This window comes from Mesorhizobium sp. B3-2-1 (assembly GCF_006439515.1).
Classification (GTDB): Bacteria; Pseudomonadota; Alphaproteobacteria; order Rhizobiales; family Rhizobiaceae; genus Mesorhizobium.
In genome coordinates, this window is record NZ_VFTI01000006.1 from 1 (window position 1) to 57,671 (window position 57,671).

At 59.8% G+C, this 57,671-nt stretch carries 43 protein-coding genes and 7 pseudogenes (1 of these 50 running past the window's edge); 30 read left to right on the plus strand and 20 right to left on the minus strand.

Translation table 11 applies throughout. The features are described 5' to 3' along the window. Positions 1 to 208: 208 nt before the first annotated feature. Positions 209 to 367 carry a hypothetical protein gene (locus tag FJW08_RS32655; protein WP_246682273.1) on the plus strand — a complete coding sequence of 53 codons (159 nt, stop codon included), beginning with the start codon at positions 209 to 211 and terminating at the stop codon, positions 365 to 367. A 329-nt stretch (positions 368 to 696) separates the two neighbouring features. Then, a complete protein-coding gene (locus FJW08_RS07995) occupies positions 697 to 2,643 on the plus strand; it encodes an adenylate/guanylate cyclase domain-containing protein (protein ID WP_140810076.1) in 1,947 nt (648 codons plus the stop codon). 471 nt (positions 2,644 to 3,114) lie between these two features. On the opposite strand, the pseudogene FJW08_RS32880 reads toward FJW08_RS07995, so the two are convergent. Next, positions 3,115 to 3,297, minus strand: a pseudogene (locus tag FJW08_RS32880) (IS91 family transposase); the annotation flags it as partial. On the opposite strand from FJW08_RS32880, the gene FJW08_RS08010 reads away from it, so the two are divergent. Further along, positions 3,267 to 4,238, plus strand: coding sequence for an adenylate/guanylate cyclase domain-containing protein (locus FJW08_RS08010; RefSeq protein WP_348642658.1), 972 nt, complete (start codon positions 3,267 to 3,269; stop codon positions 4,236 to 4,238). The pseudogene FJW08_RS32880 and the gene FJW08_RS08010 sit on opposite strands and share 31 nt — an antisense overlap. A 543-nt stretch (positions 4,239 to 4,781) precedes the next feature. On the opposite strand, the gene FJW08_RS08015 is transcribed toward FJW08_RS08010, so the two are convergent. Continuing rightward, a complete protein-coding gene (locus FJW08_RS08015; RefSeq protein WP_140810079.1) occupies positions 4,782 to 6,710 on the minus strand; it encodes an adenylate/guanylate cyclase domain-containing protein in 1,929 nt (642 codons plus the stop codon). Between the two features lie 321 nt (positions 6,711 to 7,031). On the opposite strand from FJW08_RS08015, the gene FJW08_RS08020 reads away from it, so the two are divergent. Then, entirely contained in the window at positions 7,032 to 8,621 is a 1,590-nt protein-coding gene (locus FJW08_RS08020; protein WP_246682275.1) for an FAD-binding oxidoreductase, read from the plus strand. A gap of 293 nt (positions 8,622 to 8,914) precedes the next feature. Here FJW08_RS08020 and FJW08_RS08025 read toward each other — a convergent pair whose 3' ends face one another. From FJW08_RS08025 to FJW08_RS08035, 3 genes are all read right to left on the minus strand, one after another. Continuing rightward, positions 8,915 to 10,315: a hypothetical protein gene (locus tag FJW08_RS08025; RefSeq protein WP_140810080.1), complete on the minus strand. Its 1,401-nt coding sequence runs from the start codon at positions 10,313 to 10,315 to the stop codon at positions 8,915 to 8,917. Continuing rightward, the gene (locus tag FJW08_RS08030) at positions 10,305 to 11,435 is read right to left on the minus strand and encodes an MFS transporter (RefSeq protein ID WP_140810081.1); all 1,131 of its coding nucleotides are present in this window, start codon (positions 11,433 to 11,435) and stop codon (positions 10,305 to 10,307) included. Before FJW08_RS08030 ends, FJW08_RS08025 begins: the two co-directional genes overlap by 11 nt. 174 nt (positions 11,436 to 11,609) lie before the next feature. Continuing rightward, positions 11,610 to 12,401: an AraC family transcriptional regulator gene (locus FJW08_RS08035; RefSeq protein ID WP_224617095.1), complete on the minus strand. Its 792-nt coding sequence runs from the start codon at positions 12,399 to 12,401 to the stop codon at positions 11,610 to 11,612. 373 nt (positions 12,402 to 12,774) lie between these two features. Here FJW08_RS08035 and FJW08_RS08040 point away from each other — a divergent pair, with 373 nt between their 5' ends. Together FJW08_RS08040 and FJW08_RS08045 are read left to right on the plus strand one after the other, a co-directional pair. Further along, positions 12,775 to 13,770, plus strand: a complete 996-nt coding sequence (locus tag FJW08_RS08040) for a class I SAM-dependent methyltransferase (RefSeq protein WP_140810084.1) — start codon at positions 12,775 to 12,777, stop codon at positions 13,768 to 13,770. A gap of 178 nt (positions 13,771 to 13,948) precedes the next feature. Continuing rightward, complete coding sequence (locus tag FJW08_RS08045) at positions 13,949 to 14,956, plus strand: LysR family transcriptional regulator (protein ID WP_181182869.1); 1,008 nt, start codon at positions 13,949 to 13,951, stop codon at positions 14,954 to 14,956. A gap of 305 nt (positions 14,957 to 15,261) precedes the next feature. Here the strand turns inward: FJW08_RS08045 and FJW08_RS32330 are convergent, their stop codons facing one another. The 3 genes from FJW08_RS32330 to FJW08_RS08060 form a co-directional block, all read right to left on the minus strand. Next, positions 15,262 to 15,468 carry a hypothetical protein gene (locus FJW08_RS32330; RefSeq protein WP_181182870.1) on the minus strand — a complete coding sequence of 69 codons (207 nt, stop codon included), beginning with the start codon at positions 15,466 to 15,468 and terminating at the stop codon, positions 15,262 to 15,264. Positions 15,469 to 15,688: 220 nt separating this feature from the next. Continuing rightward, positions 15,689 to 16,303: a methyltransferase domain-containing protein gene (locus FJW08_RS08055; RefSeq protein ID WP_140765769.1), complete on the minus strand. Its 615-nt coding sequence runs from the start codon at positions 16,301 to 16,303 to the stop codon at positions 15,689 to 15,691. 132 nt (positions 16,304 to 16,435) lie between these two features. Beyond that, positions 16,436 to 16,753 (minus strand): YMGG-like glycine zipper-containing protein, encoded by a 318-nt coding sequence (locus tag FJW08_RS08060; protein ID WP_140765768.1) that lies wholly within the window; start codon positions 16,751 to 16,753, stop codon positions 16,436 to 16,438. Between the two features lie 238 nt (positions 16,754 to 16,991). Here FJW08_RS08060 and FJW08_RS08065 point away from each other — a divergent pair, with 238 nt between their 5' ends. Together FJW08_RS08065 and FJW08_RS08070 are read left to right on the plus strand one after the other, a co-directional pair. After that, the gene (locus FJW08_RS08065) at positions 16,992 to 18,557 is read left to right on the plus strand and encodes a recombinase family protein (RefSeq protein ID WP_140810086.1); all 1,566 of its coding nucleotides are present in this window, start codon (positions 16,992 to 16,994) and stop codon (positions 18,555 to 18,557) included. Beyond that, a complete protein-coding gene (locus tag FJW08_RS08070) occupies positions 18,554 to 19,417 on the plus strand; it encodes a plasmid partitioning protein RepB C-terminal domain-containing protein (protein ID WP_140810087.1) in 864 nt (287 codons plus the stop codon). The genes FJW08_RS08065 and FJW08_RS08070 overlap by 4 nt, the downstream gene beginning before the upstream one ends. A 324-nt stretch (positions 19,418 to 19,741) precedes the next feature. Here the strand turns inward: FJW08_RS08070 and FJW08_RS08075 are convergent. Further along, a pseudogene (locus FJW08_RS08075) lies at positions 19,742 to 20,332 on the minus strand (integrase core domain-containing protein); the annotation flags it as partial. A gap of 624 nt (positions 20,333 to 20,956) precedes the next feature. On the opposite strand from FJW08_RS08075, the gene FJW08_RS08080 reads away from it, so the two are divergent. From FJW08_RS08080 to FJW08_RS32335, 3 genes are all read left to right on the plus strand, one after another. Beyond that, entirely contained in the window at positions 20,957 to 21,262 is a 306-nt protein-coding gene (locus tag FJW08_RS08080) for a preprotein translocase subunit YajC (protein ID WP_140764545.1), read from the plus strand. A 315-nt stretch (positions 21,263 to 21,577) separates the two neighbouring features. After that, positions 21,578 to 22,399: a Ku protein gene (locus tag FJW08_RS08085; protein WP_140810236.1), complete on the plus strand. Its 822-nt coding sequence runs from the start codon at positions 21,578 to 21,580 to the stop codon at positions 22,397 to 22,399. Between the two features lie 1,907 nt (positions 22,400 to 24,306). Continuing rightward, positions 24,307 to 24,453 (plus strand): hypothetical protein, encoded by a 147-nt coding sequence (locus tag FJW08_RS32335; RefSeq protein ID WP_181182871.1) that lies wholly within the window; start codon positions 24,307 to 24,309, stop codon positions 24,451 to 24,453. 319 nt (positions 24,454 to 24,772) lie between these two features. Here FJW08_RS32335 and FJW08_RS08100 read toward each other — a convergent pair whose 3' ends face one another. Beyond that, positions 24,773 to 24,976, minus strand: a complete 204-nt coding sequence (locus tag FJW08_RS08100; RefSeq protein ID WP_140810090.1) for a hypothetical protein — start codon at positions 24,974 to 24,976, stop codon at positions 24,773 to 24,775. 121 nt (positions 24,977 to 25,097) lie between these two features. Between FJW08_RS08100 and FJW08_RS08105 the strand changes: the two are divergent. Then, positions 25,098 to 25,288, plus strand: a pseudogene (locus tag FJW08_RS08105) (hypothetical protein); the annotation flags it as partial. Between the two features lie 448 nt (positions 25,289 to 25,736). Here the strand turns inward: FJW08_RS08105 and FJW08_RS32340 are convergent. Continuing rightward, complete coding sequence (locus FJW08_RS32340; RefSeq protein WP_181178801.1) at positions 25,737 to 25,883, minus strand: hypothetical protein; 147 nt, start codon at positions 25,881 to 25,883, stop codon at positions 25,737 to 25,739. Positions 25,884 to 26,188: 305 nt separating this feature from the next. Further along, positions 26,189 to 26,497, minus strand: a complete 309-nt coding sequence (locus FJW08_RS08110; RefSeq protein WP_140764508.1) for a hypothetical protein — start codon at positions 26,495 to 26,497, stop codon at positions 26,189 to 26,191. A gap of 74 nt (positions 26,498 to 26,571) precedes the next feature. On the opposite strand from FJW08_RS08110, the gene FJW08_RS08115 reads away from it, so the two are divergent. Beyond that, positions 26,572 to 26,667 (plus strand): DUF768 domain-containing protein, encoded by a 96-nt coding sequence (locus FJW08_RS08115; protein ID WP_140810092.1) that lies wholly within the window; start codon positions 26,572 to 26,574, stop codon positions 26,665 to 26,667. A 995-nt stretch (positions 26,668 to 27,662) separates the two neighbouring features. On the opposite strand, the gene ligD is transcribed toward FJW08_RS08115, so the two are convergent. Beyond that, positions 27,663 to 29,435: a DNA ligase D gene (gene ligD, locus FJW08_RS08125; protein WP_140810094.1), complete on the minus strand. Its 1,773-nt coding sequence runs from the start codon at positions 29,433 to 29,435 to the stop codon at positions 27,663 to 27,665. Between the two features lie 119 nt (positions 29,436 to 29,554). Here ligD and FJW08_RS32345 point away from each other — a divergent pair, with 119 nt between their 5' ends. Continuing rightward, positions 29,555 to 29,698, plus strand: a complete 144-nt coding sequence (locus FJW08_RS32345; RefSeq protein ID WP_181182872.1) for a hypothetical protein — start codon at positions 29,555 to 29,557, stop codon at positions 29,696 to 29,698. Here the strand turns inward: FJW08_RS32345 and FJW08_RS33240 are convergent. After that, the gene (locus tag FJW08_RS33240) at positions 29,684 to 29,815 is read right to left on the minus strand and encodes a hypothetical protein (protein WP_263498634.1); all 132 of its coding nucleotides are present in this window, start codon (positions 29,813 to 29,815) and stop codon (positions 29,684 to 29,686) included. The two genes, FJW08_RS32345 and FJW08_RS33240, sit on opposite strands and share 15 nt — an antisense overlap. 167 nt (positions 29,816 to 29,982) lie before the next feature. Next, positions 29,983 to 30,685, minus strand: a pseudogene (locus tag FJW08_RS08135) (transposase); the annotation flags it as partial. Between the two features lie 154 nt (positions 30,686 to 30,839). On the opposite strand from FJW08_RS08135, the pseudogene FJW08_RS08140 reads away from it, so the two are divergent. The 3 genes and pseudogenes from FJW08_RS08140 to FJW08_RS08155 all read left to right on the plus strand — a co-directional run bounded on the left by FJW08_RS08140 (position 30,840) and on the right by FJW08_RS08155 (position 36,293). Then, positions 30,840 to 31,875, plus strand: a pseudogene (locus FJW08_RS08140) (IS110 family transposase). Positions 31,876 to 33,120: 1,245 nt separating this feature from the next. Continuing rightward, positions 33,121 to 35,799, plus strand: coding sequence for a PAS domain S-box protein (locus tag FJW08_RS08150; RefSeq protein ID WP_140810095.1), 2,679 nt, complete (start codon positions 33,121 to 33,123; stop codon positions 35,797 to 35,799). Next, positions 35,796 to 36,293 (plus strand): response regulator, encoded by a 498-nt coding sequence (locus FJW08_RS08155; protein WP_224613781.1) that lies wholly within the window; start codon positions 35,796 to 35,798, stop codon positions 36,291 to 36,293. The genes FJW08_RS08150 and FJW08_RS08155 overlap by 4 nt, the downstream gene beginning before the upstream one ends. A 311-nt stretch (positions 36,294 to 36,604) precedes the next feature. On the opposite strand, the gene FJW08_RS08160 is transcribed toward FJW08_RS08155, so the two are convergent. Then, positions 36,605 to 36,904, minus strand: a complete 300-nt coding sequence (locus FJW08_RS08160; RefSeq protein WP_140764496.1) for a DUF1236 domain-containing protein — start codon at positions 36,902 to 36,904, stop codon at positions 36,605 to 36,607. A gap of 952 nt (positions 36,905 to 37,856) precedes the next feature. On the opposite strand from FJW08_RS08160, the gene FJW08_RS08165 reads away from it, so the two are divergent. Next, positions 37,857 to 38,099, plus strand: coding sequence for a hypothetical protein (locus FJW08_RS08165; protein ID WP_140810096.1), 243 nt, complete (start codon positions 37,857 to 37,859; stop codon positions 38,097 to 38,099). A 276-nt stretch (positions 38,100 to 38,375) separates the two neighbouring features. Here the strand turns inward: FJW08_RS08165 and FJW08_RS08170 are convergent. After that, positions 38,376 to 38,519: pseudogene (locus FJW08_RS08170) on the minus strand (endonuclease/exonuclease/phosphatase family protein); the annotation flags it as partial. 135 nt (positions 38,520 to 38,654) lie between these two features. On the opposite strand from FJW08_RS08170, the gene FJW08_RS08175 reads away from it, so the two are divergent. Both FJW08_RS08175 and FJW08_RS08180 read left to right on the plus strand, forming a co-directional pair. Continuing rightward, positions 38,655 to 39,086, plus strand: coding sequence for an FAD-dependent oxidoreductase (locus FJW08_RS08175; RefSeq protein ID WP_224597684.1), 432 nt, complete (start codon positions 38,655 to 38,657; stop codon positions 39,084 to 39,086). A 255-nt stretch (positions 39,087 to 39,341) separates the two neighbouring features. After that, the gene (locus FJW08_RS08180; RefSeq protein WP_140764554.1) at positions 39,342 to 39,872 is read left to right on the plus strand and encodes a DUF1003 domain-containing protein; all 531 of its coding nucleotides are present in this window, start codon (positions 39,342 to 39,344) and stop codon (positions 39,870 to 39,872) included. Between the two features lie 1,400 nt (positions 39,873 to 41,272). Here FJW08_RS08180 and FJW08_RS08190 read toward each other — a convergent pair. Further along, positions 41,273 to 41,509 carry a hypothetical protein gene (locus FJW08_RS08190; protein ID WP_140764490.1) on the minus strand — a complete coding sequence of 79 codons (237 nt, stop codon included), beginning with the start codon at positions 41,507 to 41,509 and terminating at the stop codon, positions 41,273 to 41,275. Between the two features lie 18 nt (positions 41,510 to 41,527). Next, positions 41,528 to 42,262 carry a Crp/Fnr family transcriptional regulator gene (locus FJW08_RS08195; RefSeq protein ID WP_140764551.1) on the minus strand — a complete coding sequence of 245 codons (735 nt, stop codon included), beginning with the start codon at positions 42,260 to 42,262 and terminating at the stop codon, positions 41,528 to 41,530. Between the two features lie 241 nt (positions 42,263 to 42,503). Here FJW08_RS08195 and FJW08_RS08200 point away from each other — a divergent pair, with 241 nt between their 5' ends. The 9 genes from FJW08_RS08200 (at position 42,504) to FJW08_RS08240 (ending at position 56,116) form a co-directional block, all read left to right on the plus strand. After that, complete coding sequence (locus FJW08_RS08200) at positions 42,504 to 45,863, plus strand: DEAD/DEAH box helicase (RefSeq protein ID WP_181182873.1); 3,360 nt, start codon at positions 42,504 to 42,506, stop codon at positions 45,861 to 45,863. 299 nt (positions 45,864 to 46,162) lie between these two features. Next, entirely contained in the window at positions 46,163 to 46,618 is a 456-nt protein-coding gene (locus FJW08_RS08205; RefSeq protein WP_140764484.1) for a hypothetical protein, read from the plus strand. A 9-nt stretch (positions 46,619 to 46,627) separates the two neighbouring features. After that, on the plus strand, positions 46,628 to 48,724 hold the full coding sequence (locus FJW08_RS08210) for a pyrroloquinoline quinone-dependent dehydrogenase (RefSeq protein ID WP_140810098.1): 2,097 nt from the start codon (positions 46,628 to 46,630) through the stop codon (positions 48,722 to 48,724). Between the two features lie 225 nt (positions 48,725 to 48,949). After that, positions 48,950 to 49,909 (plus strand): ubiquinol oxidase subunit II, encoded by a 960-nt coding sequence (gene cyoA, locus FJW08_RS08215; protein ID WP_224597697.1) that lies wholly within the window; start codon positions 48,950 to 48,952, stop codon positions 49,907 to 49,909. After that, positions 49,899 to 51,902, plus strand: a complete 2,004-nt coding sequence (gene cyoB / locus FJW08_RS08220) for a cytochrome o ubiquinol oxidase subunit I (RefSeq protein WP_140764478.1) — start codon at positions 49,899 to 49,901, stop codon at positions 51,900 to 51,902. The genes cyoA and cyoB overlap by 11 nt, the downstream gene beginning before the upstream one ends. Continuing rightward, positions 51,899 to 52,606: a cytochrome (ubi)quinol oxidase subunit III gene (locus FJW08_RS08225; RefSeq protein ID WP_140810099.1), complete on the plus strand. Its 708-nt coding sequence runs from the start codon at positions 51,899 to 51,901 to the stop codon at positions 52,604 to 52,606. The genes cyoB and FJW08_RS08225 overlap by 4 nt, the downstream gene beginning before the upstream one ends. Next, positions 52,603 to 53,067: a cytochrome o ubiquinol oxidase subunit IV gene (gene cyoD, locus FJW08_RS08230; protein ID WP_140810101.1), complete on the plus strand. Its 465-nt coding sequence runs from the start codon at positions 52,603 to 52,605 to the stop codon at positions 53,065 to 53,067. The genes FJW08_RS08225 and cyoD overlap by 4 nt, the downstream gene beginning before the upstream one ends. 109 nt (positions 53,068 to 53,176) lie before the next feature. Beyond that, complete coding sequence (locus FJW08_RS08235; RefSeq protein WP_140764469.1) at positions 53,177 to 53,908, plus strand: DUF4396 domain-containing protein; 732 nt, start codon at positions 53,177 to 53,179, stop codon at positions 53,906 to 53,908. Positions 53,909 to 54,895: 987 nt separating this feature from the next. Further along, positions 54,896 to 56,116, plus strand: coding sequence for a cation:proton antiporter (locus FJW08_RS08240; RefSeq protein WP_140764464.1), 1,221 nt, complete (start codon positions 54,896 to 54,898; stop codon positions 56,114 to 56,116). A 556-nt stretch (positions 56,117 to 56,672) separates the two neighbouring features. On the opposite strand, the pseudogene FJW08_RS32885 reads toward FJW08_RS08240, so the two are convergent. Then, positions 56,673 to 56,997, minus strand: a pseudogene (locus FJW08_RS32885) (pyruvate oxidase); the annotation flags it as partial. Between the two features lie 394 nt (positions 56,998 to 57,391). Between FJW08_RS32885 and FJW08_RS08250 the strand changes: the two are divergent. After that, positions 57,392 to 57,671, plus strand: the beginning of a protein-coding gene (locus FJW08_RS08250) for a sigma-70 family RNA polymerase sigma factor (RefSeq protein WP_140764462.1). The gene runs 284 nt beyond the window's last position; only the first 280 of its 564 coding nucleotides appear in the window; the start codon lies at positions 57,392 to 57,394; the stop codon falls past the right edge of the window.

Below are 57,671 nucleotides of genomic sequence, written 5' to 3' on the forward strand. Positions count from 1 at the left end.
CAGGCGAACCGGAGGACTTCCGCCCGTCATGCCCGTGCTGCGGCGGACGCATGATCGTCGTCGAGGTACTCGAACGCCGGGGGCAGCCACGCGGACCGCGGGACGCTACCGCGACGAACCGGGAGACCGCTCTATGACCCGGCATGGAATAGTCGTCGAGACTTCAACCGCAGGCCCTCAGCCTCCGGTAACGGACCCAAACGCGTCCATGGTGATCGTCGACGCCGACGGGGCCGCCTTCAGCCGCTTACCGTGCCGACAACATCGCGCGGAGGCGCAACGAAGCCGCCTGTCCGCATCCATCCCGGCGCTTCCCGGCGACGGTCGCGCTATCGCCGACATCAGCCGCAAATCGAAATCCCTATAGACATCGACTGTAGCCCGCGGGTTCCTGCATGAGAGGCTTTCGTACGCCTGACGGCACCCGAAACCCTTCCCAATGTCGGCCGTTGAAGTTGAGCATGCCACCGCCCAATTGCGGACGTTGCCGGCGACCAAGAGGCAATTTGTAAACAAAGTTGCCGCGAGACTCGGACCGACCGGAACCGCTGGCCCCCTCGACAATACTTTCGATAGGTCTAATGTTGCGAGTGAGACACGGAAGTCTCCGCGCCGCTTTCGGCAGCGTCACCGACACTGCCGCGTGAGAGCGAGCGAGGCGCGCAGTGTGATGCTATCAAGCGTGGGGGCGCGGTCATGGACCGGAAGCTAGCTGCAATTCTTGCCGCGGACGTCGTCGGCTACTCCGCACTGATGGAGCAGGACGAACAGGGCACGTTCGAGCGCCTGAGGGCCGGCCGCAAGGAACTATTCGAACCCGAAGTTGCCGGCCACCATGGGCACATCTTCAAGCTCATGGGCGACGGTCTTCTGGCAGAGTTCTCTAGCGTCATGGACGCCGTCGAATGCGCCGTGGCGCTTCAGGGAGGCCTCGCAGAGCGCAATGCGGCCGTTCCCGAGGATCAGCGCTTCCAGGTGCGGATCGGCATCAATCTCGGCGAGGTGATCGTCGAAGGCGACGATCGCTACGGCGAAGGGGTCAACATAGCGGCACGCCTTGAGCAGATCGCGGAGCCTGGCGGCATCTATGTGTCCGGCAAGGTGGCCAAGGAGGTAGAGAAGAAGCTTGCCTTCGCTTTCGAGGCCATGGGCGAGCAGCGTGTTAAGAACATCGCAGAGCCCGTGGCGGTCTACCGGGTGAATCTTCATGGACAGCCACGGCGCCGCTTACTCAAAGCTCGTCGTTTGCGCCGTGGACGGCTTGTGCCGGCAGGATTGGTGCTTCTCGTGATGGTAGCTGCCAGTGCCGCACTCGGCATCCAAGGCTGGTGGAAATCATCGGGCGCGGCTGTTGATCAGGCCTCGATTGCCGTCCTGCCGTTCGAGAGCCTCGGTGATGATCCCAAATGGGAGCGGATCGCTGACGGGATTACGGAGGACATAGTCACCAACCTGTCCCAAGCGGACCAAGTTCTCGTCATCGCACGCCACTCAACCAAGGTTTACAAGGGCAAGGCTGTCGACGTCCGCCAAGTCGGCGCCGATCTGGGCGTGAGGTATGTTCTTACGGGCAGCCTGCAGGCGAACGACGGTCGCGTTAGCATCAGGACACAGCTTGTCGACACGGCCACAGGCGCCGACGTCTGGTCCGACCGCTACGATCGATCCGACGAAGACATCTTCGCGGTGGAGAGCGACGTCACCGCGAAGATCGCAAATAGCTTGGCGTCAACCAGCGGTGCGTTTCGTAGATCACAATTGAAACTCGCCCAGCACAAGGCACCCAACAGTTTGACGGCATATGACACCTATTTGATGGCTGACGCGGTGGCCCTCACTCCGGTCGGCGGTGTCACCAAAGATGGGTTGATTGAAGGAGAGAAGCTATTCCAAAAAGCCATAGAGCTCGATCCGCACATGTCGCGGGCCTATGTTGGCTTGGCCTACGTTTATTACCTGATGGGTGGCAAAGGTTTTTCTGATTTTCATGAGGCAAGTTCAAAGATGATGGAGGCCGCCCAAAAAGCGGTGGAGCTCGATCCGAACAATAATCTGGCCCATGCAGCTCTCGGCCAAGCCCTCAACACGCGTGGTGAGGGAGCGCAAGCCCTTGCCGAGTTTAACAAGGCGGAAACCCTTGGGCCAAACGACGCCGATACTCTTATGACGATTGCCACGAGCATTCCTGGACTCGCCGAGGGAGAATCTGCACGAGCAGTGCAACTCGCAGAACGAGCTATTTTGCTGAATCCATACTACCCTGACTGGTACAATTATAGTCTTTACGTTGCATACTTCTATGGCGAGCAGTTCGACAAGGCACTTAAATATGTAAAACTTATGAAGGGCGCCGGACCAATTGAGAGGGTTTATCTTGCCATGATATATGGTTACATCAACCAGCCGGACGAGGCGAAGAAAGCTGCTGCGGAGGTGCTCAAAAATGACCCCGGATGGACCGCGGAGAAGTTTCTCACCTTTCTTGGCGGGTTCGCCATGGAGCGCGAGACCGAGCTGCTTGCAGAAGGTGCACGAAAGGCGGGACTTGCGGCCTGCGCAACCGCCGCGGAGCTCAAAGACAACCCCAACATGATCCACGTGAAATCGTGTAACGGAGAGCGCGCCAAGGCGGCATCGGGCTGATGGAGCGCGTGGTGCGAATGGAAGCCGCTCCGCACAAAGCGCGAGCGGGCGCCGCCGGTCCGGGTTTGAGGCAGGTCGAACGGGCAGAGCGGGCGCAAAAACGTCAGCGCTAATGTTGAACTCGAGGTCGGCTTTCCAGTCTCCCCGTCCGGGAAGCCGCCCTTCGGCTTTCGTGAAGAGTTTCGGGCGCCGGCAGGCGTACGAAAGTCCCCGAGGAAGGAACCCGCGGGCCACAGGTCGATGTCTATGGGGATTTCGGATTTCGGCTGATGTCGGCGGTGGCGCGACCGCAACCGGGAAGCGTCGGGTTTGATGCGGACGGACAGCTTCGTTGCCTCGCCGCACGGCCTTGAAGGCTCCGCGCGCAGTCGGACGCTGCCCTTTCGGCGTCGATGATCACCATGGACGCACCTGGATCCGTTGCCGGAGGCTGGACGCCTGCGGCCGAACGCTCGACCATGCCATGCCGGGTCATGGAGCGGTCTCCCGGTTCGTCGCCGTTGCGTTCGGCGGCCCGCGCGGCTGCCTCCAGCGTTCGAACACCTCGATGACGATCATGCGCCCGCCACAGCAGGGGCATGCCGGGCGGAAGTCGCCCGGTTCATCCGGGGTGTCGTCGTCGGATGGCCCGGCGACGTCCAGGAGCTCGCGGGATCGCAGGCCGCGACTTAGCCGCCCATTATTTCTTCTTGGCGGGTCCGCCAATAACTGTAATGGTGCTCGGGCCGAATAGGCGTCTACTCGCTGTCCCACCTGTAGCAATTTACATCGCACTTTTCTTGGCGATCGAAAAGTTCGCGCCGTCTCGGACCTTGATTTTCCTGCCAGACTGGTTCGCGACGATGAGCCTCGTCTTTTGCGTCGTGACGGCAGCGATGGTCAATTTTCTCGCCGCGGTCTACGCGTTTCAACGCGCCGAAACGGCTGAGAACGCTCTGGACTTGGAGCATCAACGCTCAGAGCGCCTGCTTAACAGTCTGGTTCCCGCGGCGATTGCATCGCGACTCAAGGAACGACCGAAAGAGATCATATCGGATGATCTGCCGTCGGTTACCATTCTTTTCGCTGATCTCGTTGCGTTCACCCCGCGCGCCGCGATCCTGCCTGCGAGCGAACTTGTTTCACTGCTTAATCGAGTCTTTTCTGAGTTCGATCTTCTGACGGAGAAACATGGACTCGAAACAATCAAGACCATTGGCGACGCTTACATGGTTGCCGGTGGCGTCCCAGTGCCGCAGTCGGATCATGCCACTGCGGTGGCTGACATGGCCCTAGAGATGCTTGTTCTGCTACGTAGGCTATCGGACGAGATCGGACAGGAACTGGTCGTTCGGATCGGAATTGATAGCGGGCCGATCGTTGCCGGTGTGATTGGTAGCCGCAAACCGCTTTACGACGTGTGGGGGGACACGGTGAATACAGCGGCTCGTATGGAATCACATGGCGTTCCAGGACAAATTCAGGTCACCTCGCGGGCAAAGGAAGCGATCGGCCCGCTCTACATCTTCGAGGAGCGTGGTTTGATTGACGTGAAAGGCAAGGGTAGAATGCTGGTCTATCTACTGAAAGGGCATCGTTGCATCAAAGCGCGCTAACTCTGTTTCAGAGACGGTGTGTCCGCGCCCGCGGCGCTGGACGCCGTACCACAATGCTAATGAAGCACCGTCGGCAAGGCCGAGACCGAATGAGGCGTAGAGGCTATCTCTTGTTTTCTTACTTTGTCATCATCAGTTCGAAGTAGATGGCATGCGGCTCACGGGCTCCTCAATATCGCCGCTTTACCCCGCCGCCGGCCGGGCCGACAGCGTTCTATCAAAGTTATCGCTAAACAATCTCGCCAGTCATTTGGCTCCTGCACGCGGCCTGAATCCGGTTGCGAGGAGATCCCCGCGAACGAGGCGGATCGGACGGAATAAGTTTCGGCAACCCGCCTTTCGGCAGGCGTACTTTTCCTGGCTTGGGCAAGGCCGATATAGGTGGGCACGAAATGCCTAAGTGGGGAAGGAATTGGGTCAGGCAGATACCGACCTGAAGGTCCGCTCTTTAACATACGAGTCCCGAAGCTGTCCGTCTGCAGTCGGCCCCAAATCGGGTCAATCTCGGCGACACCGGCCCGCTCCCTTTGCGCCGAGCCTGTTCTATGGTTGCCCGAGAGACTGCACCTCCCCCGCTTCGCACCCCGGCAGCCTCACAGGTTTGGCGAGTTTCGCCAGCACTTCGGGCCTGGCGCACGCCGGGAAGCCGGCTAGCGACATTGTTTCAATGAACCGACTGCGCTCCATTGTGCTCAAGCCGGGTTCATTGATGATACTCTCGACGGTCAGGTCCGGTTGCTGCTTAAGAGTTTCCCTAACCGAAGCATTCGCCTCTTCGGTTCGATCCAGTGCCGCGAGGGCGCTGCTACGCACCACCCAATTCCACTTTTGGTAGTTGTTAGGCGCCATGCGCTCCAGCATCTTCAACGCGTCCTCATACCGGCCGGCCATAAAATAGGCACCGGAAAAGAAGTTGGACGTCCACATCGGATAGTTCGGGTCGAGCCGCTTTACTTGATCGACCATCTGAGCGCCGCGTTCGGGTTCACCGAAGCGGGCTGCAAAGCCGGAATAGAAAGTCAGAATTTCAGACGAACCGGGAGCAAGACGAAGGGCCGTATCCAGCTCAGCCTTGGCACGGACGATGTCGCCCTTATCGGCAAGACTCATACCAAACACCGCGTGTGCTTCAGCGTCGCTCGGGTCAAGCTGCACCGCGCGTTCGGCCACAGCGGCAGCCGCCTTGTAATTGCTCTCGGGATTGACACCAAAGACAGCCAAGAGATCATAAGCGTGATAAAGCTCTACCCAGGCGCGAGCCAGCCCGGGGTCCAGCTCGACGGCGTGGTTGAGAAGCGAGATGGCCTCCTCCTCATCGGCCTTTGTGAGCTTTTCAATCTCCTCGGTCCCGAGCAGATAGAAATCATAGGCATTCAGGTTTTCAGGTCGTTTACGTTTGGCCGCGGCCCGCCCGGCCGCCTGAATCAACCCTACACCGCCGCCCAGACGGTTGGTGACTTGCTCTGCAATCTCGGTCTGGACGGCGAACACGTCCTCAGCGGGCCGGTCCCAACGATCCGACCAAAGATGGTTGCCGGTTTTTGCATCGATCAACTGCGCGGTGATCCGCACTCGCCCATTTTGCCGCTGGATAGAGCCTTCAAGTACGAAGCCGACGTGGAGCGCACTTGCGACCAGGCGGGCATCCGCCGGCTTGCCCTTGTAAACTTCCGTCGAATTCCGGGCCACGACCTCAAGTTCGGGAAACCGCGCGAGGTCGGTGATGATATCCTCAGTCAAGCCATCGGCCAAACGCCCAGTGGCCTCGTCGCCGCCATAATTATTGAAGGGCAGCACCGCGACCGACGGCTTGGCCCCCAGCAGTGCAGGCTGAAAGAACCACCAGGTCCCTCCACCCGCCAGAGCCAGCACCACGATGGCCGCCGCAGCCGTCCCGGTCCAGCGCGGAATCATTCCAAGAAGCGGGCGGCGCACCCGTTTGCCGTCGAGTCTCAGCCGGTAGGTTCGCACTGGGCGGCTGATGTTTTTGACCTGCTGCTCGGCGGCGAAATCGAGCGGCCAATCAAGCTTGCCCTGGAGATGATCGTATGCCGTGCCCGACACCATCACGCCGCCCGGCTCGGCCAACTGCTCCAGCCGAGCTGCCACGTTGACGCCGTCGCCATAGACATCGCCCTCTACCAGCGCCACATCGCCCAGATTGATCCCAATGCGAAACACGATCCGCTCTGCCGCCAGCAGCCCCGCATTACGCTTCGCAGCTGCTTGCTGGATCTCCGCGGCACATACTACCGCGTCAACCACGCTGTCGAAGGCGACGAGCGCACCGTCGCCGATCAGCTTGACGATGCGGCCATGATGACGGGCTATCGCGGGATCGGTCAGCTCGGCGCGAATGGCCCTCAGCCGCGCGATGGTCCCGGCCTCGTCGGCTTCCATCGCGCTTGAGTAGCCGACCACATCGGCGGCCAGGATCGCCAACAGCTTACGGTTGAGCGGAGGGACAGGCATGATCGCGCCACTTCGAAGGTATGGCGGAGAACCGTACACCCATCGAAGTGCTGGGGCCACCATGCCGCCTTCGCATCCATTAAGCGGACGCGACGCCAGTCCGCTGTTCGGCAATTAGTAACGGGCTGAACGTCCTCTATCAGACGCCAAGAGCCGCCATTCCGCTGTCGTGAAGAGTATCGGGCGCCGACAAGCCTACTAACGTCCCCGAGGAAGGAACCCGCGGGCCATAGGTCGATGACTATCGAGATTTCGATGTGTGGCTGGCGTCGGGAAGTGGACTTGCCGCTGCGACACACCAGCGACGAGTAGGTATGTAGGATGCTCGACATTGAAGCGACCGCCGCAGGGCTAGTGGATCTCTTCGGCGCCGGCCAATCGGTGGCGTTGTTGACCACCACCAATTCAGCGGCGGCTAGTTCAGTCCCGGAACTGGACATCCCGTTCGCATTGGATGAAGCTGGACCTCGTCGGCACAACACGAGTTTGGAGCGACTCGCCACACAACAATGGAGAATTGCTATGTCAACAAGGCTGTGCAACCGCCACGGAGTGCCGATCGCCTCTCCGATGGTCGAAGAGTTTGCTGCCGGCCTCGCCGGAAAGATGATCCAGCCCGCGGATCCCGACTACGATACGGCGCGCCAAATCTGGAATGCGGCGATCGACCGCCACCCGGGGCTGATCGTGCGCTGCCTCGGTGTGGCCGACGTGATCCAGGCGGTGAGATTCGCCCGCGCGAACGACCTTCTCGTAGCAGTGCGCGGTGGTGGCCACAACGTTGCGGGACGGGCGCTCTGCGACGACGGTATCGTCATCGACCTGTCGGCCATGCGGGGGGTGCTGGTGGATGCCCGAACGCGAACGGTTCAGGTGCAGGGCGGAGCGATGCTCGGCGATCTAGATCGGGAGACCCATTTGCACGGACTGGCGGTGCCCACGGGCGTCGTCTCGAAGACCGGCGTCGCCGGGCTGACACTCGGTGGCGGCGTCGGCTGGCTGGTTCGAAAGCATGGTCTGAGCTGTGACAACGTCATTTCGTTCGAGGTTGTCACGGCAGCAGGCGATCTCGTTTCGGCTGGTGCAGAAGAGAATTCGGATCTCTTCTGGGCGCTTCGAGGGGGTGGCGGCAACTTCGGCATCGTGACATGCTTCCGCTTTCGGGCCCAGCCGATTTCTATGGTTCTCGGCGGGCTGATCGCGCATCCCCGCGAGCGGGCCGGCGAGATGCTGCGCTTCTACCGCGACTTCATGGCGACGGCGCCTGAGGAACTAACCGCCTATGCAGCCATGGTAACGACCCCGGACGGGATGCCGGCTGTAGCCATGATCGGCTGCTGGTGCGGTGACATGGCCGAGGGAGAGCGCGTACTGGCGCCGCTGCGCGCCTATGGGCCACCAGCCCTCGACGCAATCCAGCCGATGCCTTTCCCTGCGATGCAGGGCCTACTCAACATGGCCTTCCCGGACCGTTCCCACAACTACTGGAAGGCGAGTTTCGTGCCCAAGCTGACCGATGAGGTCATTGATCTTTTGGTGGAGCACGGTAACCGCATGCAATCAGCCCTCTCGGGAGTGGTAGTCGAATTCTATGGCGGTGCGCCCGGTCGGGTGAGCGCTTCTGAGTCCGCCTTCACCCAGCGCCAGGCCGAATACAACATCGGCATCACTGCGCAATGGTCCAATCCGGCCGAAAGCGCCAAGCATATTGCTTGGGCGAGGGCGATGTACGAAGCGCTGGAGCCTTACTCGAATGGCAATCATTTCCTGAACTTTCAGAGCGAAGCAGGCGACGATGTGATCAGAAGGTCGTTCGGCAAAAACTATGATCGGCTCGCCGAGGTGAAGCGGAAATATGATCCAACGAATTTCTTTAGCTTAAACCAGAATATTAAGGCCGCCGCAGCCTGAGCCAGCGCTCGATGAGGTGTGAGGTAGTATCTGGCTGATATCCGCCTGGTCGGATCACGTAATAGCCTGTTGAGGATGAAGCCTGCAGCTTCAGGATGCTGAAACATCCGCTCTCAGGAAAAGCCAACTCCTTATCTACGAGTTAGATGAGGTCGACACCAGAACCGCAGCTAACCGCAAAACGCCGCGCAACCCGGACCGACCGCTCACGGCCCGAATACGCCGTGCCGTGGTCGATTTTGCGACGGTAGGTGCTGCGCATTTTTGACCTCAGCCAGGGCGGGTTACCCACTCTAGGAAAAGACGCTTGGGACAATCGCTTGCTCCCGCAGCTGTGAGCGAAGTTCAGTCCACGACGGATCAGAAACGAAACTGCTCAGACCGCCACATGCATCAGCGAAAGGCATATCGCCGAAGCGGTCGATGACCTCCCTGGTTTCGCCAATGCTGCCCTGTCGGATTGACTCGAATGGATCCTCATCGCATTCAATGACGCGATGCCCCCAAGCTCCTGGCACATCATCGCTCACGAGAGCGCGTCGAAGGTCCGCATCCATGTCTGCGGTCTCTAGAGCCCGACAAATGACATAGCGCATCAGGGGATAGTAGACCGGCTGGTGACTGCCTCCGAGCGCGCGCACGCCGGGCAGGATCGACAGGACCAGAAACATAAGGAGCAGGTTCGGAACAAGGCTGCGGTTCGTCAGCCGCTCGATGATATCGGGAGCCGCGAAGCGAGCTACCTTCGTTCTGGCCGCCAGATTGATGAGTTCTCCACCCACCATGCGCAGCGGCAGGCGCTTTCCGTTTTCATAGTACCAAAAGAAATCGGTACCGCGGGCTAGCCAGCCACCCCAGGGGCCAGCCGCCAGCCTGTCGATCTCGTCAAGGATATTCAAAGCCAGCTTTGGGCTTTCCAGCAACCTCGTACGCAGCCAGGAGCCCTCGTCTGACAGGTGGTCCGCCACCAGGTCGGCAACATCCTCATCGTCGATTTGCAGGAAGGCAAAGCTCTCTCCGAACAGTTTTGGCCAGAGGATGCGATTGGCTGCCTTGATGGCATGCGCAGGCCGCTCGAACTGCGTCTTCGGCAGAAGACTGCGAAGCAGGGCGAGGGCATCTCCCTCGGCATTTGGCTCCGCTGGCACCAGCTCGAACCGGTATGATCCAGGCCCGGTCAGAAGGCCGTATCCGATCATCCGGCTTCGGCTGAGACCGAAGACGTTGACCGGCTTCCCGTCAAGCTTGATCCAGCCTGGCCCCTTGCGGGGCTTTTCAACGAGACTCACCGTTGAAACGGCATAGGAAACGTAGCTCGAGCAGCCATGCGCCGAGAGGCCAAGCAGGCTGAAGATGTGGGTGTAGTAGGCCTCTGGCTCCATGAGGAGAAACAAATGCGGGCCGGTCTGCAACACGCGGCGTTGCTCTAGATCTTTGCATATTTGGGAGACGGCGTTGATCGGCAATCCGTTTCGCTTTCCCGCATTCCTGATCGTGTCGACCAGCTTGGCAAGCGCGCGGCTGCGAATTTCGGGTTCCAATTTCTGGGTAGGCGCTTCGAACAAGCGGGACGCATAATCGCGAAGCGGGCGGCAATGATAGGAGCGCGTCCAAGGATAGAGCGTCGCCAGAGAGTCCAGCACCGCCTGCTTGGCGTCTGTGTCGGTCGCTAGCTCATCCACCTCACGGTTCATCCTTTCGCTGCGCGATGCCGATGCTCAATGCAGGAATGCTGATCAGGAGCACCACCCCGAATCCGAAGAAGATCGTCGAAGGAAATACACTCTCGCCCATAGCGCCAGCGATGCTGAATATGACCAGTCCCAGCGCGACAGCGAGACTGTGCATGACGCCCTTGGCCCTGCCCAATGCATTGTCAGGCATACGCGACTGCAGTGTGACCTCGATGCTCACCCGGCCCAGATTGTAGAGAAACCCAAGCGTGGCGAAGACGATCAATGTCCAGGGCGCGCGCGCAGTGATCAACGACATCAACGCGAGCGCCGTTGAGGCCAAAAGCATGAGGTGCAGTATAGGACCACTTATCGCTCGTGTCAGCCTGACGAGAACAGCCGCCCCAATAACCGAACCAGCCGACCACGCGGCCTCAAGGTAGCCGAAATCGGCGGCGGTGCCTTGCTGCTCTTCGAAGACGAAGCTTGATCCCATCACCGTGACCAGCACCGCGCCTCCATAGAAAAGGGCATAGGCGGCAAACAGATCGAGGAGATGCTTGTCGATGTTCGGTGCCAGGCCTTTGGCTGTTCTGACACCTTGCGGGAGGCGGCCTGGCCGCATCCAGGACAGTGAGACGGCTGAAACGAGGAACAACAGGGCGAGCACCATGAACGTCAGGGCAGGGGAGCGCCCACCCAGTAGTGATCCGGCTAGCAACGCTGCGCCGAGGCTGCCTAACTGCATGATGAAGAAGATGATGGAATTCGTTGCCGCAAGTTCGGCGCCTCCCGTCACGAGCGGGATCATCGCTTGCGAAGCGATCAGAGCGACACGATCGCAAATCGAAAAGAGCGCCGCTGACAGGCAGAGCGTTAAAAAGGCGTCCCGGTAGAGAAGCGTGCAAGCCGTGGCGAGCAAGATGGCAACGCGACCGAGGTCGGCCGTGATGTTCAATCGCTGTCGGTCAAACCGGTCCGCTGCCAGGCCGGCTAGAGGGCTTGCAACGAATTCGACGACACTGACGGTCGCAAGCAGTATCGCCACGCCGGCGCTTCCGCAGCCTGCTGCGACAACAGTCCAGGCGGATGCGATGTAATACCCGTTTCGTCCGACTGCCGCCAATAGCGTGCTGGCCATGAATCCAAGCCATAGACGGGACTGGATGCTTGATCTCAGGTCAGCGTGAATTTGAATTGCATTTGACAAGGGCTGCGCATCCAATCGGCGCTTGTCATACCCACTGCCCAGATTGCCGCTTAACAATCACGCTTGTTTTTTCAGTTCGTTGCTGAAATCAGCGGAAGTTTTGAATCAAATCCTGGATCGGCGGCGGTATTCCCTCGGACTAACACCGAATGCCCGCTTAAAGGCGATCGTGAAATGGCTTGAGCTGCCGAACCCGCATTCCAGCGCGATCTCCGTCGCCGACAAGTTGGTCGATCGCAGCATGTCGGCGGACTGGTCCAGTCGACGCCGCGCGATATACGCGTGTGGCGTCATCCCGGTAGATTGCTTGAAAGCCCTGCTGAAATGGAAACGGCTGACACCGACCTCCTTTGCCAGATCGGCGAGGGTGGGTGTCTCGTCCGACGAGGCTTCGATCATTGCGATCGCTCGTTTGAGATCGAAGGCTGACAGCCCGCCTTTCGCCGGCTCGTTATAGTGGCCGTTGCGCCTGACCATCTGAACGAGCAAGTGCATCGCCTGGCTCTCGACCATCGTCACGCTGATCGGATCGGGCTGCCTGAGCTCGATGGCGATCCGCTGCAACGCCATCTCCACCGTGCTGTCCCGAAATCCGATCGAAGCCGGCAGGTCGCCCGAGCGACGGCGCACCATCCCGCCGAAGGCTTCGTCGGCGAACCCTTTTTCAATTGAGACGAGCAGGTAGGCGGCCGTCGGTTCTCCCTCGTCCCACCCCGTCCAATCACTGCCGGCAGGCATATGGATTACCGAGCCAGCCGGCCGTGGCGAGAACGAGATCCGACGCCCGTCGACGAAATCCTCTCCGCGGCTTGCCGCCCCTTTCAGGTTCATCAGGAATATGTGGCCCGGGAACGAAATTGCTGTTTCCTGGCGCTCCAGACCAGTTCTCCTGATCAAGTCTGCTCGTATGTTGCCCCAACTCTCATGTTGGTGTGTAAGCGTCTGGTGCTGTGAACGGCGGATCTTGTTCGGATCGAGGCAAGGGGTGTCCACGGATGGCAGCAGCCTTCTTACTAAGAGTAGCCCGCCCTCCCGTGTTGTGCCTAACCAGAGGTTGCTGGACAAATCACAACTAACTCAGGATTGGCAGAAGATGTGACTTTAGTAAAAAAATGGCAATCGTAGGAAAGCCGCTCGTATTTAGCAGGCCTACCAGTGCCCCGGCCAAGACTCGAATCAATCTGAAACATTAGACCACTCTTAATTGAGTGGAGTTTTCTCATTGATCTCTTGGCATCTCACCAAAGCAACGGTGCGGGAGGAATGCGCGATGCGAGGGCTCAACGATTTTCTGGCCGAGTGCGACCAAGGACCACGGATCAACCAACTAGCAGGGTTTTTTGCGGCAACCGCAGCGGGCAAAAGCGGGATGCCAGTTCGCAAGCCTCAGGCCGACCCCCGCCTTCTGCCCAGCGATGAACTCCTGCGCGATCTCGTTGGCCTGCACGCAGCCCGGCAAGGCTTTTTCGACCAGCACTATCACGGCAGCATTCCCTACAGATTGGAGGAGGAGTGCCGGATGGCCTACGCGGTGCTGAACTATGCTCGGCGGCGTGGATCCGCGCTGTCGCTGTATAGCCTTGGAACAGCCGAAGGCACGATGGCCAGAACCCTGTCAGAATTTTCGGATGGGCAGATTCTTTCGCTGTCCTGCAGCCCGAACCCCGAGAACTACAAATCCTTCATGGCGTATGGCGAACCGGCCCACGCCGAATTCTTCATCGGCCCGTTCCACTGGTTGACCAAGGATGCGCTCGGATCTGATCGGCGGCTGAAGAAATTCACGCGAGGCTTTGACGTCATCCTGGAGGACACAACCTTCCAGATGTACTCGCCCAACAGACCCAAGCAGATCGAGTTCGTAACCCAGCACCTCAAGGAGGGTGGCATCTTCGTCTTCGTCGAAAAATTCAGGGCGGGCGATGAAAGCGACTACCAGCGTCGAGAGTACCAGAAGGACTATGGCTTCAAGGCGAGGTACTTTCCCCCGGACGAAATCGCAAAAAAGAAGACGGACGTCCTCGGGACCATGTTCAACAATGAGGTTACGCTGGCAGAGATGGCGCGCTCCATAGGTGCGCATTTCAGGTATTGCACGATGACGTGGAACAGCGGCAATTTCTGCAGCCTAGCGGCAAGCAACAGCAAGGAAAATCTCGATCTCTACGCCTCACAGATGCCAACGCCGGCCATTCCGCATGAATATGTCTACGAGACCAGCGTATCTGACGCCGCGACGATCGCCATGACGGACAGTCCGGTGTGACGGAGCCAATGGGGTGCCAGCTGCGCCGAGGCCCATGCAGCCAGGTGAGACTGTTGATACAGCTGAGTGCCGCCCGTCCGCAAAACGGATCCGATCGCATTGCGGTGAGACAGACGCCTACCGAGGGGATAGGTCACGAAGCTCTAGCGAGATGACGCGGAACGGGAACGCTATCCAGTTGCTGACCTACGCTTTTGCGGCCGTGGATCACGGCAGCATGCGTCAGGCCGCAAGAGCGCTGAGGGTCCAGGAATCCTCGGTCAGCCGCAACGTCGTCAAACTCGAACAGCAGCTCGACATCCAGCTGTTCGAGCGCGATGTGCGCGGCGTTCGCTTGACTAAAACAGGCCGCGCCTGGATCGAAATCGTGCGGGCTCACTACGACGGCCTGCTCGATGCTTTCGCCGAGCGTGTGCGCGATAACAAGGATGCCAAGACACTCAGGATTGGGCTGTGCTGCGTGACAGGAGGAGAATTCCTCAAACGCCTCATCGAGCGTTTCGGCAAGCTATACCCGGACGTAAGGCTGACCATTGAAGATGTCCCATCGGGCCAGCGCCTTTCTGCAATACGCCGCAGGCGCTTCGACCTTGTGTTCACACATCACATTGGCACCGCCAAATTCTGCAGCAGCGAAGTGTTCTGGCAAGAGCGCCTCTTCGTGCTCCTGCCGTCCTGTCATTCTCTTGTCGAGAGGCCAGTGCTCAGATGGTCCGACCTCGCGGACATGCCTCTGCTCGTCCCGTACGGGCTGGAAGGGCCGCCGTCGGACCTGTGCCTGCTCGAACGCATTGCGGCCGGTGGCGGGCCGGCCATTCATACGTGTCGCGCGAACCAAGCGACCGTCATTTTCCAGGTGCAGCTCGGGCAAGGCATCACTTTGGCAGAGGCGAGCTATGCCAGGACAATTGCCATCGATTCCGCCCGGTGGAAGCCTCTGAGTGGGAAAAACAGCGTTAGTTCAATCAGAGGCATCTGGCTTGAATCGAATCCAAAGCGCGCGGTCCTGCGTCTTGTCGGGCTTGCCAAGAACATGGCGGACGCCAGTCAAAGGCCGAGAGCACCAAAAAACGGTACGCCAGGAGCTATGCCCGACGGAATGAGCTGGCGGAGCGCCGCCCCTCAAGACCCATCCTGCGAGACTAAGTCAGTTTCGCATTCGGACGCCGGATCGCCGCTCTCCTGAATGGACAGTTGAAGATGTCGTCAGGAAAAGCGACCGGGACGGATCGGCGGCTGATGCCGTCCCTCGAAGACGGTCTTTTGCACCAACGCTCCCTTGAGATTATCGTGCTCGAAGGCGCTCGCCATGCGCTTGGCCTCTGCCGATAGGCAGCGTCGCAAGCGTCCTACATTCGAAGAGGGAGTATCCATGCCACGCACGCGATTTGCTCTTCGCCCGTCGGACCAGGCGCGTCTGACCGCCAAAATCGGAATCGACCTCGAAGCCAGGAGCAATTGCCTAGCGGCGCCTGCCTCTTAACGGCTGCGCTACTTCTCCTTCCTCTGCTTGCCACGGCCGCGCCGCTGAGTCCCTTTGTCATCGACGGCAACACCATCGAAATTCACGGGCAGCGAATTCGGTTGAACGGCATTGACGCGCCCGAACGCGCGCAGCTCTGCATTGACGCCGTCGGCAAGAAATATCCTTGCGGGCAAAAGGTATCTCTCGCGCTGGCGGATTTTCTCGAGGCGCATTGCCCGACATCCTGCATCGAGGTCGCTCGCGATCAGTTCAGGCGCATGGTGGCAGTCTGCGCCGCCGGCGGGAATGGATGGGCGTCAGGGTCATGCGCTCGCTGACGCCGGTACAGCACTGGCTTCTATGCTCAAGCCCAGCGTGAGCTATGGCAGCGCGGCGCGGCATCTGGACTGTTTCGTTCACCGCGCCGTGGGAATGGCGGAAAAAGATCGAACGTTACGACGCCCTTTTTGCGAACGCCCAAACCATCAGCGGGTATTCCTCGTCGTTGCTCAAATCCCGCCACATTCCGTAGGCTCGCACCGGGCCGCCAATATGGGCCTTGGCGCAAGTCTTGTTGCCCCACCCAAATGCCTGCACGTCGTCCTCGGCGAAGCCGCCTTCGATCATCAGCTGTTTCAGCCCTGCGGGTGTCCAGCGGTTGTAGTCGTGCGGCCGCGCATGCACGCGAAACAAGAAAGGTGTTGCCACCATCGCCCAGCCGCCGGGCTTCGTCATTGCGTGGATATTGGCGGCCGCCGCTTGCGGCCGCTGCACATGCTCCAGCACCTGGTCAGCGATGACGATGGAATATTGCTCGTCGGTGCGGTCCTTGCAGATGTCGAACTCGGGAAAATCTACAGACCGGTAATCCGGGCACAGCGCCCGCCAGTAGCGGTTCCAGCCCGGCGAAATCTCGATCACGTCGCGCGACTTGCGGTTGGCGGCTTCGAGGAAAACCGTGAAGGCTTCGATCTGGCGGATGCGCAGCCAGTTGCGGCTGTCGTAGCGAAGCAGCCGCTTCACTGCATGCTTGCCGCGGTTTTTCAGGGCACCGGCAAGGCTTGTCATTCTCGACCTCCTCCTGCCCGCCGCAAAACCGTCATATCCCGCAAAGCGTACAAAAGAATGACGGTGTGAGGGAGCCGGCGTTAACGCGCCGGCTCACACAGTCAGAAGCTCGTCAATAATTGCAGAAGCTCGTCAATAATTGCCGTTGTAGTAACGGTCGTCACAAGGCGCCGTGTAGATCCGGCCGTAGCGGTCCTGATAGCGGCAGAGCTGGTCCTCGCGGCGCTGCGGAGTTGTAGCCGAGCCGACGACGGCGCCCAGCAGCGCGCCGCTGGCCGCGCCGATGACCGTGCTCTTGGTGTTACCGCCGATAGCCTGGCCGACGAGCGCGCCGCCGGCGCCGCCCAATAGCGCACCGGTGGTGGCGCGCTGCTGGCCTTCAGTCTGCGACTGGCAACCCGCAAGTGCTGCGGTGATCAGCACCGCCAGAATAGCCTTCTTGATGATCATCACTGGAACTCCTCTGAAGCCCCGCGGACTGACGGACAGGGGCGAACGAAGCCGATGCGGTTGCATTGCGGCGGAACGGCGGCGCGGCTTCTCACGAAGTGAGTCAGGGTTTCCCATGAGTTGAAAGCCATGGTTTCCAAAGTGCAAAAGTAGTCGGGCGGACGCTTCGATTTAATCTCGACTGGAATTGCCATGCGCTGCCCGCTAGAATTGACATTCGTCCCGATGGTGCAAGGCGATGGACAAGGTTGCTGCGGCCCGCGAACCTCCTACGGAGAGGCGAAGGGTTCGCGCGGCTCAATATGTACGAATGTCCACCGAGCACCAGACTTATTCCCTCGAGAATCAGAAGGATGCAATCCGCAGCTATGCAGAGGTCATGGGGTACGACATCGTCGCCACCTATGAAGACCCCGGCCGTAGCGGGTTGCACATAGAAGGCCGGCCCGGGCTCAAGAAGCTGCTGTTCGACATTGAACACGGCCTCGCCGATTACGAGACTGTCGTCGTCTATGACGTGAGCAGATGGGGCCGGTTCCAAAGCGTCGATGAAAGCGCTTCCTACGAATATCGATGTCAGATGGCGGGTGTTCGGATTGAGTTTTGCGCCGAGCAATTCGCGAACGATGGCACCGTCGGATCCGATGTACTCAAGGCCATAAAGCGCAGCATGGCTGCAGAGTACAGCCGGATGTTGTCACAGAGGGTCTTCTTGGGCCAGGTGAGGATGGCCCGCATGGGCTTCCACGTAGGCGGCATCCAGGGGCTTGGACTAAGGCGTCTGATGGTTGACCAGTTCGGACGGCCCAAACTCATCCTCGCCCGCTATGAATACAAGAACTTCCAGACAGACCGGGTGATCATCGTGCCGGGGCCACCGGAAGAGATAGCTACTGTTCGATTGATCTTTCGCCTGTTTGTCCGGTCACGCAAAAACGAACCTCAAATCGCAAAATATCTGAATGACCGGGGGATCCTGAACGACTTCGGTCGGCCTTGGAAAGCCGATGGCGTGCGCCGTGTCCTGACCAATGAGAAATATATCGGCAACAACGTCTGGAATAGACGCTGCACCAAACTAAAAACCAAGGTTGTGTACAATCCCCCGGACCAATGGGTCAGAGCGGACAACGCCTTTGAGCCTATCATCAGTCGCCAATTATTCGACAAAGCACAGCAAATATTGAAATCGCTTTATCTTCACATGAGCGATGACGAGATGCTGGCAGTCCTACGAAGACTCTACAAACGTCATGGGAAACTGTCGTCCGACATCATCAACGCAGCGCCCGAATGCCCTTCGGCCTATCGCTATAGCGCGCATTTCGGAGGTCTGCTCGGCGCATACAAGCTGATCGGTTGCCTGCCGCCCAGAAAGTCTCATTTCATCGAAATTGACAGGCGCCTCAAGGCTATCCGCGATCATGCATTAGAAGACCTGCTGGTCGCGATTGAACAGGCAGCCGGCCACGCTTCCCAGGACCCTGAAACGGAGATCATCCGCATCAATGGCGAGTTGACCGTAGCGCTCGCGATCGCCAGGTGTCGCGTTTCGCATTCTGCCTATCCCCGCTGGTCTTCGCGGGCCGTGCGAGAGGCCAGGGCGGGTATTTTCGTCTTGATCCGCATGCAGCCGGGCAATCTGATCATTCGCGACTACCTGATCGCTCCGACGCATGAAATTTCCGGGTTCAAAGGAGATTTCCATGTCAACAATGGAATGAAGCTGGATGCGTTTCTTTTCCGATCGCTAGATCCGCTCGTTGCGCTGGCTGAGCGAACATTCGTCGGGAGCCCCACATGAGGGAGCGCCGCACAGTTTTAGGCTTGGAAGCCGCCGACCTTCTTTTGCAGAATAACCGCACAAGACATGCGGCGCTTTTGGAAAAGATGCAAGAGCCCAACAGATGGTTCACCGGTCCCTGGCTGTGCAGAACCTATCAGGCGGAATGCCAACGAACGCGGGACATGATCGCCGAAGCTATTATCTCTCGGCATCTGCTGCAGACGATCGCCGAGGTGTTTCGATATCCGATCAAGCAGGAATCGTTCCGTCGCCTGCTATCGGCCGAAAGCCTGGCCTTCGTGCCGAAGGCCCTGGCTGAAGGACCTACTTTGAACCTGCTTGCGGAGAGTTCAGCGCCAAGCCCGTTGGTCAATGGAGTTTCTCCCGAGGCTCTCAAGCTTTTGCAGGATTGGAATGTGCCGCCACAGGTCTTCGCTTCCTTGCGCAAGATGGTTCCGGAAAGGCAGCTCAAAGCGGCAAGGCTCATGATCGCCCTGAAGAGAGTGAGCTTTCACTATGCGCAACTCCTCTCAACGCTTACTCCGGCGTCGCAGTTGGTGGATCCCTCCAGGCCGAGAAAGAAGTTTGTCGGGGTGACAGCCGACCAGCTGGCCGCCATGGAAGCTGAGTTTGATTTGCTGAACGAAGAATTTCTGTACTGCGCCAGCCTTTGTGGCACCTGGGCGCTGGAGTTGATGGTGGCAAGGCTCTATCTCGACCGGCTGATGGAAAACGCGCGGGTGGTTAGACACCTTGCGCGGGATTTTCCGGAGCAGCTCGCAAGGTTCCAAATGATACTGGACATTCCAGCGGGTCAGGAAGCTTTGACGAGCCAACCGGTAAAAACCGGGCTAAAGCGCACGCATTTTGTCTTCTGAGTTGGCGCCTTCGGGCAAGACGCTGCCCGCTCGCACCAAATGACGCGCTTCTCCCAGCAGCTACACGACCTGGCTGATCCAGGCGCCGACGACAGCGTCGCTGCGATGCAAGCCAGGCCGTAAGGGATCGGTCATCACCCTCAGTTTCGTGGCATGCTGTGGACCTCGAGCCGGACCGGCCCGCCCCGATCGCAGTTCGTGCAGAAAAGCGCCCGTTCGACCGAGCTGAACAGGGCTTCCCTGCCGTAACGCCGGATCAGCCCTTCCGGCTTTACCATGGCGTGATGCGAGCATTTCGTGCACCAGGTGACCTGCCATGAACATTCATCCAGCGGCGATTAGAACCTTGGCCGTTTCTGTTACGCCGTTTGGCGCGGGTTGAGCAACCGGCGGAGGCGCGGAGCCTTCGATCAGCACAGCGTCGGAGCCGGTTGCGGCGACGACCTCGGCGTATCCCGCCGGGGTCTGGTAGCCGAGCGAGGAATGAGGCCTCGCGGTGTTGAAGTCCTCCCGCCATTCGGCGATGGCGCTGCGGGCGTGGTCGAGGCCGAAGAACAGGCTCTCGTTCAACAGCTCGTCGCGCCTCCGGCCGTTGAAGGATTCGACGTAGCCGTTCTGCATCGGCTTGCCCGGCGCGATGTAGTGCCATTCGATCCCGTAATCCTTCGACCAGGCGAGGATGGCGTTCGAGGTGAACTCGGTGCCGTGGTCGGAGACGATCTTGCCCGGCTTGCCGCGCTGGGCGATCAGTTCCGTCAGTTCACCGGCAACCCGACGGCCGGAGATTGAGGTGTCCGGGATCGCGGCCAGACATTCGCGTGTCACGTCGTCGACGATGTTGAGCACACGGAACCTCCGGCCGCAGGCGAACTGGTCATGCACGAAATCCAGCGACCAGCGCGCGTTCGGCTTTGCATTGACCGGCGGCGGGCGGCCGTATGCGCCGCCCTTTAGATATGTTCCCGACCGAGGAAACTACACAGATTGCACATTTCCGCTCACGAATATAAATGTGAGTCGGGGATTAGGGTTGGGGAAATGGCTGTAACTGAGATTATGACCAGACAATTAGACCCAGACAACGACACATCATGGATCCTAGTATAGCGTGCGATAACCAGCAGTGCAGTCTTCCAGAGTTTCGCGGTACAGAGGTGCAAGCCATTACATCCGCCGCGCTGTGTCTTGCGATCAGCGGCGGGGGCAAGCAACCTGCCGTCACAAGAAATGGTGGCAGGTTCAGAATGGTTGCCGCTTGGAACACTGATCACGACGGCCCATTGGCGTTAGGGTAGACGGCCGCTGCATCTGGCGCGCCGGCCACCTATTCCACTTCCCTGAAGTTCTGCAATGACGCGTGCCGCAAATCCTCCTCGCCCTGCAAGTGTTTCACGCGGCCGATGATCCCAGCCGCTGCATGTCCTTGGGCCCGGTCGCAGGGTGCTCGGCCCGATGGAGCCGACGGGGCAGAGACTTGCGATTTCACGCAACCAAGTCAGTTTGCCGGCATTAATATGTGGAACGCGCCGGAGGAGGCCTATGCTACACTATAGCGTGCCCCGGGAACTTGAGATCGGTGACGAGGTCGCGCTGACGGGTACGGTCACCGCGATGCTGCCTAGCGGACGGGCCAAAGTAAGCATTCCGTCCTATGACTCGCCCTATTCGGTTGACCCACCGCCTAAAACCCGCGCTGGAGATAAAGTCGTTCTTGTTGGGGACGTCATCCGCATTGATCGCCAAGCCGACAAGTTGACGGTGCGGATTGACTGCGGCGGCGTGGTCACCGTCGGACGCTCGGCGATTACCAGGCTGAGAAAGCACCGGCGCTCTTCATCGCGCTGACGCAGAGTGCGCCACGATGTCTGCCGCGCAACTCGCAGTGGTTAGCAGTCGAGAGCGCTAGCTTTGCTATGTGGGTTCACCAGAGCGAAGCCGAGGCGCCTTCCTATGAGCGGCGGCCACGCCGGATCTCGGCGGAACCGGTGAACGCGATCGGCAATGCCGTGAAGGGGATATCGGCAACAGAGACGGGAGGAAGTTGACAGCATTTTCGCGGCGGCGATGCCATCGCCAACCTCGCCCGAGTCTCGTGACACTTCGACGGAACGGGTGACGACTTCGCGTGTTCTTTACTCGCGGCAGCAAAGGAGCAAGGTCATGGTGGCACCCCGTGCGGTTTGGAAAGGGTTCCTGAAGGTCGGGTCGGTTTCGTGCGGCGTGAAGATTGTGGGTGCGACCAGCGAGGCCTCCAAGATCCATTTCAAGATTTTGAACCGTGAAGACGGCCTGCCTGTCAAAAGCGCATATGTGGATGAAGAGACCGGGGATGTCGTCGAGAGCGAGCACCAGGTGAAGGGTTACGAGGTGGACAAGGACCATTTCATCAAGATCGAGCCGGACGAGATCAAGAAACTCAAGTTGACATCGGCGCACACGCTCGAGGTCGATTCATTCGTCGCAATCGAAGATGTCGACACCCGATATCTGGAAAAGCCTTACTACCTCATCCCGGCGGACGAAGCTTCCCTCGAAGCCTTTTCCATCCTACGCGACGCGATGGCGAACAAGCGGGTGGCTGCACGCTCTTGCGTGGTGCTCTACCAGCGCGGGCGCGAGGTGCTGATCCAACCCTTCCAAAACGGGATGCTGCTGACCGAACTGCGCACTCACAACGAGATGACGTCGGAAAAGACCGTGTTCAGTAGCTTGGAAAGCCCCAAATACGACGAAGACCTTCTTGAGATCGCCGGGCTGTTGATCGACAAGAAAGTCACCAAGTTCGATCCGTCGAAGTTCGAAGACACATACGAGGATGCGTTGATTGCGATGATCGACGCCAAGCGCAAAGGCAAAGCACCGCCCAAGCCGGCGCCGGCGCCAAAAGAGAACGTCATCGACCTGGCCTCGGTGCTTCGCAAGAGCCTGGCCAAGGAAGGCATCAAGGGCGGCACCAAATCCAAGGGCCGAAAGTCGGCGTAGTGATGCGGGCGCTGTCAAGCGTCGAGAATGAAGGCGGGCTCTTTGTCCGCCTCGCGGCTTAGCCCCTCAACCTGGGCCCTCCGCCCCGGGCACCTTTAGGGGACGCCCGCCGCTGCCGTGAATGGGGCGGCCGGCAATGACGGGACCGGGAGAGATTGTTTCGTTTGTCGGGCTAAATCGTGCGTCGATCATCAGAGAGGCCCGGTCTCTGCGACAGGCGAAAGACCTTGACCATTAAGCTTCTCCCGTCTTTTCGAAAGGTGCTGCCGGAAGCTGGCGGGCTTTTTGCCGGGCGGCTGGAACATGTGTCAGAGACCAAGGTTCGGGAGCGGGCCGCCTTGTCCGGGCGGTCCTCCATCCTTTCAGCTATCCCCTGGCGCCCCTAACACCTTCCCTCAGTTAGAGGCGCAAGAGAGCTGTTGATCAGCTTTCAACCAAAACCCGCAACCGTCCCCTCAGTGGCGGGTTTTTTATTGCTAGCTGGAACACGTGGCACAGACAAATGTTCGGGAGCGGACCGCCTTCTCTGGCGTCTCTCCACTTCTGTCAGCTGCCCGCTGGCTCCGGCCGGCGGGCTTTTTAGTGTTCGGGTCGGGAACAGCTCGACTAGTCGCAAGTTCGGGCGAAGGCGGCGGCGCGTCCGGGTCTTTTCGCGACGCTGGCCGGCCCGCGCGCCTTTGTTGGGTGGGGCGCGGGCCTCATGCTGGTGTGCTGGCTCCGGCCGGCGGGCTTTTTTGCGCAACGTGGGAACTTGTATTTCTCGGCAGGTTCGAATGACGGCAGCCTCCGTGCTGCTGGTCCGGCTCCCTCCTGGCCGGGCCCGCTTCCCCGCCACCCCGAGGCGGGCCCACGGAGCGGGGAACATTCCGGGCTAACAAAGTTCGTCCTGCCATGACCAGGCTGATCCCTCACGACCGATACCGGACATGAGCGGACCTGGCGGGCTTTTTGTGCGCTTATGTGGGAACTTGGCATTTCTCGGCAGGTTCGAAAGGCGGCAGCTCCCCTGCTGCCGGTCAGGTCCCCCAAGACCTGGCCGGGCCCGCTTCGCCGCCAGTGAGGCGGGCCCACGGGCGTCGCGGGTGGTCGGCGCCTTACTTCCTGATGATCCAATCCACCAAGGCAGCATCAGGGCGCTCGCACCCCGTGAGCTCGAAGATGAGGCTCCTAGCCAGGTTGCGCCATTGACACCTAGGCACGTCAGTTTCCGAGACCAAATTTCGAAATACAGACCGGACAATGTCTGCATGGAAAGCGGACACGCGGTGCCGCTCATCTCTGAGCGCCTCGTCCATCTTGCGCCGGCGAAACCGCTTCAGAAGCTCCTGCGACGCTGCGATTGCACGCCGGGTTTGGGCTATGTCACCCTGAATTGAGGTAATGTAGGCCCTGGAGTGGTGCTGCAATAGCAAACTGGCGTCAAGCACCGCCCGCGCGATGTCTGTACGGCTTTCGATCATAGCTACCTCCCAATAGCTACAATTTAACAAGCCGAATCTAATGCAGTGCTCAGAAGGATTCAAATGTCGGTTTTCGCCCGAGCAGACCCGCCGGCCGCGGACTGGGACAGGATACCGCGCCTATCGCGGGAGCTGATCGAAAAAGGTCGGCCGGCGCTCAGTGGGCGGGGGACTTCAGGGTCTAGAATGAGCGCCGGCCGCTGGCGTCCGATAGGTCCGCCGCGTGGCAATGTAGCGCCCGACGAATGGGCGTCAAACGGGCGTGATGATGAACTGCGGATGCTGCTCTTCACGGAAGCAAATTCGTCCCGCGCCACTCATGTCGGCTTGTCCACCAGCGGCTTCTTCCGTGTCGCCTTGCGGGTTTATGGGTGCTGCACAGGGGAGCTATTTCCGCAGCCCTGGGAATAAAAGGATCGTTGCGCCATCTTGCGGATCCAGCCGCTCATGGCTCGGCTGCTCGTGCCACATCACCTGACGCAGATCGCGCATGTCGACCGGCTGTCCGCAGATCTCGCACTTATAGAAATGTTCGCCCTCGTCGGCGGGCTCGCCGTCGTGCGGCTTGCCGGGGATCGGCGGGCCAAGGTCTGAAAGCTTTGTCATGGGGTCAGCAACATGCTGAGATGGTAAAAGTTCCCGGAGCTATTTTAGCTAAAGCTGATCGAATCGCGGTATAGCAATCGCTGGGTGGCGCAACATGCCACAATATCGGGTTGAGATCATGGCCGGGGAATCGGTCGTGTCTTGGCGCATGCTCATGGCGCAGCTTCCTTCAAGGCGGCCCAGGCATACATCGGCAAGTCTGTCACATTATGGCGCCAGGAGGAACACTGGCTGCGTGTCGCGGAGACCAAGGGCGAAAAGCGAACCTTCGCTTACGTTTCTCGGACGGCATGAGCCGGCGGCGAGCTTAGGCACCAGCCTTGACCTTCATCAGCTGCTCTCTGGCTTCAGCGACCCGTCTTTGCGCGTTTCGTATGGTGTCACAGAGGGCAATGTCGATGCTCACGCCATATCGCTTGTCCAGCATCCGTTCGAGACGAGTGAGTTCGGATTCAGCTTGGTTTACACTCAGCCTGGCCTTGGCAAGCTCCAGCTCCAAAATTTCAGCCATTGTTTTCGTCCGTTGCGTTCCCTTCCATTAGGAAATCGACATATTGCGCTTTGGTTCCGGTTCGCTCGTCCGGCGCTTCAGTATGAGCGGAACCTAATATCCCCAAGCGACTTGTGTCGAAATGAGCACGCGTGGCATGAACTTCCTCGACCGATGGATCGCGAACAACGTCCCTGAGACCACAAACGCGGATGTCATCTCGGTCGACGAGTTGACGCACAAGCTCATCGCCGATGCCAAGTCGGTATCAAGCGGGAGGAGATCGACGAAGAGGTCGACAGCCTCTACCGCACCATCTTCGACGCCCTAGTGCGCACACAGCAGGCGTGCAGCGGCCGCGGCCCGGCGAACTTCGGCTTCGCTCGGGGCGGGGTTTTTATTGCGAGCTGGAACATGTATCACCGACAAAGGTTCGGGAGCCAGCCGCCTACTCCGGGCGGCCGTCCACTTCTGTCAGCTGCCCGCTGGCTCCGGCCGGCGGGCTTTTTGTTGCCGGCTTCGTTTCCGTTTCCTGAGCTTCTCTTTGTGCCTTCAAACGGGCAGTCTTAGCCTCGCGCTGGGCCCGCTCCTCCGCTTGAATCTCCCTTGAGGCCCGGTCCGACTCGGCGTGGACCTTCATCATGTTGCGCACTGCTCGTCGAGCCATTTGCTTTACCTCAGATCCCCGTAAAAGCCGTGGGTCGGCCTGTGGTTCCGATGGGCGGCCTGACTCGTAATTCGGTGTCCGAAAGCGTACAAACCTCTGTCGCGATAAGCGGCGTCAGCTAGAAATCTGCTGGATAGCCCTGCCGGGAAACATGTCGACCGGCTGTCCGCAGATCTTGCACTTATAGAAGTGGTCGCCCTCGTCGGAGGGCTCGTGCGGCTTGCCCTTGATGGGCGGTCCAAGGTCTGAAAGCTTCGTCATGGGGCCAGCAACATCCCGCCTTGCTAAAGGTTCCCGGAACCAATCGCGATCCGGCCTGAACTCCTATATGCTTCGCGGGAAGCATGGGACCTTCAATGGCATTCACCGTCATCTGGTATGGACGAAAAGGCATCATCGACGAGCTGACCTTTGACTCTGAGAAGGTGGCTAAGGATCATGCAATCGCAATGTTCCAAACTCGAAGAGGTGACGACGGGGTCATATGCGTTGAGGTGCGCAGGGACAACGGGATGGTCGTCTTCAGCCATTCGGAGAACTAGCGAGGCCCCAAGGACTGCCGCCCCTCATGTCGGCTTGTCCACCAGCGGCTTTTTTCTCGTCGGCAGCCTGTATGCGCTCACCAGCCTGACGACAGCGGCATCGACAGTGACGGGAACGCCCAGGTTCACCGTCACGCGGTTTTTGTCGAGTAGGTGGGTAACGTTGCCGATCAGCTCTATGTGCTGGCCTTTCCGCACATTCGTTGACTGATCGATAATGGAATGGGGCTGACCATAGGAGGGGATGGAAACGCTCACGCGATCCTCTGTCACCCGCCGCCGAACGGTCGCGGTGATTGCGACCTCATCGCCGATGTTGATGCCCTTCGCCATGGCGTGAGTCTGGAGCGGCTCGCTGCGGAGTCAAGATAAGCGGAACCTAATATGGGCCGGCTGCTTATGGAAAAATGAGCACACGCGGCGCCAATTTCCTCGACCGGTGGATCGCAGAGCATCTGCCTGATGCGGTGACCGACGACCCGGCCGCGATAAATGATCTATAGTCCGTGATGGAAGCTGCGGACCGAGAGGGCATCGCGGTAAGCGAGATCTATGAGGAAGTCGGCAGCGTCTTCGAAGTGATCGCGGAGGCGATGCGGCACGGCGATGGCAGTTTACCCGAGGCCTTCCCATAAGTCCCGGCTTATGCAAAATCCGCAGTATGTCAATCCCAGCAGATTGAGCCATTCGGCGACAGCGTGCACAGGCCTGTCGCTGACCATAGATTCAATCTCTGGTCAGCCCGCGCCTCACCCTGGAGAGGGTTATTCCCTTGGGGCTTCTTGACAGACTTCGGCGGCGTGAGGCAATTTCGCGCGCCTTGAGAAGTCAACCGGCGGAATACCTATGAAAAAGAACTACGTGAAGCCGGCGCTGGTGAAGCGCGCGAGGCTGACGGCAGTTGTCGCCGTTTGCATCTCTAGCTGCCTGATAACCTAGCTAACTGAGTTTCAAAGCCCGCTGGCTCCGGCCGGCAGGCTTTTTGCGTTATCCGGCGTGGAACAATCGGGAAAACCCCACCGGCGACATGCCTGACATTCTCCTGGCCGCTGCACGATTGCAGGCGGCTCTCTCTAACGCGGACGAGAACAGGCGGAATGATGGAGACCGACGCAGCGCCTGAGGGCTAGCGCGGCGGCCTGCTGCCTCGTCGCGCGTCAGCCAGCAGTCGTGCGGTGCTGCTTTCGCGGGCAGCACGTTGCGAGTGTGCTCCATCTCCGGGCGCGCCGGCCGGGCTCGGTGTCCTGATGATTCTGCGGCTGCCAAACCAGGCCAAGTTCATTCCGATTGACCAACGAGTCACGTGGCGAAGGCGACGACGGCCAGCCGGATCTTCATATTCGACGAAGAACGATCGAGGCGGCGTTCGAGGGGCGCGTTTCAAAACGCGAGCCTTTCGCCGGGAATGTCGAGGTCTGTTGGAGCGTTTTGTCACCGCACCCATTGGTTCCTCGCCGCCGGAAAAGTTCGCTCTAACAACGCTTGCCGTTCCCTCTGGCTACGCCGCCCTTCGGGCAGCCGCTCGGAACGGGTGGTCGATGGTGAAGCTATCGGGCCGAATTCCCCGCTCAACCTGGCTCCAGGTTACAGGATGAGCGATTGGCAATCCCGGTCGGGCTCGTGGGGAGAAGGCGCCCACCGCTGTGTTGCCGCGCCCGTTGCGAAGGTAGTCAAGAAAGATGCGGCCTCTTCGGGCGTCTGGGACGGCCGAGAGCAGATAACGATCGGGACGTGCATCGAGGAGGCACTGGGCGAGCGACTTGGCAAATTGCCGGGCACTGTCATGGGTCATCTTTGTTTCAAGCGGGGCCATCAGGTGGATGCCCTTGCCCCCCGTTACCTTCGGCCAGCTCTCCAGACCTGCCGATGCGATGATTTCCCGGAGGGCCTGCGCGGTCTCGATTACTTCCGCCCATTCGATGCCCTCGCCGGGATCGAGGTCCAGGACCACGCGATCAGCATGTTCGATATCGTCTACGGTAGCGTTCCAAGGATGGACCTCGACGACATCCATCTCGACCAGTCCGAGCAAGCCTGCCAGGTCGTCCACCCACACACGAACGCCTTCGCCGCCCTCGCGCTTCCGGAGGCACAACTGATGCACGGCCGCAGGGATCCTCGGTAGCGTTCCCTTGTGGTAAAAGGTGGCGCCTCGCGTATGGCGGACCAGCTTCAGCGGTCGCTCGCCGAGATAGGTCAGTGCTTGATCAGCAACCCGCTCCCAGTAGCGCACAAGCTGTTCCTTCGAGGGGCAAACCGCATCGGGGAGCAGCTGCAGGATGTTCTCGCGAGGAACCCCATGGTCCCGGTCCGCCTCTCGTCTCTTTGATGGAGCGGGCGGCCTTGCCGGGATCGACACGAGGTCTTCGCGCAGGCCCTTGAACACTGCCTCGCGCAGGATCCCACGATCGGTGGCGCCGCTGAACTGCACCTCGGCCAGAATGTCCGGCTTCACCCAGGTCGCTTTCGGCTTGTCGACGGCTATCGATAACGGCGACCTTTCGATGATCAGCGGGTCAAGCCGCTCACGGACACGCCGCGCCGCCTCCAGCGTATATCCACTCTGGGCCTTGCCGGCATAAAGCAACCGGTCGCCCTCGCGCCGGCCGATGTACAACGATGCGATACGGCGGGGCTGGGCGCCGAGTTTCTCGACGAAAGCCACAATCGGAAAAGTGTCGCTCTTGATGCATTTCACCTTGAGCCAGCTCGCCTGGACACCTGAGCGATACGGGGCGTCCGCTCGCTTGGACACGATCCCCTCCAAGCCCATCCGGCATGCATGTTCAAACACGTCATTGCCGCTCACCTCCAGATGCTCGGCAAAGGTCAGTGTCGGCGCCGCGTCTTTCAGCAGCTGCTCTAGCGCGGCCTTCCGCTTCGTCAGTGGCTGCTGCCGAAGATCGCGCCCGTTGAGGTGCAGCAGGTCGAACGCATAGAAGATGATCTTCGGCGAGTTTGGATTGCCCAACTCCCGCTCCAGGGCTTGGTAGTCGGGCAACCCGGTTTCGCCGAGGACGACAGCTTCCCCGTCAATGATTGCCCCTTTAACCGGCAGGTTCGCTGCCGCCTGGACGATACCCTTGTAGCGATGCGACCAGTCGTGACCGCGGCGCGTGAAGGCGCGTGCCGAATGGCCTTCGACTATTAGCTGTGTTCGGTAGCCATCATATTTGATCTCGTGAAGCCAGTCGCTGCCCTTAGGCGCCCTCTCGACTAGCGTGGGCGATTGAAACTCGATAAATGAAAGCCGGTCTGCGGCGTTACTCATGCATCAGCGACACCGGGAACCGCGACTCAAGCCGCAAGGCGGCAATCGGTTCCGGAGCATTTTAGCAAAATTGAATGTTAAGCCGAGTGGGACGACGAAGCTCGAAATGGACAGCCGCCATGGCAGTAAAGATCGGCGATGAAGTGACACTCACCGTGACAATCCTGAAGGTGCTGGACGACGGCATGGCGAGCGTGAGCATATCTGCGCAAACCCTGCAGCCGGCCTACCAGGAGCGGATGGCCGGCCTAGCGGGCTGTTGAAGAAATATCTCGTTTGGCTTTGAGGATCGCCTCGGCGCCATGATGGTAGGCGAATGTGATCTCGATCGAGCCGTCGTCAAGCAATTCAGCAAGAGCCTCGCCAGTGACCTCGTCCATTTGTCGAAGCCGGCCCATGTGAAGAATACCATATTGGGGCCATAGCTGAGATCGACGCCATTACAGGGCGAAAGGCGATCTCACCGTGGTTGCCCGCTTCGATGGTGATAGTGGCGGGATCGACAAGGTCGGGATGATCGCGATCCCAAAGATCGGCCTCGACGATCCGCCAGCGGCCGACCATAGGGTTCGACCATGTGCAGCGCCGCCACCCGTTCGGCATGCCGTCGGCTTGCCTCAGGCAAGCATCGACCAGCAGGCCATGGCGGTTCTCCATCAGCCCAGGCCCCATGAGGCAGAGCTTCGCCTCCTTGCCCCGCCCCTTGCGATAGAGCCTCGCATCCGGATCGGTGGTCGATGCATGCGTCTTGTTAGATCGCTTCTGGCCATGGAAGCTTCACGCTCTTCATCGATGCCCACGATCAGCGTGCCGTCGACCGAGAAGTGATCCGTGGACAGAAGCTTCTTCACCTTGGGTTGCGCCAGGACGGCCGCCAGGAACTTCGCCACGATGTCGCCTTCCAGCAGCCGGTCGCGAACACCGAATGCAGGCCAGATCGTCGATGCCGATGCCCACGAACCAGCGGAACAGGAGGTCGTATTCCAGCCGTTCCATGGGCAGTCGCTCAGAGCGGATTGAATAGAACGCCTGCAACAGCATCGCTCTGAGCAGCTTCCCCGGCGGGATCGATGGTCGCCCGAATACAGCGCGGCAAAATCCTGCTCCAGCGCCGCCAACGCCTCGTTCACGATCCCCCGAATACGGCGCAAAGGGTGATCCCGCCGCACCCGCGCCTCCAGGTCCACGTAGCTGAACAGTTCGCCCGCCTGTCCGCCCGCCCCGCACGATTCACTTCCACTCTTCGTGATCAGAGTGAATCACGAACCTGGGACTGTCGCGAGCCCTTTTTCAACAGATGGGGTGATTGGGGTCTCGCCCGAGCCAGATTGAGGGCGGCTACTCCTGTCGGGATGTTAGAACGTGGTCGCCTTGGAGCGCCACAAACATCGGGAAGGAGCAGCCATGAAGTATTTTGCTGGATTAGACGTATCTTTGGAAGAGACCGCGATTTGCGTCATTGATGAGAGCAGTCGGATCGTGAAGGAAACACGAGCGGCGAGCGAACCGCAGGCCTTGTCCGAGGCGTTGCGGAAGCTCGATCTGCCGCTGGAGCGCATCGGGCTGGAAGCGTGCTCGCTGACGGCCTGGCTTCACGATGGATTGTGCGCCGAAGGCCTGCCTGCGATCTGTATAGAGACGCGCCAGGCCAATGCGGCCATGAAGACGATGCCTAACAAGACGGATCGCAACGATGCCCGCGCGCTTGCGCAGATCATGCGTACGGGCTGGTATCGGCAGGTGCATGTGAAGAGCCGGCAATGCCGGTTGTGGCGCGCGCTGTTGGTGGCCCGCCGTGCTGAACGAGATGCGCAGCATAGAGAATGTTGTGCGCGCCATCCTGCGCGAGGCCGGTATCAAGCTCGGCACGCCCTCGCGCACCGCCTTTGCTGATCGCGTGCGCGAGCTGGTCGGCGCCGACGCCGAGGCGATGGTGATGGTCGAGCCGCTGCTTTCGATCCTCGGCTCCATGCTCAAGGAGTTCGCCCGCCTGACCAAGCAGGTTCTCGACATCGTCCGCAAGGAGGAAGTCTGTCGGCGACTGATGAGCGCGCCCGGCGTCGGGCCGATCACCGCGCTCACCTTCCGCGCCACGATCGACCGGCCGGAGCGGTTCGGCTCCTCGCGGGCAGTGGGAGCGCATCTGGGCCTGACGCCAGCGCGATACCAATCCGGTGAAACCGACATTCAGGGCAAGGTCAGCCGTTGCGGCGACGAACTCGCCCGCACCGCCCTCTACGAGGCAGCACATTCGCTACTCGTGCGCTCGAAGAAATGGTCGAGCTTGCGCGCCTGGGGCATGAACATCGCCAAACGTCGCGGCATGGCGCGAGCCCGCGTGGCGGTAGCCCGCAAGCTGGCCGTCATCCTGCATCGCATGTGGGCCGACGCAACCGAATTCCGCTTTGGAAAGGAAGCCGCCGGCCCCACATTGGCATGAAATAGAACAAGGAACAAAAACGAACACAGACAGTAGTTCGCCCGAGAGGGTGATCCGGATCGTTCCCGTGGGACGATGGGCAAGGCGATCTCGTTAGCAGGCACGATCCTGGGGAATTCTCCAAGGTCGTTCAACAGATTGAGACGCCTCGCTCTCCCTGACCCCATCATGCGGCGGCTCCGCGCCGACCGCGAAGAGAAGCGAGTGACCCGCGGGGCGACATGATCCGGAAAAATATCAGGAGGAGCTTGACCTCAACGACCCCAATCAGAGAAGCCTGCTAGCTAGTAGAGCGAGGGGCGAGACTTACGAGTTCACGCAACCAACTCAGTTTGCCGGCATTAATATCGGAAAGCGCCGGAGGAGGCCTATGCTCCCCTATAGCGTGCCTCGGGAATTTGAGATCGGTGACGAGGTCGCGTTGACGGGGACGGTCACGACGATCCTACCTAGCGGACGCGCCAAAGTAAGCATTCCATCGTATGACCCGCCCTATTCGGTCGACCCGCCACCTAAAACCCGCGCTGGAGATAGAGTCGTTCTTGTTTGGGACATCATCCGGATCGATCGCGAAGCCGACAAGTTGACGGTACGGATTCACTGCGGCGGCGTGATCACCGTCGGCTGCTCGGCGGTTACCAGGCTGAGAAAGCACCGCCGTCATCACCGCGCTGACGCTCGGCGCATACCACGGAGAGTGCGCTCTGCGGTCCGAGGCGCTAGCTTTACTATTTGGGTTCACCAGTCTGTGGCGTACCAGCTCCGAAAACGAGCGGCGTACAGTTTGGCCCGTTTGTGAAAGACGGCCTGCTCACCCGCCAATCTGTATGCCGAACTTGTACCCAGACAGAGGCACCGAGTTGATCGAGTAAGCGTATCACTGAGGTCTCCTTCTTGCTATCCAACCTGCCCTGCGCGTTTATGTTCCAGTTCACACTTGCACGGCAGCCAGGAAGCCGATGTCCGACGGATGCCAGCGCCGGCTTCGTCGTCTCGCAGCCGGGTTGATATTTAAAAGCGCGATGCGCGCGGTGGATCGGCAGTCCAGATGGCCAACCCCAAATCAAGCAATCGAACAAGAGATCGGGGATTGGTCGTGCCGCGCTAGCGATGAGGACATTTCGGACGAGGCTGGCCTTGGCGTACAAATCGCATTTCTTCCTGACTGGCCAACACTCTCGGTATTAATTCGGAACGATTTTTCGGCTCGTGAATTTAAGGAGGTTAAAGGGGTTCGAGATCTATATGGAACAAAGGGTTTTGGGTGCCGGAGCCTTTGTGAAGGGGTTCGCCGACGAGAAGAGCCGCGAACGGCAGGCCTCCGATTTTGTCGTAACCAGCGAGTTCGAGGATTTCTTCGAGAATGCGGCAGTCCCTCTCCACCTGGTTGCGAATGACGGAACCATTCTTCGCGCCAACCGCGCCGAACTGGACATGCTCGGCTACACGGCTGACGAATATGTCGGCCGCAGCATTCGTGACTTTCATGCTGATCCTGCCGCGATCGACGAAATTTTGAGCCGCCTGTCGCGGCGCGAAGACCTTCAAAATTACCGCGCCAGGCTGCGGGCCAAGGATGGTTCCGTGCGTTGGGTGGAGATCACATCCAACGTGCGTGCGGTTGGCGGGCGGTTCCTCAGCACGCGCTGCATTAGCCTTGACGTCACCGAAAAGGTCAACGCGGAAGAGTTGTTACGAGAACACGAGCAGAGGCTCGCTGTCACCTATCAAAGCGCTGGGACGGGCATTGTAGAGGCGGATGCCGAAGGCCGGCTGCTTCGGGTGAATGCCCACTTGTGCGACCTGTTGGGCTGCGCGCCGGAGGATCTGGTTGGACGGTCGATTTTTGATCGGACCTTCCTGGCTGATGTGAAATCCGACCGCGAGCAGTACCGGCAACAAGTTGCTGGAGAGATAAAAAGCTACACGATGGAGAAGCGATTCGTTCGCAACAATGGGTCGCTGTTCTGGGCGCTCGTGACGTCCTCCAGCGTCTTCGACGCCAAGGGGCAGTTTCGTTATGCGGTGCGCGTGCAGCATGACATCAGCGAGCGCAAGGCGATAGAAGCCACACTTGCCCGAAGGGCGGAGGAGCAGGCTGCGCTGCATCGATTCACCGAAAGGCTGCAGCATGCCCGCACACCGGCTGACGTCCATGAGCCTGCGCTCGACGCAATCCAGCGTGCGCTGGGTTGTCAGCGCGCTTCGATCCTGTTGTTGAACGATGGGGTCATGAAGTTTGTCGCTTGGCGAGGCCTCTCGGACGCTTATCGCGCCGCGGTAGAAGGTCACTCGCCCTGGCCGGCGGATTGCGCTGATCCTCAGCCGATTTGCCTGGGCGATACGGAAAAAGCCGAGCTTCCGGAAGAACTGAAGCGGACAATCCGAGCCGAGGGCATCGGCGCGGTTTGCTTCGTTCCGATAGCGGAGGGAGGGCGACTGCTTGGCAAGTTCATGGCCTACTTCGACCAGCCATGGGATTGCTCCGCCGACCAGGTCGAGGTCGCCCGCACAATCGCTCGCCAACTCGGTTTTGGAATCGAGCGCCTGAAGGCACAGAATGCCGCCCAACAATTGGCAGCGATCGTGGAGTCATCCCACGATGCGATCGTCAGCAAAGATCTCAACGGCATCATTTCGACCTGGAACCGAGGCGCCGAACGCCTGTTCGGCTATTCGGCCGCGGAAGTGATCGGCAAGCCCATCACCATTGTCATCCCGGGTGACCGGTTGGACGAGGAACCGCTGATCTTGGGCCGCATCCGCAGGGGTGAACTCGTCGACCACTTCGAAACGGTGCGCCGCCGCAAGGATGGGACACTGGTGGATATTTCCCTCACAATATCGCCGGTGCGAGACGCAAACGGCCGTGTCGTCGGTGCTTCCAAGATCGCGCGCGACATAACCGCTCAAAAAATAGCTGAAGCCAAGGTACGCGACAGCCAGCGTCACCTTCAGGATCTGCTCGCCGCCATTCCTGCCGCGATCTACACCACCGATCGCGATGGCAAGATCACCTATTTCAACGAAGCCGCGGTTGCACTTGCCGGGCGCACCCCGGTAATCGGCAGTGACGAATGGTGCGTGAGCTGGAAGCTCTTCTGGCCCGACGGCACGCCGCTTCCCCACGATCAATGCCCGATGGCGATCTCGTTGAGAGAAGGTAAGCCGGTCCGCGGATACGAAGCGGTTGCCGAGCGGCCGGACGGAACCAGGATCCCGTTCATCCCCTATCCGACACCGATGCGGGACGCGGATGGGTACGTCATTGGCGGCATCAACATGCTGGTCGATGTCAGCGAACGAAAGCAGGCCGAGACCCAGCAGCGGATCTTGCTCGACGAGCTCAACCATCGCGTCAAGAACAACATGATGATGCTGAAGTCCTTGCTTTCCGTGGCGGCGAGGACGAGCCGAAGCCCGGAAGCGCGCGACATCCTAGACGAGGCAAGCAAACGGGTCGCTGCGATGGCGGCGGCACAGCGCGTTCTTTACGATACCGCCGACGTGGGGAACTTCAGCGCGCAGCCCTTCCTCGGGGCGGTTTGCGAGACTGCCAAGCAAATGTTTCCACAGAATGTACGGCTGGTTTGTGAAGCTGACAGTATTCAACTGCCAAACGACGTGGCGATGCCGCTGGCCCTCATCGTCAACGAGCTTTTGACGAATGCGGTGAAATATGGCCTGAACGGCAGCGTCGGCGGGACCGTCCACGTCAGCATCAGAAAGAAGGGGGAGGGCAATTCTCTGGTGGTCGAGGATGAAGGCTCCGGTTTCGACCTGAACTCTGTACGCGGGACGTCCTCGGGACTGCGGCTGGTCGAGGGCCTCGCGCGGCAGATCGGCGGAAATTTCGAGGTTCATCGAGGCCCATGTCGATGCACGGTGACTTTTCTCTCAAACCCCGTTGGAGATCGGCGTTGAGAACGGAAACCGTGATGACCGAAGTTAGCTCCGCCGGAGAGTTCGACCGAGCATTCAAACCCCGGCTGGCTTTCTCGCGAGACGACATGGGCGCCGGCCCGGCAACGCGCATGGCCGGTAGGTCGATATTGATCGTCGAAGACGATTACCTGATTGCGCTCGACGCGGAAGCCGGACTGACCGCGGCGGGGTTCTCGCTGGCAGGAACGGCGGTTAGCGCCGACCAAGCTGTCAGCATCGCGCTCTCGACAAGGCCTGCCCTTGTTCTCATGGATATCCGCTTGCTGGGAAAGCGGGACGGAATTGATGCCGCACTGGAACTCTATCGGGACCACGGCATACGAAGCATATTCACAACGGCGCATGGCGACCATGAAGTGAAGCTCCGAGCCGAAGCGGCAAGGCCGCTTGGCTGGGTGCAAAAGCCCTACTCGATAATGGTGCTGGTCGAGGCCATCCGGAATGGTTTTCAAGAGCTCGACCAACAGAACTGAGTAGCGGCTGACCTAGTTGCAACATTGCTGGAGTACATGACGGCTGTCACGTCTCGGCGGGGTCGACCGACGAGGCATGTCGGGCCGCCGCTGTGATCATCCTGGAACCTTGGCCAGACGCACCTTCAATTGCGGCGAGCTTTTGAAGTTTTAAATTCTCCTCTACGTCTGCGCTTCTTGCAACCCGACTTAGAGCTCGGTCACCTGTTTTGCACGGTATGCGACGTTGACCGGTTCGATATGACGATCATCATTTCTGAATCGGGCACAGCCCGTCGCCTCATTCAGCGACGGGCCTACCAGAACTTTGATTAGTTATAGATCTTGATGATCTTCCGGGTGCTCGGCTCCACGAGGACTGTCCGGTTGTGGACCACGACATAGCGATACTTGACGTTGGGAACCTCGCGAAGCTCGACGGTGTCGGGAAGCGCGGCGCCAATGTTGAGTTCGACGCCGGGGACTTCCACGGAAGCGAGGGGCTGCTTGTGCACGTACTCCTGAATGACCGTGTCCTGTTCAGGGGCGATAACGACGTCCTGGGCTGCAGCCACGCCGACACCGGCAAGGAGCAGAAACGAGGCGGCGGCAGCGGTGAAATGCATTCTCATGTGAAAGCCTTCCTGTGAGCTTGGGCACAATCGCCCTGGGTCGAACGTGTGCGAATCCGAAACGTTCCAAGCCCACACTTTAGGCCTGATTCCATCCCGGACTTTGGGCTTGGAATGATGCTGCAAAGGTCTGCGTTCAGCAAAACCAGGGAACCGCCATATGACTGGGGGCGTTGACAGTCGCAATTGGGGAGGAAGCTCATGGAAAAAAGTATTGGCCAGGCACGCTGGTTGCTGGCACCCGTATTCGCGATGGCGATTACTTTCCTGGCGGTCGGCATAGCCCTTGTTTGACGGGGCCACGAGATCTGCGCAGCTATGTCCCTTCCTGCGCGGATAGGGCTCGCCCGCTGCTCGCAAGTGTAGCGAGCGAGCCCTAGAAGAGGCGCCAAGGATTCTTTACACATCGTTAACATAGGTAATTCGGCTTTAGCAGGCCTTGGGTGTTTCTTCAGGAAGATGGGGAAGAGGTGTGGCGCATCGGGAGCGCGAAATGATAGCCTACATTGGCCGAGCCGGAAGAAGCTTCGAGGCTGCAATGATCCTGATCATGGCCGTAGCAGCAATCGGAATCGTCGTAGTCCTCACCACGGGAATTCTCTGAAAACATCAGAGATCACGGCCGCTTTGTGTGCTGATGGCGGCCTCGTCGACTCTGTTTTCGACAGGTCGCTCCAGAAGGTGGCCTGCCAGCGTTTTGTGTCTAGAAGCGACGCCTTCCTCAACTCGTCTCGTTGTGCTTGGTGGGCTCTTGGACCCGGAAAACCGCTCCGTGTGGTTGGGCGCGGCAGGGGATGAGCGAGAGCCTGAATCCTTTGTTCGCAAACTTCGCGCGGTACATCAAAGGTTAGCGACACATTGTGCGCTGTGTCGCATAAGTGTGAGGTCAGCGGCATGTAACGGGCCCCGCTGCTTGGGAGATCACGCGCTCTCGCTCGTTTGGAGATGTTTGATGCTTGACCGCACAATTCGCACGGACACCCTCTACCCGAACGACCTGGATACGCTCCGTGCGGTCTTCGACACGATGTGCCGGGAGTTTGCCATTCTGCCGGACGCCTCGGCGGCCCATTCCATCGCGAGAGAACTGATCAGGCTTTTCCAGAATGGCATGACGGATTCGGCCATGCTGATGATTGCCGTGCGCGCGCGTTGTCAGGGCGACTGGAAAATGGAAGGCAGCAACGCAGCCTGACTTCCGACGGTCAGGTGCGCACGGTCTGGCCCCCAGAGAGGCGAAGCGTTCAGCCAGGAAGCCATGCTTGCGGAGATGTAGATGGCGCGGGCCCGACCAGTTGGGTGACGAAAATCTACGACGAGGCGACTTATCTCGTTGTCACACCTGGATTTCGATCTGGTCGCCGCTTCAGGGGAATCGGAACGGTCCAAAGGAGCGACGAACGTACGTCATGAGGTCCGGCTCGAGCCCGGATTTCTTAAGTCACCGGGGCGAGTCGAGCTCGCCGTTCCTGATGGCATCGGCTGGAAATCTTTCGTCCGATGTCTTTAATTCCTGAAGACAAACGATGTCGTAGTGCGTTTCGCTCAGCCATTTGAGCAGAACCGGCAATCGACCGTTGACGCCGTTCACGTTCAAGGTCGCGACTCGGGTCATCAGAAGCTTTAAGGCGACCTGTTCATAAATGGCGCTCTCCGTTGGCGAGTTCGGCAATCCCGTGTTGCGCGGCCTCAGATCCTCATTCATTGCCTGCAGCCCGTCCGTGGCGGCTGAAGGCATGGTGACAGTGCCTTGCAAGAGGCCATTTTCCTCAGTCGATTCACACCACATGTCGCGATGCTGGCGACCCACGCATCGGACTTTTCAACCAGCACGCGTCGTGCGGCCGGCGAAAGAGGAATAGCCATCCATCACACTCTCGACAGGTACAGCCCGGCTGCTGACGGTTGTGCGGCGATTTTGAAAGGTGGAGCGATATGCCGCTTCGATGCAGTTTTCGCGGCATTGGGGTGCAAGGTGCGCTCCCAACTCGCCCTTGCTGTCGGCGCGAGATGTCGCGAGGAGGGCTACGTCACCGTCGATGAGCACCAGCGGACTTCCGTCGACGGCATGTACGCCATCGGTGATGTTGTAAAAGCGCTGAACCAGATAGCCGTCGCCTTTGGACAGGCTGCGATCGCTGCGTCACATGTCCATAGAGAGCTTACCCTCCCTGCCGTTTGAGCGGTATCAAGCATTGTCTTTGTCTGGGGAACAAGCTGTCATCCCGAAGGTTGGGCACGGCGGGCACCGAGCAAGACAGTTCCTCGCAGGCACTGACATGGCGTTCGACGGAGATGGACCGAAGCTCTCGACCGTGCTGCTTCTTGCCGCATTGGCGGCACTTGCCGGATCAATCACGTTCGCGCCAAACGGGCGCTTGCCGGCCGGGCGGACGGGTGTCTGATGGAGATTGACGGCCTGCAGCCGGACTTTGACATGACCGACCAACCTCCAGCCGACATGCAGTCGGTGCTTCACCAGAACATACAGGCGCTTGTCGACGACAGGCGACAACAGGAGGAGCACGAAGACGTTCAGGTGCGAATTGCAGGCGCCATTTCGCGCTTCGCGGGAAGCATGACCTTTGTCTATTTGCACCTTGCAATTCTTGTCGTCTGGATTGTAGCGAACCTTGGCGCGATTCCCGCCGTCCCAGCTTGGGATCCGACTTTCGTAATCCTGGCCATGGCCGCCTCGGTCGAGGCAATCTTCCTGTCCACTTTCGTGCTCATCAATCAGAACAGAATGTCTGAACACAGCGAACGCCGAGCGGAGCTGGACCTGCAGATCAGCCTTCTCAACGAGCATGAAACCACCCGGCTCATCGAAATGGTGGCTGCGTTGACGGAGCGTCTTAAGGTTTCGACACCCGCCGACGAGGAGCTGCCGCAACTGGCCGAGAATGTCGATCCCCGGCAGGTGATGACGCAAATCCAGCAAGCTTCCGGAGATCAGGAGGAACCTTGAGCGAAAACGACAATGCCCGGGTCGGGTGGGGCGCCGCAGAGACTGATCCAACGAGAGCTCACCGCGAGGAACATTCGCTGCAGTTCAAGGTTCGGTTGCAGGCCTGCAATCCTCCATCATTGTCTGGGCCTTGAGGCTGACAAAGCAGCTTCAGCCCGCCTCGGCCTTGCCCGAGGCGGGCTTTCGTGGCTCCGTCGCGAACCTGCGGCGGGTAAGGCTTCGAATTCAGCTAACAAAAGACCGATGCGTGTCAGATGGAACCAAGTTGACGCCGAAGTCGTGGTCGTGCGACTTGGGGAAATCCCGATGAGCGATGGCGCTGTTCTGATCGTCGAAGATGGGACGATGATCCTGCTCGACCTCGGGTCAGCTTTGGAGAACCTGGCTTCCAGGTCGACAGCGAAAAAGCGGCCGAGGCGCTGGCTGCATTCGGCCTAATCCCAAGAGGTTCGAGGCCGTGCTCACCGACATCCGCTTCGGGGTGGAGGTCGCTCGGCATTATGGAGGTCCAACTCGACAATGCCAGGTATCAGTGGGGACAGCGCGGTTTTTCTCAATTTGTAAAGGCGCACCAAGGTCTGGAACCTCACACCCCGGGATCGGACCTTGGCTCTGACTGTTCACTAAGCGGCTTACTCCGGTCGATTTGGCTTTGTGCTTCGTTCTACGAAGACGTGAGGAACATTCTTTGCCGTCCAGCGTTAGGGCGCGCGCCGGACAATGCTTGTTGTACAATCCTTGTTCTCCGGCATCAGAGGCTGGTATCAACAGCTTCAGGCCGCCTCGGCCCCGTCCGAAGCGGATGGCGCGGGAGTTGAGATGCGATGCATAGAGATGCCTTCACCCCAACAGAACTTGCCGTACTGAGCCGCGTCCTTGCACGCAGCAATCTCAAAAACGAGACCGAAACCGAGCGAGAACAGCGCGCATCGCATCCTGGCTTATTATCAAGCCGGGATCACGGACGAGAACGAACTTGAACAGCTTTCCCGACAACCCCTGGGAAGGTGAGGACTAGTCTCCGTCTTCAGAGCTTCCGCCTCGTGACCGTCCTGGAAAGTACACGTCGCGATAGAGTGCCAGTTGGATTTGTCTTCCTGCAGGCAAGCTCGTCGAGCTTTCGGTCGAGTTCGTCAAGCCGTGAGCGATGCTCGCGGGGCATGTCCGCATCAGTCGGCAGATCCAGCAACTGGCGAAGCTGGCGACGGCTGGCGTCCGACGAAATCCACTGACGTATAAGACGGGCTATTGCCTTCTGTTGCGGCTTGCCGATTTCTTCCATGTTGGAACCCGAGCTTGTCCGTGGGTTCGAACTTGGCGGGCCGCTGATGGTTCCCTTTCATGCATACAAACAGTAGCGGTTGAGCAACCGCGGCGCGGTGCGGACATCGGGTTTGAATTCATCTCATCAATCTGATCTCAAGTGAGAGGCTCAACCGCAGAATCTTGTCGCCATTTTCGTCACGCACCTCGACAAACAATTGCTCTCCGTCGACGCTTTTCAATGCATCTCTCGTCAGATCGACAAGGCCCTCGAATCCGACGCGGCGGATCTCTTCGATGCCACCGCATTCGACACCTATCTCATCCTGCAAGACTATATCGCGATCGCCGCTGTCGAAGAAAAAACGTGCCATCGAGAGCTTCCGTCACAACTAAGCTGCGGGGTTCTTTTGGTGCAGGTAGGTCGTGTCGAAATCTCCTGCATGGGTGAGGCCGGGCCAGTCGGTTGCATGCACTCGCGACCCCGTGGTGGCGATGAGGCCTTCACGTCGTAATTCCTGAAGCGTTCGGTTGACGTGAACCGTTGACAACCCCAATGCATCGCCAAGGGCTGCCTGGGTGATGGGAATATCCGCAACGTGATCCTGAATGCGTCCGACCGATCGCAAGCGAAAGATGAGTTCGCATAGAATGTGAGCCATGCGGGGATAAGCCTCCCGTCTCCCTACATTGGTAACCCACTCCCTGTATATTGCGGCGTCGATCAGCGTCGACCGCCAGAAAGCGGTAGCGATGCGAGGGTGCTGGTCGCAAAGGTTGCGTAGAACGTCGTGTCGCATGAAGCCCATTCGGGCTGGCGTCAGGGTCGAGAAATTGCAATCCATGACAGACAGATGCAGCCCGTGCAGATCCGGAATGTCCCCGGCGACGAAGAAAGATGTGATCTGTCGCTTTCCATCGCCGGTGTATTTGGTGGAGCCGACCAAACCATCCAGAACCACAAACGAGTAAACGGGATGGTCGCCCTCCCGCACCAGGTCGTAATTGGCCGAAAAATCCTTCTCCTGGATCGGTATGCTTTTCAAAATCGCAATTTCAGCCTCTCGAATCTCCGAGATGGTCTGAAGCTTGCGGACAAGTACATCCGAGGATGAAGTGGGAGACAAAATGGCCACCTAGCTGATTTTGCCTACCGAACTTTTATCCATGCCAAAAGTTCCGGATAGCGGTGAAGGCTTCCGAGCCGGCTACCGTCGCGTGGGGTCCCAGTTCTGCGCTTCCTCTTAGGATCTGTTTGACGGAACGCGATCAATCGTACGCGCCTCCACTGCCTGGCCCCTTCAATGCGCACCACAGGAACAGGGTTGCTCCGCTGACGTTCACCACTGGGTGCAAGGTGAGGTTTCAGTGAACAGACCGATTTCGCGGACGGAAACTATCGAGGAGGCCGATCATCCGTCGAATGACAGAAAACGTCCGGGAGAACAGGGCGTCCCGCCTTCTGCGGCAATTGCGGCGGCGCTGGCCGACTCGCTGGAGGAGGGTCCGAACAAACATCTGGTCCATATCACCGCCTCGGAACGCAGCGCCGAAGAAATCGCCGGGGCTTTGCATCAGTTTCTGCCGAGCGCGGACATCATCTTCCTGCCCTCATGGGACTGTCTGCCTTACGACAGGGTGTGGCCGACACGCGCCAATATGGGGCGGAGGCTTTGCGCGCTCCGTGAGATCGCAAGCGAGCCCAAACGTGCGCGCGTCGTGGTTCTGTCGATCGAGACCACTCTGCAGCGAGTGCCCCCCGCACCAGTCATCGCCAGCGGCTTCACAATCCTGGAGCCCGGACAAAGGTTCGACCCGGATGATTTCCGAACGAGAGCCGAGGCGGTCGGATACGGTGTCGACGAGAGAGTCGATGAACCGGGAGAGATAGCCTTTCGGGGCGACCTCATGGATATTTTTCCCGCCGGCGCCCATCACCCCGTTCGCGTCGTCCTCGGTCCGGATAGCCGCATCCGAGAACTCAGGACATACGACCCGATCAGCCAGCTTAGCGAACGACCGCGTGAGTCGATCACGGTTGGACCGGCGTCCGAACTGATTTTTGAAGCGGGGAACCATCCCGAGTTGGCGGCCATGCGCGCGACGTCGATGGAAGATCGCCTTGTCGCCTTGTATGTCGGTATGCCATCAGTATTGGATCTGGCATCCAGCGCCTGTGTCTCCTTGCCAGAAGGTCTCGAGGGCCCGCCGCTCGATCGGTTCCTGGACCTGATCGAAGACGCACGTCGTGCCAGGCGAGAGGTTACCGGGCCAGAAAAGCCCCTGCCGGCACAGTTTTACCTGTCGCGTGGGGAATGGGACGCCGTAGTTCGAAAACACTGCAGAACAAATGCTACTGTTTCGGCCACCCGAGTTGCCAAATTCTATCAGCAAGCGCGATCCCGGGATCAATTCGCCGAGTTCGTCGAAAGGCAGACAAGGTCGGGCGTCAGCGTGGTGTTCACGGGAGAGGCCCCTGAACTGCACCGAGCGGATCGTCTGCTCGATCGGAAGCTTGGCCGGCGCATGGAAGCGGCGGCGGACTGGCCGCAAATCCGTTCGGCCGAAAGCGGCTCTCTTCTCAAGGCTGAATTCGTCATCGACGACGGGTTTGTCGACGAGCAATCCTGTGTCGCGGTGGTGACGGCGACCGACCTATTTGGTCCTGCCTTGAAGGCAAACGGCAGCGCGGCCAGCCTGCTCGAACCCGAGTTGCGCATTGGCGATGTCGTCGTCCATGAGGACCATGGCCTGGCCGTGCTCGTGGCGGTCGAACAGGTCGACTTGGCCGGGCAACAACAGGATGTCGTCAGGCTGGAATACGATGGCGGAGCTTCCTTGCTGGTTCCGGTCGATGAGTTTGGGCTTATATGGCGCTACGGGTCGGAGCCCGGTGCGGTGCCGCTCGATCGCTTGAACAGCGACGGGTGGCTCAGCCGACGCAAGGCTGCGTTGCGCGAGATCGACAGGCTAGCCAGGGGCCTGGTGGGCCTTGCCAAGGCCAGGTCCAGCCAGCCAGCCGAGATCATAAAACCTTCCCGCCAGGACCTGGCCCGGTTTGCGGCGAAATTTCCCTATACGGAGACTCCCGACCAGGCTGCCGCCATCCACGACGTGCTCGACGACCTGTCGTCTGGGAGAACAATGAACCGGCTTGTCTGCGGCGATGTCGGTTTCGGCAAGACTGAAGTGGCCCTGCGTGCCTGCGCCGCCGCAGCCCTCTGTGGGAAACAGGTTGCGGTAATAGCGCCGACAACGGTCTTGGCACGGCAGCACTACGAGACGTTCAGCCGCCGATTTGCGGGAACTGGCCTCGAGGTCGCCCACCTTTCAAGAATGATCGGAGTGGCGGAGGCGAGAACGGTCAAGGAGCGGCTGCGGAGCGGCCAGCTCGCCGTGGTTGTGGGTACGCAAGCCCTGGCTGCCAAGAGCGTCATCTTCGCCAATCTGGGACTGCTGGTGATCGACGAGGAGCACCGGTTCGGCGTCAAGTTGAAGCAGGCGCTGCGGAACATGGCGCCCCGCCTTCATACGCTGAGCATGAGCGCCACCCCGATACCGCGGACGCTACAATCGGCGATGTCGGGTGTCCAGGAGGTCAGCGTCCTCAACTCTCCGCCCGCCAAAAGACGCCCCGTCCGCACGATCCTGGCGCCCTTCGATCCAGCTTCGGCTAGAGCCGCCCTTTTGCGCGAATTTCGCCGGGGCGGACAGAGCTTCCTAGTGGTTCCGCGCATCGAAGACATCGATCCGGTTCGCCAGCAGCTAAACAGACTGGTGCCGGAACTCGCGGTCAAGACGGCGCATGGCGCAATGAAAGGGAGACGGCTAGACGAAATCATGGTGGGATTCGCTGACGGTGACGGCGACGTCCTGTTGAGCACAGACATCATCGAGAGCGGCCTCGACGTACCGCGGGCCAACACCATCCTGATCTGGCGGGCGGACAGATTCGGTCTGGCACAGTTGCACCAGCTTCGCGGCCGAGTCGGAAGGGGAGCGGTGCAGGCCATTGCCTTTCTTCTGACCGAGCCTGGCGTCGAACTGGCCGAAGGCACAAGAGCTCGACTTTCGACCATGATTGCGCTCGATCGGCTTGGCTCCGGCCTCGCGATCAGTCAAAGAGACCTCGACCTGCGCGGGGCAGGAGACCTCTTCGGCGAAGATCAAGCCGGGCACATGAAGCTGATCGGAGCGGGCCTTTATCAGCATTTTCTGGAGCGGGCTGTCTCGCTGGCTGGAGGTGGGGCCAATCCCGACAAGCAGCTTGCCGACATCAACGGCCCCGGCAATGGGGCCTTTCCCGCAAGCTACGTCAGCGAGCCCACGGTGCGTGTCGGCCTTTATGCGAGGCTGTCTCACATGACTTCGGAGACGGACCTCGACGCATTCGGCGAAGAGCTTGAGGATCGCTTTGGAGAGATTCCCGGCGAAGTCGCGGATTTTCTGGAACTCACCAGGTTGCGCATAGTCGCGGCGGAACTGGGCGTCAGCAAGATCGATGTGGGGCCCGAAGCCATCGCGATCACCTTCCGTAAGAAACCGGTGGCATCCGAATGGCGCTTCAAGAACGCACAGGGCTTCGAGTTCCGCAACGGTCGATTGATTTTCAGGCCATCGATCCCGCCTCGCGGTTCAGATATCGATGCCGTCCGCGCGGTGCTCGGCGCCTTGCGTGCCAGGGCCGCCAGCCGACTATCCAGGCGCGATCGGTTCCCGGGCGACTAAGGCCGAGGCAGGGACTGTCGACCAAGGGAAACATCGATGGATAACGAAGGCGCGTCCGGTCTCCACGGTGATAACCCGATCGCCGTTACCGATCGCGCTATGCCTGATGTAAAGGAATTGGCTGCGATAGCCTTCCAACGGACGCGAATGCCGATGGCGGTAACTGAAGCCACCCAGAAAAATCTTCCTATCGGAATTGCTCGCCTATGTGCCCGCCCTCGGTGCGGCGCGGGCCGCCCAGCGCTGAGGCCTACGCACAGCCGCGCGCTTCCGCCGCTCACCAAATCTTGAAGCCGCGGTTGGAACAGACCGTCCGGCTTCAGGTTAGCAAACTTGCCTCGCCGCAGGCGCAAGACGCCCGCGGGCGGCTATCCCAAGACCTCGCAGGAATGATCATGAAGACCCATCAACTGCCGCACGTCACCGCTAGTGGGCCGCTCGTCATCATCACGGCGGCGGTGCTGGCGTCCGCGATCGCCTTCTATTACTTCGCGGCCCCGTTGACCGGGGTAACCGGATCCGCCGGAGCCATGCTCGTGCTCATCGCCAGCTTGGCGCTTGCGCTGGACGGCCTCGTCTTGCGCTTCAGAAATAGCGGGCCCGTTTTCATCCTGGCCTGGATCTTGGGCCTTCTGGGAGCGCTCGGCACATTCACTGCCGCCGTCTTTCTCCACGCTTGGTGGCTCGTGGCGGTCGTTGCCGTTGTGCTGGCCGGACTGTTGATCACGCTAGGTTTCCGCCAGACCAAGACTTAGGACACAACCATGAGAACTGCTGTCTTCCGCTCGGCCCTGAGCTTTGCCGTCTTTCTGTTGCTGGCGTTTGGCCTTCATCCCGTCTCTGCCCAAAATGACAACAATTCACCCGAGTCACAACCGGGCGGCATACCGGATGCCGCTAAACAGCCGAAAGAGACGAGCGGGGGCAGCAATCCTTCGGCCGTGGATCCAGGATCGCCGAAGGAGGCGGCAACAGCCCCGCTGCCTGCGCCCAAGCCAATTCCGCTGATCCCGCCTGGACCGACCTGGAACAGCTTTCACGGCCAACTCAACGGCCAAAAGTATTCGCCGCTCACCCAGATCACCGTGCGAAACGTCGGCTCGCTGCGTAAGGTATGGGAGGTGCATACCGGCGATATGTCGGATGGCTCAGGCGCATTGCCGGCGTCCGTCTGGTCCGCAACCCCCATTTTCGCCAATGATACGCTTTATATCGGGACCCCCTTCTACGGGGTGCTGGCGCTCGATCCCGGCACAGGGGCGATCAAGTGGAAGTTCGAGTCCAAAACCACCTTGAAAGCCTTGACACAGCCGGCTCTCAAGAACCGAGGCGTCGCTTACTGGGAGAGCAAGAAGCCCATTGCGGGCGAGGGCTGTCAGAAGATCGTGTATCTCGGCACCATGGACGCGCACCTCTTCGCGCTGGACGCCGATACCGGACAGCTCTGCAAGAAATTCGGCTCGGCTGGCGTGCTGGACGTGAACCAGTGGAACGATGTCAATGCCAAGTTTCCGCTGTCGCTCTTGCAGCCGCCGACCGTGGCGGGCAATCATGTCATCATCGGCTGGGCCGGCAAGGATTGGGCCTATGCCGAGGCGCCTCCCGGCACGGTGTTCTCGCTGGATCCGCAGACGGGCGCGCGACAGTGGTCGTTTTCGGCGCTGCCGTCGCGGATCGCCAGACGCACCGGCACCGCCAATGTCTGGACGGCAATGTCCGTGGACGAAGGGCTTGGGCTTTTGTACCTGCCAGTCTCCAGCCCGTCGCCGAACTATTGGGGCGGCAACCGTACCGACCCGATACCGCTTGCAACGTCCACCACCGCCCTGGACCTGGAATCCGGCAAGGTCGTCTGGTCGCGACAGTGGGTTCATCACGACATCTGGGATTACGACATCAATTCGGCGCCCACGCTCATGGACATCACTGTTGCGGGCAAACAGATTCCCGCCCTGATGCAGGCGACGAAGATGGGCTTTCTGTTCGTGGTCGACCGGCGCACCGGAAAAGACGTCTGGCCGATCGAGGAGCGCCCCGTGCCTGCCGGAGACGGTGCCGTGCAAAGGGAGGTCTACGCCCCCACCCAGCCATTTCCGACCAAACCCGCGCCGCTGCTGGACCAGTCCAGAAAGCCACCAATCTGGCGAATAGCTGATGTCGTCGGCCTGGGCGAGTGCAGCCGGTTATGGGACAGCCTTTCGTACCGTGGCATGTACAGCCCGCCCACCCTCAAAGGCGACGGCGTGCTGGCTTACCCGGATTCGGCGGGCGGAGTGCAATGGGGTGGGGTCGCATTCGATCCTAACACCCAAACTGCGGTGGTCAATTTCTCGCACGTCGTCCAATCCATAAAGCTCTATCCCCGCGCCGAATACGAGCGGCTTGCTGGCAATTCCGGCAATGAGCAGGGCTACTATCCACAGGAGGGCGCACCGTACGGCATGTCACTGCGAAACGCTCTCAATTGGCTTGGCATGCCCTGCTGGGCGCCGCCCTTTGGAGAAATCGCGGCCATCGACATGACCACCGGCGACATCAAGTGGCGCCGGCCGATGGGGGCGTCGCAAAAGTGGGGCTTCTATATGCCCGAAGACCTCGGCTCCGTGACGATTGGCGGCCCCGCGGTGACGGCAAGTGGTCTGATCTTCATCGGCGCTTCCATGGACGCCAAGGTACGCGCCTATTCGCTCGCCAGTGGCAAGGAACTGTGGTCCGACATCGTCCAGGCGCCCGCCGTGGCCAATCCGGCCGTGTATGAATATCACGGCCGCGAATACGTCGTGTTCGTTGCCGGCGGCAACACCATTCTGAAGCATCAGGTCGGTGATCAGGTTGCCGCTTACGCTCTCCCGGGGCCGTAGCCACGAAATGCCGGTCTTGTCGGGACCGTTGGCAAGCCCATGTTGGGGGCGCTGCAGCGCTGTGATCGTGTCGCGGATTCAACATCGGCCACGCCGGGAGGCCGTGAAGGGTTGGTTCGAATGAGAGCTGGGAACCGCCAAAGCGCAGGGATGGCGCTGTGCAGGGCGCGCAGGGGCGAGGTCGAAGGACGCGCCTGGGAAACGTGCGATTGCCACCAAGCCGCCATGGCGCGCATCTCGCGAGCCGTCCCCACCTTGTTGGGCATGTCGGCGATTTTGACCGGGTGTTCGGGAGGGGTGTTGGACCCGCAGGGACCAATCGCGGCCGGCAACGCCAAGATCCTGCTCAACTCCCTGGCCATCATGCTGGTAATCGTGATCCCGACATTGGTTGCTTTGCTTTTTTTCGCCTGGAAATACCGAGCCTCGAACAGCCAAGCCCGCTACGATCCCGAGTTTGTCTACTCCGGTCGCATAGAGCTGATCGTCTGGGGTATTCCAACCTTGACGATCCTCTTCCTGGGGGGGCTTATCTACTACGGATCACAGCACCTCGATCCGCGCACGCCGATAGCCTCCGATAAGCCGCAGCTCAACGTCCAGGTCGTGGCGCTCGACTGGAAATGGCTCTTCATCTATCCCGACCAGCAAGTCGCCACCGTCAACAATCTGGTCATCCCGGCTGGTGTGCCCGTGCATTTCACATTGACTTCCGCCAGCGTCATGAACGCGTTCTTCATACCCCAGCTCGGCAGCATGATCTACGTCATGAATGGCATGCGGACGGAGCTGCACCTGCAGGCAGACCATGTGGGCACCTACTATGGGCAGTCGGCGCATTTCAGCGGCGACGGCTTCTCGGACATGCATTTCCTGGTGCATGCGGTTCCCGCGCGGGAATATGGCGCGTTCCTGTCCGGCCTGAAGGCTGATACCGGCGTCTTGAACGCGGACCTCTACCGCAAGCTGGCGCAACAAGGCTCCGAAGTGCCGGCGTCCGTGTTTGGTCATGCACAACAAGGCTTGTTTGATGCCATCGTGCGCCAGGCGCTGCCCCCGGGCCCCGGTCGGGCCAAGAACCAGTCCGGCGGCGAGCCGGCCATCAGGCCCAAGGCAGCGCCGTCGCCCACCGGTTCGGCAAGCCCAACACCGCAGGAACGAGAGGAGGCGAACGATGCTCGGTAAGCTCGACTGGTCGGCCATTCCGTTTGACCAGCCGATCCCACTTGGAGCGGCGTTGATCGTGTTTATTGCCGGCCTCGCCGTGCTGGGCTGGATCTCGCTTAAGGGATACTGGCCTTATTTGTGGCATGACTGGATAACGTCGGTCGATCACAAGCGCATCGGTGTCATGTACATCGTGCTTGCCATGCTGATGTTGCTGCGTGGCTTCGTTGACGCAATCATGATGCGTACTCAGCAGCTGTTTGCGATTCACGGACCCGGTTACCTGCCGCCCGAGCACTTCAATCAGATATTCTCGGCCCACGGGACCATCATGATCTTCTTCGCCTCGATGCCGTTCATGATCGGACTGATGAACTTCGTTGTGCCGCTGCAACTGGGAATACGTGATGTGGCCTTCCCCACCCTCAACTCGGTCAGTTTCTGGCTGACGGCGACGGGCGCCCTCCTGGTCAACATGTCCCTGGTCGTCGGCGAGTTCGCGCGTACCGGCTGGCTGCCCTATGCGCCACTTTCCGAGCTCGCATATTCGCCCGGGGTCGGTGTGGACTACTATCTGTGGGCGATCCAAATATCCGGCGTCGGGACCCTTTTGACCGGCGTGAACCTGGTTACCACCATCTTGAAAATGCGTGCCCCGGGCATGGGCTATCTGCGCATGCCAATGTTCTGCTGGACATCGCTGGCCGCCAATCTCCTGATCGTGGCTGCCTTCCCGATCCTTGCCGCAACGCTGGCGATGCTGACGCTCGACCGTTACCTCGGCTTTCATTTCTTCACCAACGAAGCCGGTGGGAACCAGATGATGTTCGTCAATCTCATCTGGGCCTGGGGCCACCCGGAAGTGTATATCCTGGTGCTTCCCGCCTTCGGTGTGTTCTCCGAAATCTTCTCCACGTTTTCGTCGAAGCCGCTGTTCGGCTACCGCTCGATGGTGACGGCGACGATGTTCATCTGTCTCGTGTCTTTCATGGTCTGGCTGCACCACTTCTTCACCATGGGCGCGGGCGCAAATGTAAATACGGCCTTCGGCATCGCCACCTCGGTGATCGCTGTCGGGACGGGGGTGAAGATCTACAACTGGCTCTTCACCATGTATGGCGGGAAGATCCGCTTCGACACCCCAATGCTTTGGGCGCTTGGCTTCGTCACCACATTCACCATCGGCGGAATGACCGGCGTTCTGCTTGCCGTCCCGCCAGCCGACTTTGTCCTTCACAACTCGCTCTTCCTGGTGGCGCATTTCCACAACGTGATTATCTCAGGCGTTCTCTTCGGCGCGTTCGCCGGCTTCACCTTCTGGTTTCCAAAGGCGTTCGGCTTTCGCCTTCACGAGGGCTGGGGCAAGGCGGCTTTCTGGTTCACGCTGCTCGGCTTCATCCTCGTCTTCGCACCGCTTTACGTGGTGGGTCTGCAGGGCATGACGCGCCGGTTGCAGCATATCGAGGTGGACGCCTGGGTACCGTGGATCGTCATCGCGGCGGCCGGTGTCGCGGTGATGCTTGTTGGAGCGGCGTGCCAGATCGCTCAGCTCTTACTGTCGATCAGGGACCGTGACCAGCTTCGCGACGACACGGGCGACCCTTGGGACGGGCGCTCGCTGGAGTGGTCCACACCGTCGCCTCCGCCTCCATTCAACTTTGCGCACCAGCCGCATGTTGAAAACCAGGAGCCCTATTGGAGCATGAAACAACACGCGATCGAAGGCCAAGATCCAAAGACGGACAGGCAGTACGAGCCGATCGACATGCCCAAGAACAGCCCGACGGGTTTCGTGTCAGCCTTCTTCGCGACGATCATTGGGTTCGCACTCATCTGGCACATATGGTGGCTGTCAATCCTCGGGTTCCTCGGCGCCTATGCCACATTTGTCGTGTTCGCCTGGCGCGACCAGGCCGAGATCGTGATCCCGGCCGAGGAGGTCGAACGGATCGACCGCGATCGCACGGCCGCGCAAATCGCCAGGCTGCGGCGCAGGGAACAACTGACATGAGTGACCACTTCGACACGATGCCCAGCGACATCGCCGCTGGAAGTGCCAGACGCGATCCCTACGTGCTGGGCCGTTCGAGCGGGCAGGGAGAAGGGCGCTCACGACACCAGGGTGCCACCGGACACGGCGAGGGCGGTCCCGCCTCGAAATTTGTAACCGTCACCTACGGATTTTGGATCTTTCTCCTGTCCGATATCATTATGTTCTCGGCGTTTTTCGCTTCGTACGCGGTGCTAGCGAATGCAACCGATAACGGGCCGACCGGCAAACAGCTGTTCGACTTCACACGCGTTGCCATTCAGACCGGACTTCTGTTGACCTCGACCTTCACCGCAGGCTTGGCCTCCCTGGCGGTCGAAAGACGTTCGATGATCCGCACACAGGCGTGGCTCCTGGTCACCGGCGTGCTTGGCGCGTTGTTCCTGCTCCTCGAGGGACAGGAATTCATCACCATGATCGGGGAGGGTGCCGGTCCCGCCCGAAGTGCGTTCCTGTCGGCCTTCTTCGCATTGGTCGGCTGCCATGGCGTCCATGTGGGGCTTGGGATCCTGTGGCTTGGAACCATGATGGCCCAGCTTTGGGTGAAGGGCTTTCGGGTCGAGATCTTACGCAGGCTCCACTGCTTCAGCCTTTTCTGGCATGCCCTCGACATTATCTGGGTCGCCATTTTCAGCCTGGTTTATCTGCTGGGAGCATCACAATGACAGACGAGACCGTCTCATCCGACGCCTCCAGGGACACCCGCGATACCGCCCCCGGTGAGGAGACGATCGCGCGCAACGAGCCCGCGGCTGGACTGCCGGGATATCTACTCGGCTATGGCCTCGCGGCCTTGTTGACTGTGGGGTCCTTCATCGCCGCCAGGACGGAGTTGATCTACCAGCCCGCGGTGATTTCCGCGCTGGTCGTGCTGGCCCTTGCACAGATTGGCGTGCATCTGGTTTTCTTCCTGCATCTGACGAGCGGACCAGACAACACAAACAACATTCTGGCCCTCGCCTTCGGAGTGTTGATCGTCGCGCTGATAGTACTCGGTTCCATCTGGATCATGGGACATCTCGACCAGAACATGGCGCCGATGAAGTCGCAACAGCTTGCCTTACTACCCCTTTGTTCTGCCGTACGCCTTCGGCTGACGTCGGCCATGGCCCGTCCGGCGGGCTGATAAGAGCAAGACACCGTCGCAGAGGCGAAACGATTGGATGGCAAGCGGCGAACCGGAGAACGACAGGACGCATCGACGTTCGACCCGAAGAACAGTGAAGGAGGAACTGATGATCCCCGAATGGCTGCATTGGGTGTCCCTGCTTTCGTTGCTGGCCGGCGTTCTATCTTCGATCTGGATAGCACTAGACGAGTTCCGAAATCCGCGAGAGATGTGGATCATGAACCTCGTTTGGCCGGTCTGTGCCCTCTTCGGTTCCGGCTTCGTTCTTTTCGTCTATCTGCATGCCGGCCGGTCAGGTTCGAAGGCCAGAGGGGAGCGGCCGGGCGGCGCAAGAAGGGCAGGCTCCGACAAGCCGGTTCTTTCGCCGATGGCGATCGCAAAGGCTGCTTTTCATTGCGGAGCCGGCTGCACCGTGGGCGATGTCATCGCCGAGACGCTGGCGCTTGCGTTCCCGACCGTCCTGTTGTGGCTGGGCTGGAAAAGCCTGTTTGCTGAAAGAACGATTTCGATCTGGATCCTGGACTACATCTTCGCCTTTGTCCTGGGCATAGCTTTCCAATATTTTACCATCAAGCCGATGCGACAGCTGTCTGTGACGCAGGGATTGCTACAAGCGCTCAAGGCCGACGCTCTGTCGCTGACGGCCTGGCAGGTTGGCATGTACGGGCTGATGGGCCTCGGGCAGCTTTTGATTTTTGAACCGGCCTTCGGAACACGGCTGGAAGCCAACACGCCTGAGTTCTGGTTTTTGATGCAACTGGCCATGCTGGGCGGCTTTGCAACCAGTTATCCCGTTAATTGGTGGCTCCTCAGAAAAGGCGTAAAGGAAGTAATGTAGGCGGGCGCAAGCCATGGTCCGCTGCCGCTGCAACCAGATGCTTGGTCCGATCCTCGCGACCGCGGATGTCGATGCAGAACACCTGATAGGAACTCGCGGCAGACTCGACCGACTTGCGCAGGTCTCGCACTTCGTCTGAGGTCACCGCGCCGCCTTGCTGCCCCGGGCAGCTGGCGACTGCCGCAATCCGACCGTCCGAAAGTTTGATCCAAATGACGTCATCGCCAGTGAGTTCGGGCTTTCAGGCGTGGACGCAGCGTGCCCGCCGTTGAGGATGATGCGCAAGAGAGAAAGCGGCCGTCGGACTGGACGATGCCGTCGCCTTTGAGCGATGGAAAAAGTCCTTTCACGCCGACGCCCCCGCTTGGTGCATGCCGAGCATTGGGCGGCATAGACTGCCTGTCCGGCACTAACGACGTCCTGGTCTGGAACCTCAGTGCTTTCCAGCGCGGTAGCCGGGAGTGACCTCAGATAGGTTGCGATCGCCTGCAAATCTTCGTCGGTCCTCTGTGTCCCACGATCCCAGATCCGCACGCCGGTCCCAGTCAGGCTATGAGCGGGATGAGATTAGTTTCGGTCATATCCGGAGTTTTCGAAATAGTGTGAGCATTCTGTCGGTGTGATGCGGTTGAGAATTTGGCCGATCGCGTCGCAAACGGTTTGGAAGGTGCGGCTTGCTGCCTTTCTCAGCCAGTGCTTGAGTTTTGAAAAGAGCTGTTCGATCCCCGGTTCCGAGCAAGAATGAGCCCAGGCGACGCATGGGCAGCGCTCTCTGGTCGGAGGTTTGCGGAGCGTCAGCGTCTCCTGGGCGGTCGGCGACGTTTCTGCGACCAGATTGGCTTGAGCGCATCGGAATTAGATCCTGCGTGCTGCCGGCACGTCTCCGATTCGAGTTGCTCGAACTTCTTCACGCCGGCGGTTCCAAAGGGGCTCATTTCCCTAGTTGTGGAGCCTCGCCAGGTTGACCAGATAGTATCTGAGGCTGCTATGAACGATCTTCCAATCCTCACCCTGGGAATGATCCTGCTTACCGCTTCTTTGGTGGCGATGATTTCCAGACGGCTGCGGCTTCCTTACAGCGTCGGGCTTGTCGCGGCAGGTATCGCCCTTGGCTTCACGCCCGGCGTTGTCGCACTCCCCCTCAGTCGGGATTTGATTTTCACAGTGTTTTTGCCACCGCTAATCTTCCAGGCGGCACTCGCGATCGAATGGCGTCGTTTTCGCCTGAACCTGCCGGTCACCATTCTGCTCGCGTTCCCCGGCGTCGCGATAGCCGCTGCGGTGGTTGCGAGCGGCATGCATCTACTGCTCGGATGGACCTGGATCGGTGCCGGGCTGTTCGGCGTGCTGATAGCCGCCACCGATCCGGTGTCGGTTATCGCGGCCTTCAAGGAGATGAAGGTTCAACCCCGCCTCGCTCTGCTTGTCGAATCTGAAAGTCTGCTCAACGACGGCGCAGCCGCTGTTGGCTTCGGCATCCTGGCGGCAATCCTGGCAGGCGCCGACGCAACGCCCCTGAGCATTGTCGGGTCGCTGTTCTGGACGGTCGCGGGTGGGATTGCCTCCGGCGCGACAGTGGCAGCCCTGCTCCTTCTGATCGCCGGCCGGACCGAAGACCATCTTGTTGAGATAACCCTCACGACCATCGTCGCTTACGGTTCGTTCCTGCTTGCGGAGGATCTTGGCATGTCCGGCGTGCTGGCCACTCTCACGGCGGGCCTGATTGTGGGCAATGTCGGTTGGAAAGGCGCTATTTCCGCCAACGCAAGAAGTCACGTTCTGGCATTCTGGGAGTACGCGGCCTTCCTGGCAAATTCGATCGTGTTCATCTTGATCGGCGGCCATGAAGCTCATCAGCCACTTGGAATATTCGCAGGCACCTCGGCAGTCGCGGTCGTGCTCGTGCTGTTTGGTCGGAGCTTGGCCATCTATCCCTTCGGTGCCCTGCTTGCCGCCACGCGCTTGAAGGTGGATACCCGTTACCAGCACGTTTTGGTCTGGGGTGGGCTGCGCGGCGCGCTCGCCCTGGCCCTGGCGCTCGCACTTCCTGAAAACGTTGCAGAGCGCGGTGAAATAATCGTTGCCGCATTTGCGGTCGTTGCCTTTTCCATTTTCGTCCAGGGCTTGACCATGCCCTGGCTTATCAGATGGATGGGGTTGACCGCCGAAAACGCGGGTTCCGCGACAAGCGATCGCAGCAGGCGATGAAGAGGCCCGACGGCGTTCTCGTATTTGTGACTAATGTGGCCATAGGATGTGACCGGGGCTGGAACGACGATGCCAGGACCGGGACAGCATTGGCCCGTTCACACATGTTGCATGTCACTCCACAAAACAGAACTGTGAGGCGGCGCCATCGTTGGCCGATTGACCCGGCTGTGGCATTGGCCCCGCGCGGGGATTGCGCTTCGATGCAAATGCGGGCGAATATGTGCCTGGCGAAACCGATCGGGACGGTGCTCGAGCAATCAACCGCCCTTGAACAGCCAGCCCCGCCGCTAACAGCGGCCGGGCAAGTCGAACATGCAGAACTGCAACAAACGAGCCAGTGCTTCGGAGCGCTGCCGAAGGCTGGACCTTCTTCGGTTGGCGACGATTTGGAAGCCCTTCCGAGCCGGCGATTGCAGCAGGCTCGGATGAGCCGACAGGCGATCAAGTAGGCGCCATCCGCCCTCCCGTGGCGGCCAGCAGTTGCATGGGCGGCTGCCGGACTGGCGTTTGCGCATCGGCTTCCTTCATGCAACAGTCTACAAGAAGCCACCATCTAGGCGTCCATCATCGACTTCGACGGCTCTCGGCCGATATGTTCTTCAATGCGTTCGTGCCGGCGTCTGTGGCAAAGCCTGGCGGAAGTTCTTGGCATAGTCGGGAGGCATCCTGGGCGGCATCAGCGGTTCATAGGCACCGACCAGCGCTAGGACCTTCGGCTGCGAAGGCCTCGTCGAGCACGGTCTCGATCTGATCGGCCCCGCTTGATGCGAAAACCGCTTCCCCCATCGTTTCCGCGGCTTGGGCAAAATCGATCGCCTGCAGTTCGCAACCGAATTGCGGGTTGCCCAGAAACTCATCTGCTCGCAGGCGATCTGATTGAAATCGTGACATCTTGGAAAGCGGCCGCCGGGCGCCTTGCCGGGGAACCCCGCTCATCCCGAACCGTAACCGCAAGGGTCATGGAGCGTCTGCACCAAGCGGGCTTCTGTAGTTGTGGGGGACATTTCGGGGGGCATGAAGTGTCTTCAGATGTGAGGAAACATCGGCGATCAGCCGTCGTTGACACGCTTGTGAGTGCGAGGACCCCCACTCAAAAGAGGCGCCTTCCGCGCGATGATATCCACTGATTGGAAGACAGCTATTTCGACCTGCGGAATTTCTGAAGAGTCGTCTCCAGCACGAGGAACGAACCAAAGTTCCATGCATTTAGCAGGCTGCGTTCATACACTATTTCTTCTGGGAGCTGGACCATTGTCATCCGGAGGCTACCTCTTGGGCGACCAGGAAACCAATGAAGTTTCCATCGTTGAGCTGATCCCCGCCCTGCGGGCTTTCGCCCGTACCTTCTGCCGTATCCCCGATGATGCCGACGATCTGGTGCAGGAGACACTGACCAAGGGCCTCGCCAATATCGACAAGTTCGAACCCGGGACACGCATGAAGTCATGGCTCTTCACCATCATGCGCAACACCTACTACACCCGGATAAAGATCGCTGCCCGGGAAGCGCCAGGCCTGCTCGACTGTGCATCTTCCAAACCGACTTCGGAAG

What these genes read in the sequence shown, in the direction of transcription:
- FJW08_RS08055 (WP_140765769.1), bottom strand. Translation starts at nt 16,303, where the DNA reads ATGACAAGCCTTGCCGGTGCCCTGAAAAACCGCGGCAAGCATGCAGTG.
- cyoB (WP_140764478.1), top strand. Translation starts at nt 49,899, where the DNA reads ATGCTCGGTAAGCTCGACTGGTCGGCCATTCCGTTTGACCAGCCGATC.
- FJW08_RS08225 (WP_140810099.1), top strand. Translation starts at nt 51,899, where the DNA reads ATGAGTGACCACTTCGACACGATGCCCAGCGACATCGCCGCTGGAAGT.
- FJW08_RS32345 (WP_181182872.1), top strand. Translation starts at nt 29,555, where the DNA reads ATGGCAGTAAAGATCGGCGATGAAGTGACACTCACCGTGACAATCCTG.
- FJW08_RS08030 (WP_140810081.1), bottom strand. Translation starts at nt 11,435, where the DNA reads ATGGCCAGCACGCTATTGGCGGCAGTCGGACGAAACGGGTATTACATC.
- FJW08_RS08160 (WP_140764496.1), bottom strand. Translation starts at nt 36,904, where the DNA reads ATGAGAATGCATTTCACCGCTGCCGCCGCCTCGTTTCTGCTCCTTGCC.
- FJW08_RS08150 (WP_140810095.1), top strand. Translation starts at nt 33,121, where the DNA reads ATGGAACAAAGGGTTTTGGGTGCCGGAGCCTTTGTGAAGGGGTTCGCC.
- FJW08_RS07995 (WP_140810076.1), top strand. Translation starts at nt 697, where the DNA reads ATGGACCGGAAGCTAGCTGCAATTCTTGCCGCGGACGTCGTCGGCTAC.
- cyoA (WP_224597697.1), top strand. Translation starts at nt 48,950, where the DNA reads ATGGCGCGCATCTCGCGAGCCGTCCCCACCTTGTTGGGCATGTCGGCG.
- FJW08_RS08115 (WP_140810092.1), top strand. Translation starts at nt 26,572, where the DNA reads ATGAGCACACGCGGCGCCAATTTCCTCGACCGGTGGATCGCAGAGCAT.
- ligD (WP_140810094.1), bottom strand. Translation starts at nt 29,435, where the DNA reads ATGAGTAACGCCGCAGACCGGCTTTCATTTATCGAGTTTCAATCGCCC.
- cyoD (WP_140810101.1), top strand. Translation starts at nt 52,603, where the DNA reads ATGACAGACGAGACCGTCTCATCCGACGCCTCCAGGGACACCCGCGAT.
- FJW08_RS33240 (WP_263498634.1), bottom strand. Translation starts at nt 29,815, where the DNA reads ATGGACGAGGTCACTGGCGAGGCTCTTGCTGAATTGCTTGACGACGGC.
- FJW08_RS08080 (WP_140764545.1), top strand. Translation starts at nt 20,957, where the DNA reads ATGCTACACTATAGCGTGCCCCGGGAACTTGAGATCGGTGACGAGGTC.
- FJW08_RS08100 (WP_140810090.1), bottom strand. Translation starts at nt 24,976, where the DNA reads ATGGCTGAAATTTTGGAGCTGGAGCTTGCCAAGGCCAGGCTGAGTGTA.
- FJW08_RS08235 (WP_140764469.1), top strand. Translation starts at nt 53,177, where the DNA reads ATGATCCCCGAATGGCTGCATTGGGTGTCCCTGCTTTCGTTGCTGGCC.
- FJW08_RS08165 (WP_140810096.1), top strand. Translation starts at nt 37,857, where the DNA reads ATGCTTGACCGCACAATTCGCACGGACACCCTCTACCCGAACGACCTG.
- FJW08_RS08025 (WP_140810080.1), bottom strand. Translation starts at nt 10,315, where the DNA reads ATGAACCGTGAGGTGGATGAGCTAGCGACCGACACAGACGCCAAGCAG.
- FJW08_RS32340 (WP_181178801.1), bottom strand. Translation starts at nt 25,883, where the DNA reads ATGACGAAGCTTTCAGACCTTGGACCGCCCATCAAGGGCAAGCCGCAC.
- FJW08_RS08180 (WP_140764554.1), top strand. Translation starts at nt 39,342, where the DNA reads ATGACCGACCAACCTCCAGCCGACATGCAGTCGGTGCTTCACCAGAAC.
- FJW08_RS08040 (WP_140810084.1), top strand. Translation starts at nt 12,775, where the DNA reads ATGCGAGGGCTCAACGATTTTCTGGCCGAGTGCGACCAAGGACCACGG.
- FJW08_RS08210 (WP_140810098.1), top strand. Translation starts at nt 46,628, where the DNA reads ATGAGAACTGCTGTCTTCCGCTCGGCCCTGAGCTTTGCCGTCTTTCTG.
- FJW08_RS08070 (WP_140810087.1), top strand. Translation starts at nt 18,554, where the DNA reads ATGAGGGAGCGCCGCACAGTTTTAGGCTTGGAAGCCGCCGACCTTCTT.
- FJW08_RS08110 (WP_140764508.1), bottom strand. Translation starts at nt 26,497, where the DNA reads ATGGCGAAGGGCATCAACATCGGCGATGAGGTCGCAATCACCGCGACC.
- FJW08_RS32335 (WP_181182871.1), top strand. Translation starts at nt 24,307, where the DNA reads ATGGCTCGGCTGCTCGTGCCACATCACCTGACGCAGATCGCGCATGTC.
- FJW08_RS08085 (WP_140810236.1), top strand. Translation starts at nt 21,578, where the DNA reads ATGGTGGCACCCCGTGCGGTTTGGAAAGGGTTCCTGAAGGTCGGGTCG.
- FJW08_RS08240 (WP_140764464.1), top strand. Translation starts at nt 54,896, where the DNA reads ATGAACGATCTTCCAATCCTCACCCTGGGAATGATCCTGCTTACCGCT.
- FJW08_RS08010 (WP_348642658.1), top strand. Translation starts at nt 3,267, where the DNA reads ATGGCCCGGCGACGTCCAGGAGCTCGCGGGATCGCAGGCCGCGACTTA.
- FJW08_RS08065 (WP_140810086.1), top strand. Translation starts at nt 16,992, where the DNA reads ATGGACAAGGTTGCTGCGGCCCGCGAACCTCCTACGGAGAGGCGAAGG.
- FJW08_RS08020 (WP_246682275.1), top strand. Translation starts at nt 7,032, where the DNA reads ATGCTCGACATTGAAGCGACCGCCGCAGGGCTAGTGGATCTCTTCGGC.
- FJW08_RS08060 (WP_140765768.1), bottom strand. Translation starts at nt 16,753, where the DNA reads ATGATCATCAAGAAGGCTATTCTGGCGGTGCTGATCACCGCAGCACTT.
- FJW08_RS08015 (WP_140810079.1), bottom strand. Translation starts at nt 6,710, where the DNA reads ATGCCTGTCCCTCCGCTCAACCGTAAGCTGTTGGCGATCCTGGCCGCC.
- FJW08_RS32330 (WP_181182870.1), bottom strand. Translation starts at nt 15,468, where the DNA reads ATGCGCCTCGAGAAAATCCGCCAGCGCGAGAGATACCTTTTGCCCGCA.
- FJW08_RS08190 (WP_140764490.1), bottom strand. Translation starts at nt 41,509, where the DNA reads ATGGCACGTTTTTTCTTCGACAGCGGCGATCGCGATATAGTCTTGCAG.
- FJW08_RS32655 (WP_246682273.1), top strand. Translation starts at nt 209, where the DNA reads ATGGTGATCGTCGACGCCGACGGGGCCGCCTTCAGCCGCTTACCGTGC.